Origin of the sequence: Sphingobacterium sp. UBA5670 (genome assembly GCF_002420705.1) — a bacterium.
In the GTDB taxonomy this organism is placed as follows: Bacteria; Bacteroidota; Bacteroidia; order Sphingobacteriales; family Sphingobacteriaceae; genus Sphingobacterium.
Window position 1 is genome coordinate 72,153 of sequence record NZ_DIIM01000020.1, and the last position, 57,671, is coordinate 129,823.

Annotated in this window: 48 protein-coding genes, 2 tRNA genes and 1 pseudogene (1 of these 51 only partly in view); 23 read left to right on the plus strand and 28 right to left on the minus strand. The window is 39.6% G+C overall.

Annotation, left to right across the window (positions count from 1 at the left end; all coding sequences use genetic code 11):
• The first annotated feature begins 121 nt into the window (after positions 1 to 121).
• A complete protein-coding gene (locus tag B3C94_RS17105; protein ID WP_293905853.1) occupies positions 122 to 844 on the plus strand; it encodes an SIMPL domain-containing protein in 723 nt (240 codons plus the stop codon).
• Between the two features lie 388 nt (positions 845 to 1,232).
• A complete protein-coding gene (locus B3C94_RS17110; protein WP_293905855.1) occupies positions 1,233 to 2,567 on the plus strand; it encodes a GH1 family beta-glucosidase in 1,335 nt (444 codons plus the stop codon).
• Between the two features lie 9 nt (positions 2,568 to 2,576).
• Here B3C94_RS17110 and B3C94_RS17115 read toward each other — a convergent pair whose 3' ends face one another.
• Entirely contained in the window at positions 2,577 to 3,302 is a 726-nt protein-coding gene (locus tag B3C94_RS17115; RefSeq protein ID WP_293905857.1) for a hypothetical protein, read from the minus strand.
• A 204-nt stretch (positions 3,303 to 3,506) separates the two neighbouring features.
• Between B3C94_RS17115 and B3C94_RS17120 the strand changes: the two genes are divergently transcribed.
• Entirely contained in the window at positions 3,507 to 4,022 is a 516-nt protein-coding gene (locus B3C94_RS17120; protein WP_293905859.1) for a hypothetical protein, read from the plus strand.
• Between the two features lie 27 nt (positions 4,023 to 4,049).
• Entirely contained in the window at positions 4,050 to 4,433 is a 384-nt protein-coding gene (locus B3C94_RS23550) for a DUF2809 domain-containing protein (protein WP_414712697.1), read from the plus strand.
• Between the two features lie 24 nt (positions 4,434 to 4,457).
• Here the strand turns inward: B3C94_RS23550 and B3C94_RS17125 are convergent, their stop codons facing one another.
• Positions 4,458 to 4,976: a VOC family protein gene (locus tag B3C94_RS17125; RefSeq protein WP_293905861.1), complete on the minus strand. Its 519-nt coding sequence runs from the start codon at positions 4,974 to 4,976 to the stop codon at positions 4,458 to 4,460.
• A 226-nt stretch (positions 4,977 to 5,202) separates the two neighbouring features.
• On the opposite strand from B3C94_RS17125, the gene B3C94_RS17130 reads away from it, so the two are divergent.
• Positions 5,203 to 6,228 carry a threonine aldolase family protein gene (locus B3C94_RS17130; protein WP_293905863.1) on the plus strand — a complete coding sequence of 342 codons (1,026 nt, stop codon included), beginning with the start codon at positions 5,203 to 5,205 and terminating at the stop codon, positions 6,226 to 6,228.
• A gap of 92 nt (positions 6,229 to 6,320) precedes the next feature.
• Here B3C94_RS17130 and B3C94_RS17135 read toward each other — a convergent pair whose 3' ends face one another.
• The 7 genes from B3C94_RS17135 to B3C94_RS17165 all read right to left on the minus strand — a co-directional run bounded on the left by B3C94_RS17135 (position 6,321) and on the right by B3C94_RS17165 (position 15,140).
• A complete protein-coding gene (locus B3C94_RS17135) occupies positions 6,321 to 7,037 on the minus strand; it encodes an MIP family channel protein (protein WP_293905865.1) in 717 nt (238 codons plus the stop codon).
• Positions 7,038 to 7,163: 126 nt separating this feature from the next.
• A complete protein-coding gene (locus tag B3C94_RS17140; RefSeq protein ID WP_293905867.1) occupies positions 7,164 to 9,377 on the minus strand; it encodes a DUF4838 domain-containing protein in 2,214 nt (737 codons plus the stop codon).
• 1 nt (position 9,378) lies between these two features.
• Complete coding sequence (locus tag B3C94_RS17145; RefSeq protein WP_293905869.1) at positions 9,379 to 10,911, minus strand: YaiO family outer membrane beta-barrel protein; 1,533 nt, start codon at positions 10,909 to 10,911, stop codon at positions 9,379 to 9,381.
• A gap of 4 nt (positions 10,912 to 10,915) precedes the next feature.
• On the minus strand, positions 10,916 to 12,352 hold the full coding sequence (locus tag B3C94_RS17150; RefSeq protein WP_293905871.1) for a glycosyltransferase family 2 protein: 1,437 nt from the start codon (positions 12,350 to 12,352) through the stop codon (positions 10,916 to 10,918).
• Positions 12,353 to 12,383: 31 nt separating this feature from the next.
• Positions 12,384 to 13,520, minus strand: a complete 1,137-nt coding sequence (locus tag B3C94_RS17155) for a HEAT repeat domain-containing protein (protein WP_293905873.1) — start codon at positions 13,518 to 13,520, stop codon at positions 12,384 to 12,386.
• Complete coding sequence (locus B3C94_RS17160) at positions 13,513 to 13,893, minus strand: response regulator (protein WP_293905875.1); 381 nt, start codon at positions 13,891 to 13,893, stop codon at positions 13,513 to 13,515. Before B3C94_RS17160 ends, B3C94_RS17155 begins: the two co-directional genes overlap by 8 nt.
• Before the next feature lie 167 nt (positions 13,894 to 14,060).
• Complete coding sequence (locus tag B3C94_RS17165) at positions 14,061 to 15,140, minus strand: NAD(P)H-dependent flavin oxidoreductase (RefSeq protein WP_293905877.1); 1,080 nt, start codon at positions 15,138 to 15,140, stop codon at positions 14,061 to 14,063.
• A gap of 181 nt (positions 15,141 to 15,321) precedes the next feature.
• Between B3C94_RS17165 and B3C94_RS17170 the strand changes: the two genes are divergently transcribed.
• The gene (locus tag B3C94_RS17170; RefSeq protein ID WP_293905879.1) at positions 15,322 to 16,314 is read left to right on the plus strand and encodes a 2-hydroxyacid dehydrogenase; all 993 of its coding nucleotides are present in this window, start codon (positions 15,322 to 15,324) and stop codon (positions 16,312 to 16,314) included.
• Positions 16,315 to 16,326: 12 nt separating this feature from the next.
• On the opposite strand, the gene B3C94_RS17175 is transcribed toward B3C94_RS17170, so the two are convergent.
• On the minus strand, positions 16,327 to 16,665 hold the full coding sequence (locus B3C94_RS17175; RefSeq protein ID WP_293905881.1) for a winged helix-turn-helix transcriptional regulator: 339 nt from the start codon (positions 16,663 to 16,665) through the stop codon (positions 16,327 to 16,329).
• A 118-nt stretch (positions 16,666 to 16,783) separates the two neighbouring features.
• On the opposite strand from B3C94_RS17175, the gene B3C94_RS17180 reads away from it, so the two are divergent.
• Positions 16,784 to 18,196, plus strand: coding sequence for an MFS transporter (locus B3C94_RS17180; protein WP_293905883.1), 1,413 nt, complete (start codon positions 16,784 to 16,786; stop codon positions 18,194 to 18,196).
• 1 nt (position 18,197) lies between these two features.
• Here the strand turns inward: B3C94_RS17180 and B3C94_RS17185 are convergent, their stop codons facing one another.
• The 6 genes from B3C94_RS17185 to B3C94_RS17210 form a co-directional block, all read right to left on the minus strand.
• Positions 18,198 to 18,716, minus strand: a complete 519-nt coding sequence (locus tag B3C94_RS17185) for a hypothetical protein (protein WP_293905885.1) — start codon at positions 18,714 to 18,716, stop codon at positions 18,198 to 18,200.
• An 83-nt stretch (positions 18,717 to 18,799) separates the two neighbouring features.
• On the minus strand, positions 18,800 to 21,940 hold the full coding sequence (locus B3C94_RS17190) for an error-prone DNA polymerase (protein ID WP_293905887.1): 3,141 nt from the start codon (positions 21,938 to 21,940) through the stop codon (positions 18,800 to 18,802).
• A 2-nt stretch (positions 21,941 to 21,942) separates the two neighbouring features.
• Positions 21,943 to 23,445 (minus strand): Y-family DNA polymerase, encoded by a 1,503-nt coding sequence (locus B3C94_RS17195; protein ID WP_293905889.1) that lies wholly within the window; start codon positions 23,443 to 23,445, stop codon positions 21,943 to 21,945.
• A gap of 4 nt (positions 23,446 to 23,449) precedes the next feature.
• Entirely contained in the window at positions 23,450 to 24,190 is a 741-nt protein-coding gene (locus B3C94_RS17200) for an ImuA family protein (RefSeq protein WP_293905891.1), read from the minus strand.
• A gap of 122 nt (positions 24,191 to 24,312) precedes the next feature.
• Complete coding sequence (locus B3C94_RS17205; protein WP_293905893.1) at positions 24,313 to 25,047, minus strand: LytR/AlgR family response regulator transcription factor; 735 nt, start codon at positions 25,045 to 25,047, stop codon at positions 24,313 to 24,315.
• Positions 25,048 to 25,059: 12 nt separating this feature from the next.
• The gene (locus B3C94_RS17210) at positions 25,060 to 26,976 is read right to left on the minus strand and encodes a sensor histidine kinase (protein ID WP_293905895.1); all 1,917 of its coding nucleotides are present in this window, start codon (positions 26,974 to 26,976) and stop codon (positions 25,060 to 25,062) included.
• 355 nt (positions 26,977 to 27,331) lie between these two features.
• Here B3C94_RS17210 and lgt point away from each other — a divergent pair, with 355 nt between their 5' ends.
• Complete coding sequence (gene lgt, locus B3C94_RS17215; protein WP_293905897.1) at positions 27,332 to 28,153, plus strand: prolipoprotein diacylglyceryl transferase; 822 nt, start codon at positions 27,332 to 27,334, stop codon at positions 28,151 to 28,153.
• A gap of 70 nt (positions 28,154 to 28,223) precedes the next feature.
• On the opposite strand, the gene B3C94_RS17220 is transcribed toward lgt, so the two are convergent.
• Complete coding sequence (locus B3C94_RS17220; RefSeq protein ID WP_293905899.1) at positions 28,224 to 28,886, minus strand: response regulator; 663 nt, start codon at positions 28,884 to 28,886, stop codon at positions 28,224 to 28,226.
• Positions 28,887 to 29,193: 307 nt separating this feature from the next.
• Here B3C94_RS17220 and B3C94_RS17225 point away from each other — a divergent pair, with 307 nt between their 5' ends.
• Complete coding sequence (locus B3C94_RS17225; protein WP_293905902.1) at positions 29,194 to 31,227, plus strand: ATP-binding protein; 2,034 nt, start codon at positions 29,194 to 29,196, stop codon at positions 31,225 to 31,227.
• 87 nt (positions 31,228 to 31,314) lie between these two features.
• Here the strand turns inward: B3C94_RS17225 and B3C94_RS17230 are convergent, their stop codons facing one another.
• The 6 genes and pseudogenes from B3C94_RS17230 to rocD form a co-directional block, all read right to left on the minus strand.
• Positions 31,315 to 32,385, minus strand: a complete 1,071-nt coding sequence (locus tag B3C94_RS17230) for a phytase (protein ID WP_293905904.1) — start codon at positions 32,383 to 32,385, stop codon at positions 31,315 to 31,317.
• Between the two features lie 13 nt (positions 32,386 to 32,398).
• Entirely contained in the window at positions 32,399 to 33,661 is a 1,263-nt protein-coding gene (locus tag B3C94_RS17235) for a right-handed parallel beta-helix repeat-containing protein (RefSeq protein ID WP_293905906.1), read from the minus strand.
• Between the two features lie 150 nt (positions 33,662 to 33,811).
• Positions 33,812 to 36,598: a TonB-dependent receptor gene (locus B3C94_RS17240; protein WP_293905908.1), complete on the minus strand. Its 2,787-nt coding sequence runs from the start codon at positions 36,596 to 36,598 to the stop codon at positions 33,812 to 33,814.
• Positions 36,599 to 36,804: 206 nt separating this feature from the next.
• The gene (locus B3C94_RS17245) at positions 36,805 to 38,427 is read right to left on the minus strand and encodes a tetratricopeptide repeat protein (protein ID WP_293905910.1); all 1,623 of its coding nucleotides are present in this window, start codon (positions 38,425 to 38,427) and stop codon (positions 36,805 to 36,807) included.
• 197 nt (positions 38,428 to 38,624) lie between these two features.
• On the minus strand, positions 38,625 to 39,590 hold the full coding sequence (locus tag B3C94_RS17250) for an arginase (RefSeq protein ID WP_293905912.1): 966 nt from the start codon (positions 39,588 to 39,590) through the stop codon (positions 38,625 to 38,627).
• A 3-nt stretch (positions 39,591 to 39,593) separates the two neighbouring features.
• A pseudogene (rocD, locus tag B3C94_RS17255) lies at positions 39,594 to 40,839 on the minus strand (ornithine--oxo-acid transaminase).
• Between the two features lie 121 nt (positions 40,840 to 40,960).
• On the opposite strand from rocD, the gene B3C94_RS17260 reads away from it, so the two are divergent.
• Positions 40,961 to 41,413 carry an Lrp/AsnC family transcriptional regulator gene (locus B3C94_RS17260; protein WP_293905914.1) on the plus strand — a complete coding sequence of 151 codons (453 nt, stop codon included), beginning with the start codon at positions 40,961 to 40,963 and terminating at the stop codon, positions 41,411 to 41,413.
• 54 nt (positions 41,414 to 41,467) lie between these two features.
• On the opposite strand, the gene B3C94_RS17265 is transcribed toward B3C94_RS17260, so the two are convergent.
• Entirely contained in the window at positions 41,468 to 41,653 is a 186-nt protein-coding gene (locus B3C94_RS17265) for a hypothetical protein (protein ID WP_293905916.1), read from the minus strand.
• Between the two features lie 282 nt (positions 41,654 to 41,935).
• Between B3C94_RS17265 and B3C94_RS17270 the strand changes: the two genes are divergently transcribed.
• From B3C94_RS17270 to B3C94_RS17280, 3 genes are all read left to right on the plus strand, one after another.
• Entirely contained in the window at positions 41,936 to 42,178 is a 243-nt protein-coding gene (locus B3C94_RS17270) for a hypothetical protein (protein ID WP_293905918.1), read from the plus strand.
• Positions 42,179 to 42,254: 76 nt separating this feature from the next.
• Positions 42,255 to 42,908, plus strand: coding sequence for a hypothetical protein (locus B3C94_RS17275; protein ID WP_293905920.1), 654 nt, complete (start codon positions 42,255 to 42,257; stop codon positions 42,906 to 42,908).
• A gap of 441 nt (positions 42,909 to 43,349) precedes the next feature.
• Positions 43,350 to 44,762, plus strand: coding sequence for an alkaline phosphatase (locus B3C94_RS17280; protein WP_293905922.1), 1,413 nt, complete (start codon positions 43,350 to 43,352; stop codon positions 44,760 to 44,762).
• Between the two features lie 40 nt (positions 44,763 to 44,802).
• Here B3C94_RS17280 and B3C94_RS17285 read toward each other — a convergent pair.
• Together B3C94_RS17285 and B3C94_RS17290 are read right to left on the minus strand one after the other, a co-directional pair.
• Positions 44,803 to 44,875 (minus strand) — tRNA-Thr (locus B3C94_RS17285).
• 32 nt (positions 44,876 to 44,907) lie between these two features.
• Positions 44,908 to 44,980, minus strand: a tRNA-Thr gene (locus tag B3C94_RS17290).
• A gap of 271 nt (positions 44,981 to 45,251) precedes the next feature.
• On the opposite strand from B3C94_RS17290, the gene clpB reads away from it, so the two are divergent.
• Positions 45,252 to 47,849 carry an ATP-dependent chaperone ClpB gene (gene clpB, locus B3C94_RS17295; protein ID WP_293905924.1) on the plus strand — a complete coding sequence of 866 codons (2,598 nt, stop codon included), beginning with the start codon at positions 45,252 to 45,254 and terminating at the stop codon, positions 47,847 to 47,849.
• A gap of 63 nt (positions 47,850 to 47,912) precedes the next feature.
• Here the strand turns inward: clpB and B3C94_RS17300 are convergent, their stop codons facing one another.
• On the minus strand, positions 47,913 to 48,407 hold the full coding sequence (locus B3C94_RS17300) for a TlpA family protein disulfide reductase (RefSeq protein ID WP_293905926.1): 495 nt from the start codon (positions 48,405 to 48,407) through the stop codon (positions 47,913 to 47,915).
• A 157-nt stretch (positions 48,408 to 48,564) separates the two neighbouring features.
• Here B3C94_RS17300 and purN point away from each other — a divergent pair, with 157 nt between their 5' ends.
• Positions 48,565 to 49,137, plus strand: coding sequence for a phosphoribosylglycinamide formyltransferase (purN, locus tag B3C94_RS17305; RefSeq protein WP_293905928.1), 573 nt, complete (start codon positions 48,565 to 48,567; stop codon positions 49,135 to 49,137).
• A gap of 249 nt (positions 49,138 to 49,386) precedes the next feature.
• Here the strand turns inward: purN and B3C94_RS17310 are convergent, their stop codons facing one another.
• Entirely contained in the window at positions 49,387 to 50,619 is a 1,233-nt protein-coding gene (locus B3C94_RS17310) for an MFS transporter (protein WP_293905930.1), read from the minus strand.
• Positions 50,620 to 50,711: 92 nt separating this feature from the next.
• Here B3C94_RS17310 and B3C94_RS17315 point away from each other — a divergent pair, with 92 nt between their 5' ends.
• From B3C94_RS17315 to B3C94_RS17350, 8 genes are all read left to right on the plus strand, one after another.
• Positions 50,712 to 51,209 (plus strand): DUF4442 domain-containing protein, encoded by a 498-nt coding sequence (locus B3C94_RS17315; RefSeq protein ID WP_293905932.1) that lies wholly within the window; start codon positions 50,712 to 50,714, stop codon positions 51,207 to 51,209.
• Between the two features lie 39 nt (positions 51,210 to 51,248).
• A complete protein-coding gene (locus B3C94_RS17320; protein ID WP_293905934.1) occupies positions 51,249 to 51,671 on the plus strand; it encodes a transposase in 423 nt (140 codons plus the stop codon).
• Between the two features lie 93 nt (positions 51,672 to 51,764).
• Complete coding sequence (locus B3C94_RS17325; RefSeq protein ID WP_293905936.1) at positions 51,765 to 52,412, plus strand: SCO family protein; 648 nt, start codon at positions 51,765 to 51,767, stop codon at positions 52,410 to 52,412.
• 1 nt (position 52,413) lies between these two features.
• On the plus strand, positions 52,414 to 52,833 hold the full coding sequence (locus B3C94_RS17330) for a c-type cytochrome (protein WP_293905938.1): 420 nt from the start codon (positions 52,414 to 52,416) through the stop codon (positions 52,831 to 52,833).
• A gap of 319 nt (positions 52,834 to 53,152) precedes the next feature.
• Positions 53,153 to 53,740, plus strand: coding sequence for a TetR/AcrR family transcriptional regulator (locus tag B3C94_RS17335; protein ID WP_293905940.1), 588 nt, complete (start codon positions 53,153 to 53,155; stop codon positions 53,738 to 53,740).
• A gap of 8 nt (positions 53,741 to 53,748) precedes the next feature.
• Positions 53,749 to 55,074, plus strand: a complete 1,326-nt coding sequence (locus B3C94_RS17340; RefSeq protein WP_293905942.1) for a TolC family protein — start codon at positions 53,749 to 53,751, stop codon at positions 55,072 to 55,074.
• A 26-nt stretch (positions 55,075 to 55,100) separates the two neighbouring features.
• The gene (locus tag B3C94_RS17345) at positions 55,101 to 56,255 is read left to right on the plus strand and encodes an efflux RND transporter periplasmic adaptor subunit (RefSeq protein ID WP_293905944.1); all 1,155 of its coding nucleotides are present in this window, start codon (positions 55,101 to 55,103) and stop codon (positions 56,253 to 56,255) included.
• A gap of 37 nt (positions 56,256 to 56,292) precedes the next feature.
• A protein-coding gene (locus tag B3C94_RS17350) for an efflux RND transporter permease subunit (RefSeq protein WP_293905946.1) crosses the window boundary here: on the plus strand, positions 56,293 to 57,671 show its start. It continues 1,792 nt past the right edge of the window; the window shows 1,379 of its 3,171 coding nt (coding positions 1–1,379); the start codon lies at positions 56,293 to 56,295; its stop codon lies beyond the right edge, outside the window.

The window sequence follows — 57,671 nt, forward strand, 5'->3', positions numbered from 1 at the left end:
GCTTTTTTATTTAGAATAATCTAAGGTAAATTAGATAGGCTCAATAGCAGCTGTCAGGAATATTTAGTATATTTAGCATAGTAAATCAATAAGTTAACTACAAATCTGAGTACTTTACAAGATGAAAAAGAAATCGATCTTCATTATTTTTATGGGTTTAATAGGAATCATGCTTGTGGTTTCCTGCCATTCCGGATCAAAGGAAAACGAAAATCGGATACGGGTAAGTGGCGAAGGAAAAATTAGAATTATGCCGGATCAGGTTACACTAACAATCAACACAGCTTTTACAAAACCTAGGATGATTGACGCTGTTCGAGAAACCCAGGCAACTGTTGATACCGTAATCGCTTTGCTCCAAAAATATGGAAATAAAAAGGAAGATATTAAAACAAGTAGTGTATCTGCAAATAAGGATTATCAGTACATAGGAAATACAACTAAATTTGTAGGCTATCAAGCACAGCAAACGATCGATTTTGTATTACATGATTTGTCCAAATTTACAGAGTTGACCGGTAAATTACTGGAAACCAAGATAAGTGGAATCGGCTCCATAGCCTTCGATCACTCTAAAGCAGATAGTATACTGAGAGAAGCCGATTTAATTGCTTATGATGATGCCTTAAAGTCTGCCAAAAAACTTGCATCTAGGGCAAATGTAGAAATCGGCAAACTATTGTTTCTATCCAACGATGGCAGTGCTTCCAACGAGTCAACAAAGTATCGAACTGGTATGGCCCTGGAGACCTTCAACAAGGCTTACGGTGGCGAAGGCTTTAAAATTGCACCCGAAGTCCTGGAGTTTAAAAGAACAATATTTACCGAATTTGAAATTAAGTAGCGAACCAGGAGGATAAGGGAACTACCTCTTGTTCTTCAACAAGATGATGCTTATGTAATTTGCTTAATTAGATCTATTCTGTAGTTGGCACTTCAATGTATTAGCAATAATCATACATTGGAGACTTTGAAACATAGTATCTATTTTTTTCGTATATTTAATAAATAATTCATATCCAGTTAATATGAGTTTCGTTACTTTATAATGCGATAGTTAATGTAGTCAACGGAGTTAATGTATCTATTATGAAAACGATAAACTATTTTTTCCAGCGGATTATATTTAGGATCTTTTTAGGTCGATTTAGTTCATTCTATTCACCATTAAGATTCCACAAAACTTAATTGTTTTAAAACGGCATTGAGGTCCGATAATTTTATTTTTATAAATGCTTTTAACCAAAGATGCCTTTGGCAAAGATTTTATTTGGGGAGTTTCTACAGCTGCCTATCAGATTGAGGGAGCACATGATTTACATGGAAAGGGTCCTTCTATCTGGGATATATTCGTCAAAAAAAGAAATCGCATATTTCAGAATCAGCACGGCAATGAGGCTTGTGATTTTTATAATCGCTATGTCCAGGATCTGTATTTGATGAAGGGAATGCATATTCCAAACTATAGATTCTCTTTATCATGGAGCCGTATATTTCCAGCAGGCATTGGTGAGATAAATCAAGCTGGATTGGACTTTTATGATCGTTTGATCGATCTATCGCTCGAATTAGGGATAACACCCTGGGTTACATTATATCATTGGGATCTTCCACATGCATTAGAAAAAAAAGGCGGCTGGGTAAACCGCGAAGTGAAAGATTGGTTTGGAGAGTTTGTTTCCAAATGTGTCGATGTCTTTGGTGATCGCGTCAAGAATTGGATGGTGTTGAATGAACCTACCGTATTCACCGCTGCGGGCTATTTTTTTGGTGTACATGCGCCAGAAAGAAAAGGTCTCGGTAATTTTTTGGCGGCAGCGCATCATGCAGCCCTAGCCCAGGCTCACGGTGGAAGGATCATAAAGTCATTGCTGCCCGATAGTGATGTAGGAACGACTTTCTCCTGTTCTCATGTCGAGCCATTCACAACGAAAGAAAGAGACATTATCGCGGCGAAGAAAGCCGACGTTTTGCTCAATCGTCTTTTTATAGAGCCCTTATTAGGAATGGGCTACCCGACCAAGGAGATCAAGATACTGAATAGAATTGAAAAGTACATGCAGGCCGATGATGAAAGGGATCTGAAATTTGACATGGACTTTATTGGTGTACAGAATTATACACGGGAGATTATACGATATGCGATGTTTGTTCCTTACCTTCAGGCAAAAATTGTATCAGCCAAGGAGCGTAAAGTTGAAATGACCGAAATGAACTGGGAAGTTTATCCAGCTTCGATCTATCATATGCTCAAGAAATTTAGTGCCTATCCCAATATTCCTCCCTTAATCGTTACCGAGAATGGCGCGGCATTTCCAGATCAAATCGAAAATGAGCTTGTTCACGATCCCAAAAGGTTAGACTATCTGCAGCAGGCTTTACATCAAGTGTATCGAGCGAAGCAAGAGGGGATCAATGTCAAAGGATACTTTGTATGGACCTTTCTTGACAACTTCGAATGGGCCGAGGGATATCGGCCAAGATTTGGACTGGTGTATGTTGATTTCAAAAATCAACAGCGTATTATAAAATCCTCCGGTCATTGGTATGCAGACTTCTTAAGATAATTGGAATGCTTAATTATCTTTATGACGAGATGCAATATTCGTAATTTTCAATAAAACTATTCCCAGAAATAATGCCGCAACGATAATGAGTATGGTCACTCGGGTATTCCTTCCATTATCTGCCCAGAAATACTGTGATAGTCCAGCTAAAACACATGGCACAGCGATAACGATAAGTTTAACCCAATACACCCGGTCTTCTTCCTTACGGATAATCTTTGTTTCGACAGCAGCTAAAACAGCTGCCTTGTTCTTTTTAAGATAGGTGAGAATCATTTCAATTTCGTCTCCACGCAATTCGCGGGGACGTATTATCTTTTCTTTCAATGCAATAAGTAAAGTTTTACCATCTCGTTGGACTGAAACAATATCAGCCATTGGAAAGCGTTTTTTATACCCCATAGGATTCATGGCGTAACCTTTATAATCACTGTTTTCCGGACATAGACAGACAAAATAATCCGAACTCATGGAGAAGATCACATCGGAATACTCCCGTTTGGTTTCTTTCCATACATCGATAGCTGGTTTAATGGCGGCCAGCAATAGGCATTGAAAAATAAATATACCAAAGGACAGGCTGAATATCCATGACAAAGAAAATGAAAGGGCTAAAAAACCAATGACAAACCAGATTAGATTCGACCAAAAGTCAATTTTGCGTTGCAAAAGATAGAAAATAATGACACAGATGACTGGGGCAATGCTGGCTTTCCAATCCCAAAATATACTCACGATTCCAAAAATTGAAAACAGCGCATAACACACTAGCTGAAAGTATGCTGACTTCCGCTGAAAATTAGTTCTTTTAATTTCAATGATATTTTTCAATGTGTTCTTTAATAAAAGAAAAAAATCTCTTTAGCTAATATATCTTTGATTGCATAAATATAAATATCTTTAGTAAATATAAATGCGTAAAAAATACAAAGCACGACAATGAAAACTTTTCAATTTAAATCCCATCAGGTAAAAAAGGGTCTGATTTTCGGATTCGGTTACCTAATTGTTGTATTTATCCTATGCTGTTTAATTTTTGGCGGGATAAATGGGCTCGCTGATGCGGTCAACAATTTTGGTTCGGCGAAAGGCCTTGGCATCTTGGTTGCTGTAATCGTAATCGGGCCGCTCATTATACTATTGCAATTCATCAATCCTAAGATCGAAATACAAGTTGACAAAGATAAGTTGTCTATTAAACAGCCGAAAAAGGAGGACAAAGTTATCCTGCTAGCTGTCATTGATAAGATGGAAATTAATCACGCTTTGGTCAATCAGCTTCAACTATTCGACAACAATGGACAGTTGCTAACGTCGATCCACCCGCAGAACGATATGAATGTTATTTTCGCCATCGCAGATGCCATCGCGCAGCATGGCGGATTTATACAAAAAAAGGGAAACAAAAAAATCTTTGGCAATCCTGTTGAAACCATCTCCTATTTGAGACAATAACGATAAAGACTGGATCTCGTGAAGAGGATGACAAAAATTCAATATCTATTTTTAGCGGGTTTGACTATACTCTTGGGTTTGCTCTCACGCAAAATATCAGTCATACCAACCATTACTGGAGATGTGCTTTATGCGGTGATGATTTATTGGCTGTCGCGGTTTTTATTTACGGGAAAATCAGTGTTATTTTCTCTTGTGGCTACAATCATTTTTTGTTTTAGCATCGAGTTTTTACAACTTGTACAATATCCATTACTTAGATCGATAAGAAGCAATCCCCTATTGCGGTTAGTATTTGGCCAGGGTTTTCTATGGTCAGATCTAGTCGCGTATTGTATCGGAGCAATAGGTGCTGCTTTATGGGACTTCATGAGATCTCGAAAAACAGACATGTCAGACAAAGCGGCATAAATAACAAAGTCTAGGATAATAGCTTTACTTGGTGGTTTTTGCACCCATATCCTTTCCCATCTTTTCGTAAACAACATCATTAGGCTGCCAAAGTTCTATTTTATTACCTTCGATGTCCATGATATGAACAAATTTACCATAGTCAAATGATTCGATCGTATCAAGTACAGTGACTCCCTCTTTTTTCAATGCTTCGACCAATAACTCCATGTTCTCTACACGATAATTGATCATAAAGTCTTTATCTGAGGGGGCAAAATAAGTTGTATTTTCTTTAAAAGGGCTCCATTGCGTAAATCCTTTTTTTGTACTATCACCCCCTTGATACCACTCAAATACGGCGCCATACGAATTTGTCGTTAGGCCTAAATGCTCTGCGTACCAGGCCCTGAGTTTTTTGGGATCCTTGCACTTAAAGAAAACTCCACCAATTCCGGTCACTCTTTTTAACGCCGTGGTTCCACTCGGATGTGTCAGGTTATTAAAAGCATATCCCATTCCAAATGCCAATAAAATAGTTCCGACAAATAAGGCTCTTTTCATTATACAATACGATTACATAAAACTTGATTCAAATCTCTTTCGAATTTAATCAATAGTTGGATAAAAGACGTAAATCTCTTGAGTTTTTATCCATGTTTTCCCTACAGAGATTCGTGAAAAACGAGATTGTATTTATACATTTGAATTTCATAAGGTTCGCCCTATTACGGAAGGAACAACTTTAGATAAATTACTGATAGCTAATGCGTTTATAATCGATAGATTTATGTATAACTTTAAAAATGATTATTCAGAAGGTGCACATCCCCGCATTTTAGAGAAACTTGTTGAAACCAATTTGATACAGCAATTGGGTTATGGAGAGGATGATTATTCGAAAGAAGCAAAAACGATTTTAAGGAATAAGATTGATAACCAACGTGCTGTTATCCATTTTTTATCTGGGGGAACACAAACGAATCTGCTTGTTATATCGTTTCTCTTACGTGTACATGAGGCAGTGATTAGTGCAAAAACAGGGCATATATCTGCCAATGAAACTGGTGCTATAGAAGCAACTGGACATAAAGTCATTACCGTTGAAACAGTGGACGGAAAATTGACACCTGAAGATATCATCAAAACATTAAACGACCATGCTTTGGCCCCACATGTGGTAAAGCCACGGATAGTTTATATTTCTAATTCGACTGAAATCGGCACGATATATTCTTTAGCGGAGTTAAAAGCGCTATACCTATGCTGTCAGCAGCAGAAACTGTTGCTTTACTTGGATGGTGCACGCCTAGGTCATGCCTTGACAGCAGAAAACAACGATCTAACATTTGCAGCTATCGCGAAGTACAGTGATGTTTTCTATATTGGTGGAACAAAAAATGGTGCGCTTTTAGGAGAAGCAGTTGTGTTTAATCACCCCGATTTAGCGCAGGATTTTGATTATGCAATTAAGCAGAAGGGAGCTCTGCTTGCTAAAGGCAGAATGCTTTCCATTCAATTTCTAGTGCTATTTAAAGATGATCTGTATTTTGAACTGGCATTAAAAGCAAATTCATTTGCAATGCGGATGGCAAAGGCCATCAAAGAAAAAGGATATTCCTTTCTAACAGAATCCACGACAAATCAGATTTTCCCAATTTTACCTAAATCGGTCATTAATACACTGCTTTTGAATTATCAATTTTATATATGGAAGGAAATAGATCATGATCATGCAGCAATCCGTTTGATTACCTCCTGGGCCACAGACGAGACACAGGTCGAAAATTTCATAAACGACATACTAAATTCATAGTTGGCTCAGCACCTTGCTTATGTATACCATAAACGAAAATGCCCAATAAGTATCCATATACTTATTGGGCGTTTCCTATAAAATTAAAAAGGCTAATCTTTAGGCTCCAATGCTTTCCATACTCCTGCTGCTACAGCTGCTCCTACGAGAGGCGCAACAATAAACAGCCAAAGCTGTGATAATGCCTGACCACCGGCCAGAACTGCGGGTCCAAATGAACGGGCAGGATTAACCGATGTACCTGTCACCGGAATGGCTACTAAATGGATCAGAAGCAGTGTAAAACCGATAGCGAGTCCGGCCATTGTACTATTGCCCACCTTCGAAGTCGTTGCCAGGATCACAAATAAAAAGATAAAAGTTAATACAGCTTCAATCAGAAAGGCCGAAACAGTACCATATTCGTTTTGATAGCCCTTACCCCAGCCGTTTGAACCATAAGCCCACTCACCTGCGGTAAATCCGCCCAATTGCCCGCTTAAAATCTGCTGGAGCACAAATGCGCCCAAGAGCGCACCGATAAATTGAGCGACAATATAGACGATTGCATCCTTGGCAGACATTCTTCCTGCCAATAATACGCCAACTGTCACCGCAGGGTTAATATGACAGCCAGAAATTCCTCCGATTGCGTAGGCGAAAACGACAACCGATAGACCAAAAGCGACGGCAATACCCAAGAGCCCCAGCCCGGAAAGCCCACCCATGGTGTTGGCTCCTGCAATAGCGGCTGCTCCACAGCCAAAAAGCACCAAACCAAATGTTCCAATGAGTTCGGCGACAAATTTTGAAGATGATTTAATTTCCATATGAATCTGTTTATAACTTAGTTAACTCTAATTTAATCATTTTCCATATAAAATTATACTGCTAAATAAATTATTGTAGAACAATATCCACACAGGTAAAAAAAGAACTCAAATAAGAGTTATAAATTAATTTAGCCAGATTTCATCACACGCGATAAGTGCCTTTCGCTTCGGATGGTACCTCCATTCGGGTAATTTTGGCAATGGCTCAGCATAAACCTTGACCACTTTGATACGATCATTTATTAATGCGCGATAACGGACCTTCTCCAAGGTATAATCTTCTTCTACAGATTCAAGCTTATGGAAAAGTACTTCCTGAAAATCTGTTCCATTCTTAGACACAGAAATCCTGATTTCCTTCGGTGGAAATATCCAATGTCTGGCATCTTTTAGAAAATTAAGCTCAATGGTATCTATTTGTCTCTCCTGTTTAAAATCAAAAGAGATATCCATTGGATCACCATTCCACAACAGCCAATTATAACTATAATCCATATATCCGGGTACACTGTCCGTTAGCGTCTTCAGCCCGTTAGCAGGGAAAGAAGCATCAAACGGGTAATTTAATTTTATAGTTGCATCCGAGGCTTTGTTTGCTCTAACGCCAGCGTTGAATATCTCCGTCCACTCATTTGCATAGCCATCGGGCGATACACCACCTTCGGCGAGCTCCACGACGCCTAGTCTTTTAGCATCTTCAACAAATTGTTTTACTTTACGGCTGACATTGGGTCTTACCTTCCAGCGTCCCTCCTCTTGCTCAAATATACCGTGTTGATGTGGGCCATAAAATCTGGCTTGTTGCAAATACGTATAATCCAATCCCAATCCAATGCGTCTGACACGCGACTCCAATATTGGATTTCCTTCACTGGCAACTTCGGCCTTTTCCAATAAAGTACTATACCGGTCCATGGCTTCTGGACTTAAAAAGTCCTTTCTATTGTCAATCGGATTTCCATAGATGGACAAAGCTGACGATGCACCGGGCAAATAATTCCTTCGTTGATCGAGATAGGCTTTGATAAACGGTCCCGCCTTGCCATAATAGCCCTCCATAAACTCGTCGGTTAGCTGCTTTTCTGAAAGCCCTGTATTCCAGGCGAGGTTAGCCAATATATAGGCATTTAGCTCCGCCATATCGCTATAGGTGCCGCCGCCACCCTGCAAAAAAACTCCCTCCACACCCTGTGACTTCAAGTACTGCAAACTCGGCTGCATCGTGCCTTGAATCGGAAAAGGTGCAAGGTAATTGGTAAACTGTGTCAGATAATCCCATACAAATACATGTTTAGCCTTAGCTTTCCAAGCGCCCAATTGTCTACGGAATGTTGCCGCAGAAGGCTCACTCTCCATGTCATTTTTTCTAAAAGCATCGATATTACTTAAAATAACGGTGACATTATCTGCAACACGGAGCTGTGCTGGAGCATTTGCAGATTCCAGATAGGCCAGTGTAGTAAATTTCTTGTCGGGAAATTGAGCAGCGACTCGATTTACGAAACGTATCAATGAACCCTGTGGCCCGCCTTCTTTCTTATCTATAGCCTGGCAATGATCACAGGTACAGCTTCCGATATCATCATTGGGCGCAATGGACCAGTAGATAGCCGCCGGATTTTCGAGCATCTTTTGTTTAAAATAGGCTACCGTGTGACGAAAAACTTCTTCATTGGATAAACAGAGTTGAATGGGCTGGCGTCTCCCATCATATAAAGAATAATATTCCGGATGATTTTTAAAATAAATTGATGGCGGTAATATTTTGCTAAAGTTATGCCCCCAGTCGCCCCATCTTTCCTCCAGATTATGCAATCCATACCAATCCATATACTCCTGATCTAATTCTACAGGGAAATAAACCTCTCTAAACTTAAAATCGGGTTTGGCATAAATCTTTAAGTCTGAATCTACAGCTAATAGCGTTAATTTGGGGATATATGTATTTCCCTTGCCTGTATACCATTTTCTCCCGCCTATAATATCCCTTACATACCGATAGGCTGCAAACAATACACCTTTGCCACTTCCTTTGATATTGATACTATTCCCTACAGCTTGAATGGAATAACTATCCTCAGGGAATGCACTGCTTATAGGCACTTTCTCTAAAAAAATGGAACGGGTTCCTTCCAATTTAGACCCTACCGCAAATTTTGCCCCCGTGCTTTCAGCTGTAAATGAGTTGATAACCTCTACAGCTTTTTGTAAAAGAGGATCCTGCATATTGGCATGGATTACATAATCCGTACTTCCTTTTTCAACCAAAGTAATTCTTTCCTTACCTTGAACTATCGTAACAATAGACAATAAGCATAACATAAACTTCCACATCATATTAAAAATATTTCCTTAATGATAGATTCAGGTCATATTGGTTCATAAAATTGTTATCAGCTACTTTATAGTAGCTCCAGCCCCCCATAATTGTAAAGCCCCAATTTTCTATACGATGCTGCCATCCCGCATTAACCGATCTTGATAGGAAACCAAAGCGATTGTTCAAAAATTGATACCGGGATGGATCATCCGGAGATGTACCGATATTGGCAATTAATGTCACATAAGAATTTGGTTTTTCGCTATTATAATAATGCCTAATTGCCAGTGAATAAGCTTGGTTCCAACGCTGCTCATCATGCAATAAAAAGCCCCTAAGATAGACGAAAGTGGGCCCAAAATATCGGCCTGCTGATGCAACTATACCATAGTTATTCGAATTGTCATTTGCACGGACATATCGTCCCCCTAAATCAAAGAGCCATAGCCCCGCCTCACGATAAAGACTATAAGATGCTCGCCATGTTGGAAATACACTACCATCGGCCCAAGCTATTTGATGGTAAGCATAGCTATTTTTACTATAATTAATCCAGGCGTCCAAACCGGCCTGATATCCTTTTTCACCACGTCTGTTCCCGTAGTTAAACTGCCCAATAAGCATGTTTTTAGCTCCTATCCGCTGACCGTATTCCAACCCGGAAATAAAGAAGTGCCCGTTCGGCCGATCTTGCGAACTTTGCATATGATTTACGCCGATATAGAATTTATACGGCAAATTCTCCCGATATACGTTCGCCAAATGCCGGTATCGCTCATTTTGAGGCGATTTCTCCACCAGTTGATTCATATAGTGCAATGCGGTTTGATAATCTTTATTGAGCACGGCTATATTAGCCAGTTGCTCGGTTACGAATACCGAACTATCGCCGTCATTCCATAATGTTTCAAGGTCTGCCTTCGCTTTATCATACTCCTTATTGGCTATCAAGGCACTTGAACGCAAATATAAGAAACGATTATCTTTTGAGTCAGCAAGCCGCATGCTGTCCGCATAAACCAGAGCCTTTTGCGAATCTCCGCCCTTAACAAATTCCCGCCCTCTTTTATACCAGTTGTCCATACGTATTTCACGTTGACGCTTTAAATTTCTAACCTCAAATTCATGGTATAAATTTGCGATTTCAATGTCTTTTGGAAAATATTTAAGGGCCAATTGCCAAGTTGATGCTGCTTTCTCCTGTTGACCAGAAGATTCGTATAAAGCCGCCAATGAAGGATAAACATCCCGATAAGCTGGCTCTGTAGAAACAACTTCTTCAAAATAGGGAACAGCCCAGTCTCCACGTCCCATTTTCTGATAACTTAATCCTAAGATATATTTAAAATCTGTGTATTTGGGATACTTCAATAAAACGGCTCTGCTTAACGAAATTGACTCATCGATTTTTCCATCTTGTAAATAAGCAATGGACTTCGAAACCAAGCTGTCGACATCATATTTTTTATTTTGCCAATTGACCTGTGCCTGAATAGCTTGCGGTACAAATGGCAAACAAAAAATTACTGCAAATATGAATAATCTTTTCATCTTTCTATTTTTTAATGCGATCAGAGGGTAAAGGAGACAGGGTACCTTTCCGTTTCATCTCTCCCCAGGCATGTTTTTTCCCAAAAAGCTCTTGTATATAACCTTTTATTGAGCTGTAAACGATAATCGGATGATATAGAAACGGCTCGATAAACGCTGTGAGACATAAACGGACGATATCTTTTCTGCGCTTATAATATTTATATACGTAATTGTCCAATAAAATGGAAAAACTCGTCAAAAAGACAGAAAACATATAGACGAAAATCAATAACAGAATCGCCATTGGCCAATTAATACAATGGGTCAGGATAAGATAGATGTAGAAAAAAATACCCAAAATTTCCATGATAGGGGCAAAAAATTCGAAAATAGCGTTGTAAGGAAACACGATAAGCCCAAACTTTTTATACTTAGGATTAAGAAAGGCTTTACGATGTGTACGCATGATCTGCATCAAGCCTCTCGCCCATCGTATACGTTGTCGTGTCAGCATTTTCAAACTATCAGGTCCCTCTGTCCAACAAAGTGTCTGGGGAATGTATTTAACTTCATATTTTTGATTATTATCGCACATCGTCATACACATTCTTGTCACCATCTCCATGTCTTCCCCAAGGGACTGTGAATCATAACCACCTGCAGAAATTAGAATCTCTTTATCAAATAGCCCTAAGCCGCCAGATACATTTGGAATACAATTTAGGTAGCTCCAGCCCATTTTCCCTAAGAGATAGGATCGAATGTATTCCATTTCCTGAAAACGCGCCAAGATTGGTTTGGGCAATGCCGCTTCAACCAGCATTCCTGAATCTACATAACTGGAGTTCGACATACGCAGTGTAGCCCCCACAGCAATAACGCGTTCATTAGCGTCTAATACGGCCTCCATCAGCTGAACCAAAGTATCATTGGCAAGCACACAATCCACATCCGTATTTAATATATAAGGAAAAGATGCCACATTGATCCCTGCATTCACTGCATCGGCCTTACTACCGCCGTTTACCTTGTCAACAATAGTTAACCGCTTATGGGATATATCTCTAGATTTATAGATCGCCTTGATTTCCTTACAAGGCACCAAATAATCAACCAAAAAATCTACCTGAACAAGATCAAACTCTTTTATCAGCTTCTCCAGCGTGTCATCTTTACTTCCGTCATTTACAATAACGACTTCATATCTTGGATAAAACAGAGTCATCAGCGAGCGTACATTATTGACAATTGTTACCGATTCATTGTATGCCGGAGCTACAATACTAACGCCCGGGGCAATCTCAGATTCCATTAATGTCTGTACGCGTCTGGATTCTCTCTTCCGAATATTCTTGCGTATGGATATGGATGACATGCGAAACAACATGACATACACAATCAGAAGCAAAAGGCAATAAAATCCAAAAACAAATTCTATTGAAAAAATAAAATGTTTCATATAGATAATTTTTATAAAACAGTTTAAAGAATTAGATGTAATGAACCATAGGATGATTAACGTAACGTATAAGCTTATCATCATGATCATCCACCTCATTCTCGATTTTGCGCAAGCGTGCTATACTGTAAGGCTTTTGTGCAACCAATGAACGATAGGCATGTTTTCGAAGAGCGAGCACGGAACTTTCATCTTTAAATATATTTTCTAATAAATCAATTGATTTCCCCTGACCCAACCGACCTAAAGCTTTAACAATTTCAATCTTAACATGTAGGGGCTGCTCTCTTGAATAAAAATCAACCAATCGGCATTCACTATCCCGGGCCAATAGTTTTCCTAAAGCGTTAATCGCCTTCAGCCTTACCTGGGAATTTTCATCCGAAACAATGAGTTGCCATAACTTATCTTCATCGAGTTGCTGGTAATATACCATGAGATCTATCATCAAGCTATTTACCGCAAAAGATTTTGTTGCATCCAGCCACTGCGAGAATTCATAAGTGCCCACATAATCTGTAGAAACAATTGCCTGATATATATCAAGTGCATCCAGTTCATTAATCCCCTCCATACGTGGCAGCACGATGTCAAAGGCCTGCTCGCCGCTCACCTGTAGCAAGTATTTAAAAGCCGATACACGAATCTCAATCCTCGAACTATTCATCAGCTGATCCAGAACCTCTTCTTGAATCTCCACTTCCATGAGCGCCAGATCGGATAGCGATCTTAAAATGGAAACCACATGATTGCCTGCATGTCTGATTTCATATTGCGCTTCTTTATCGAACCCCAGTTCATTGAACAAATGACGCATACTCTTTCCTTTCTCCCCCCCAATGGTGAAAATAAATTCATGCAATATATTGCGGACTACCTTCTGTACAATTGCTCTATCGAGATCCAATGCTAGTCGATCAATAGGAAAATGGCTAACCCTATTTTCAATCAAGATATGTTCATAGATGAAATCCCGAAGAACAGGATAAATCTTAGCCTGATAAGAACGATAGCGATAGTCCCGATAATAAAATATCGTAATGCCAATTAGACAAAAAGCCCAAAGTAGAAAACTCAATGCAAGCGCTATCGTGACCAAAATAGGCCAGCCTTCACCTTCGAAAAAAGATCGAATTGAATATATAGCTTGTTCCACCTTGCTAAGCATGGCCGATTCTTAAGCGTACACGTGAAATCAATTCAGAAGGAGAAATGGGTTTCTTAATATAATCATTCGCACCTACTTCAAATCCTTCTACAATGCTGTTATCATCACGGTAGCCGGAAATAATAATAACAGGTACCTGATTATTCGTATTGCTTCTTCTAATGCGATCGATAATTTCGTAACCGTTGGCAAAAGGTAATGCCAGATCCGTTATGACTAAATCAATTGTTTCGTCAGAAACCAACGAGAGTGCTTCTTTGCCAGATTTGGCAAGCAATAGATCATAGCCCTCCCTAACAAGAACAAATTGCATTGTGCCCAATAGAATCTCATTATCTTCGATAACAAGAATTCTTTTTTTTTCGTTCACCATAGCGGTTAATTTTTAGTTTTTCACAGTGAACAAAGGTTCGAAAAAAAAGCAAAACTCCTTGTAGATTAACAACTACAACCCTCTTAGAGGCATTTAAATACAGAATTAAATCATTAGTTTCGATTTAAATGACATTTCAATGACACTTAGGCTTAAAATAATAGTAGTTAAACATCTAAACTACTATGTAAAATTTCAACTTCTCGGATTAGATGACGGATAATATCCTGTGTCGATTGCTCACTATAGGGATGAATGGATTGCCCAGCCCAAATATTTACAAAATCAACCATCTGATGTGCCCTTGCTACTTTTCTTAATTCGCCGGTCAACTTATTTTGATAGGGATATGGTAGGATCTTTTGAGAAGCATCCAAAACTTCAATAAACGTATTCTTAACCCCTCTGGCATAGCGTCCTGAAAAGCTTCTTGTCAATACAATATCTGATTCACGCACCTGGGAAAGGCGCTTTTTTTCAAAATCATGTAGTGCACTCTCCTTAGATTTAAGCAGTAAACTACCGATCTGAAACCCGGCAGCACCCAATAGCTTCGCCGAATGGATAGTTCTTCCATTATAGAGGCCACCAGCATAAATTAAGGGAACACGGACCTGTTCTTTTACTTGTGGCAGCAGTGAAAATCCGCCGATCTCCGGAACGGGTTTTTCATCAAAACTTCCACGATGTCCACCAGCCTCCAATCCCTGTACACAGATAATATCGATACCCGCTTCTTCCAAAGCGATAGCTTCTATCACCGAGGTACATGTACCAATAATAGTGACCTCTTTATCCTTCAAGCGTTTTATACTTTGCGCATCTAAATTACCAAAAGTAAAGCTCACGACTTTACAGGAATGGGCTAGAATAGCGTCAATTTGCTCTCTATAATCTGTAATACGAATGCTATCAAGCGCTGGTAAAGCCACTTCCAGGCCATGCTCCCTGGCAAGTTCTTCCACAAATGCCTTTGTCTCGTTGTACTGTACACGCAAATCTGCTGATATCTCCGGAATAGCATTCACAAAAATATTGACGGCAAAGGGTGTCTTCAAACTTGCAGCTGTTGAACGAATCAGATCGCTGCAGCGATCTGCCGACAGATCGCCTAAAGATAAGGAGCCGAGGGCTCCGGCACGCGAGGCTGAAATAACCATTTCGGGGGTAGTAACACCAAACATGGGGGCCTGGACAATTGGATATTCAGTACCTATTAATTGTGTGATTTGATTTGACCACTTCATATCAGGAGTAATTTTAAATAATTAAAAATAGACGATAATACCGTTATTGTGATTTCTCTAATTTAGATCTTTTTAGCACAAAATATACGATGCTGTTGATAAAAAGATCCTGGAAAGCGCGTACCAAATAACCGATTTATACCGTATATTTAAAATATAGTATTACGTAACAATCAATTTTATGAAAATCGCCTTCTTTTCGACAAAACCTTACGACAAATTATTCTTTGAACAGGAAAATAGCACTTATGGTTTTCAGTTTAGTTTCTATGAAACGCATTTAGGTCCGCATATCGTCAATGCAATTGACGATGAAAAAGTTGTCTGTGCATTCGTCAATGATAAACTAAATCGACAGGTTATTGAAATACTTGCACAAAAGGGTGTGGAACTGATCGCCTTGCGCTGTGCAGGTTTCAACAACGTTGACCTGGAAGCTGCTAAAGAGTTTGGAATTAAGGTTTGCAGGGTCCCCGCTTATTCACCTGAAGCTGTAGCCGAACATACAATGGCTATGTTGCTTACCCTTAATCGAAAAACACATAAAGCTTACAATCGGGTAAGAGAGCAAAACTTTGCATTAAATGGTCTTTTGGGATTTAACCTTTACCAGAAAAAGATTGGAGTTATCGGTACAGGAAAAATTGGAAAGGCATTTATCAAGATTGCATTAGGATTTGGCGCAAACGTCCTCGCCTATGATTTATTTCCAGATCCACAACTAGCCGAACAGGGCGTCAGTTACAAACCACTGGATGAGGTATTTCAGGAATCGGATATCCTTTCACTTCATTGTCCACTCACTCCCGAAAATCACTATCTCATTAATAAGGAATCTTTGGAGAAAATGAAAAATGGTGTTACTATTATTAATACAAGCAGAGGAAATCTAATCAACACCAACGATGTCATTAAGGCACTTAAAGAACGAAAAATTGGCCTCCTCGGCATTGATGTTTATGAACAAGAAGAAAAGTTGTTTTTTAAAGACTTATCGACAACAATCATTGAAGATGAAACAATACAATTATTAATGAGTTATCCGAATGTTTTGGTCACAGCGCATCAGGCTTTTTTCACAACGGAAGCCTTAACAGAAATTTCGCAAAGAACACTGCGGAGCATTGCTGACCTATCAACCAAAGGAACGACGGATGCAGAGGTCATGTTGTAAACAGATAGCTGCCTATCCCCTTTCGCTTTTATAACTTTCCCACCAGTCATCCAGTCTTTCGATGACTGGCAGTAAAGTTTTGCCCAATTCGCTAAGTTTATATTCCACTCGTGGCGGCGATTCAGCGTAAATCTGTCTGCATAAAATACCATCCCGTTCGAGCTCACGGAGCTGAACAGTTAGTGTTGTTTGGGCCATATCTTCCATTTCCCGCCTCAGTTCACCAAATCTTTTAGGGCATTGCTTGGCAATAGCTTTAATGAGTAGAACTTTCCATTTCCCCCCGATAATCTTAAAAATTCCGTTAACATCGCAACAGGCCCCAAAATTTTCACTTTTTTTTTCATTCATAATCATCTCATACTGACCATTAGTTCATAAAAACATACTAAGTACATAACTTATAACTACTTGATTGTAAAAAATATCCAAACTATTTTTAACCGTAAAATTATTAAAAACTTTCTATATGCGCTTTCAAATTAAAGATTTACTTCATATTTTCTTGCTCTCAACAGGCATATTTCTTTTCGTGATAGATCTTTTTATTATCAATGTATCCTTACCTACGATTCAACATTCATTGCAGTTAAGCAATAGTGATACACAATGGATTATTATCCTTTACATCATTGGTTACGCAAGCCTGCTCATTAATGCCGGCAATGCGGGAAACCAGTTTGGAAAGAGAAAATTATATTTAATAGGAATGGCAGGTTTCACCCTCGCCTCCCTCGTCTGTGGTCTATCCACTAACCTGTACATGCTATTGGCTGGGAGACTGATACAGGGAATTAGTTCCGGGCTTATGGTTCCTCAGGGTATAGCGTTAATCACCTTACTTTTTGAAAACCAAGAAAAACGAGCGATGGCATTGGGCATCTATGGAAGCATAGCCGGTATTGCCTCTGTTATTGGTCAGCTCTTAGGCGGAATACTTCCTGATCAGACTTGGATAAATGAAAGCTGGCGTCTTATTTTTCTAATTAATGTTCCGATCGGATCACTTGCCTGCCTGGCAGTTTACCGTTACACACCTAAAGATCAGGTGAGCGGAGAATCTTCCCAATCTTTCATGCCTATGATAACGCTATTTATTCTTTTAATGGGAATTATTTTTCCATTAATTATGGGGCCTGAACTGCAGTGGCCCTTATGGTCACTGCTGCTGTTGGGAACAGCAATTGTCCTTTTCATCGTATTTATCAGAAAGCAAAGAGCATTGGAACAAATGGGATATCCTAGTCTCCTCAATTTCTCCCTATTCAATAACCGGGTTTTCAATTTAGGATTGCTAGCAGCATTAGCCTATTACATGGTACAGGATGCTTACTTTATTATTAATTCCAATTACCTTCAAAATCAAAAACACTATTCGGCTACAATGACAGGAATTGCCTTTGTTTATCAAGGTATTGGTTATGTACTGGCAAGTGTCGTTGTCAGCAAATTGGTCCAGCGCCATGGAAAGACCGTTGTCCTTTTCGGCTTAGGAATTATGATCTTAGGGTTACTGACTCATCTTTTCGTTTTCAATACGACATTTTTAGATCGGCATCACATACACATACTCTTCTTTTTCTATGGTATTGGCTGTGGCAGTGTATTACCTGCATTGATGACGCTAGCATTAAAGGATCTTTCTGAAAAATTAGTTGCAGTAGGGTCGGCCATCTATCTCACGGTACAGCAGCTATCTATTTGTTTAGGAATTGCATTTATTGTCGGTGTATTCTTACATCAAAAAGAGACTACATTTTTTTTCTGGCAAGATATTTCCTCTGCCTATGGTTACGCAACGACATTATCGGTCATATTACTTTTATGTGTGGCAAGTTTAATAAGCTGTTTACCTTCAGAAAAAAAATTAGACCTAATGTAGATCAATATTTCAATCCATGAGATGAATCATTCCGGGGCGCTTCTAATGGTCGGTTCTGTTTGGATGTATCCGCATCAAGGGCAGGTGAACCATCATTTTTATCAAATAGTTGAGTAATTTCGGAGATATGATGCCCTATTTGATTAAAACCTACAATGTATTTTAGTACAACAAAAGCCAATAAGGCAATGAAAAACAAGATAAACAATCCTTTCCAGGCTCCGGTACGACGGCTGCTATTTGCTTCTACTTCCAAAAAAGAAGATTCATCGGGATTCGCCTGTTGCGAATCATTGCTATTTGCAATCTCATCATAATCCACGAAAAACAGGTCTTTGCCATCAAATCGGTCAATATGCTCTTCTTTAAACATCCGTACAATATCCCGGGCGGCTTTTAACGTCACATTCGCCTGTTTGGCAATCAGGTAAAGCGCATCATTTTCATCCCCTTGCTTAATTAAATCGCGAATAGTCGCTTTATCAATTTCAATTGTATTTACGAGAATATTCTTGGTCATATCCTTTTATCTTTCTGCTTTAATGTTTTGTTGTATTACCACCAACGCTAGTCTTCCCAAAAGTGAGATTTAAAAATGAAAGATCAATGAAAATTTCTTCCTTTATGAAAAACACCCCCTATATTGTCATCTGCCGCTGTCAAATCTTTTAATAGTCCTGACATATCAAAACATCGTTGTGCAATCACGTGAATAACTTCACCTTCAACCTGTATTTTACCGGCAACCATGAAGAGTTTTGAACGGAGGATCTCCTTTCGATATTTTTCAAATACAGTGCTCCAGACAACAATATTTGCAAAACCTGTATCGTCTTCAATGGTGATAAATAAAACACCCTTCGAAGTACCCGGCCGCTGCCGAACAGTAATTAGCCCACATACCTTCACGGGCATATCGTTTTTTAACAAAGCCAATTTTGCTGTGGGAACAACCTGAAGAAGATCTAATTTCCCGCGCAAAAAACTGACCGGATGTGCTTTAATGGACAAAGAAGTTCTTGCATAATCTGCTACTACATGCTGGCTTGTTGTCAATAAAGGCAGGGCAATCTGTCCTTCTGCCATGCTCTCAGAAGGTTGTCCCTCAAATAATGCGATCGGACGATCGCCTAATGCCGTAATTTCCCAAAGCGCTTTTCTACGATCAATATCCAGCGAGCGGAAAGCGTCTGCATCAGCTAATTTCTCCAAAGTGGCAAGGGATAACCCTGCATCCATCATGCCTGTAATGGATGAATAGCTGGGGCGTCTTCCTTGCGTCAGCACCCGAGCTTCTTCCTGTGAAAACCCTTTAATTTGGCGTAAACCCAAGCGAAGGGCATGTGGTTTTCCAATTTCTCCTTCCAGGCTATTGTCCCAAGAGGAATGATTAATATCAATAGGAAGCACTCTGACACCATGTTTCTGTGCATCAATAACAATTTGAGCCGGCTGATAAAATCCCATCGGCTGGCTATTGAGTAAAGAGGCTGCAAAAATATCAGGATAGTAACACTTAAGCCACGAGGAAACATACACAAGTAAAGCAAAAGATGCCGCATGGCTTTCGGGAAAACCATAGCTGCCAAAGCCTTCCAGTTGTTTAAAAACCCTATTGGCAAATTCTTCGGTATAGTGTTTCTTCACCATACCGTCAACCATCTTTTTGTGAAAGGCAGACACTTTACCTTTTGCTTTGAATGTTGCCATACTGCGCCGCAGTTCATCAGCCTCTGCTGGCGTAAATCCTGCTGCAACGATCGCTATTTCCATGGCCTGCTCCTGAAAAAGAGGCACACCCAATGTTTTTTCAAGGATGGTCTGGATCTCCGTACTGGGATAGTCAACATGTTCCTCTTTATTTCGACGGCGTAAATAGGGATGCACCATATCACCCTGTATAGGCCCTGGGCGTACAATGGCCACTTCAATAACCAGATCATAGAATTCCCGCGGTTTTAACCGGGGCAACATCGACATCTGGGCCCGGCTTTCGATCTGGAATACACCTAGCGTATCGGCATGACAGATCATATCGTAAACATGAGGATCATCTTTGGCCCCAATATCGGCCAAGGTGAGCTCTTTTCCATAATGGACTCTGGCTAAATCAAAAGCCTTGCGGATACAGGTCAGCATCCCCAAAGCAAGAACATCAACCTTTAGAAAACCGAGTGCCTCAAGATCATCTTTATTCCATTCGAGATTCGTCCTGTTATCCATCCTTGCATTGATCAAAGGGCAAAGTTCATGCAAGTTGCCCTGTGTGATCACAAATCCACCGGTATGCTGTCCTAATTGCCGCGGAAAACCGATATATTGATGCGTCAGCTCCAGAACCTTTTGTAAATGCTGATCTTCGGGATTAAAGCCCTGTTCAACCAAACGTTCTAAATTGATGTAATCATCCCAATGGCTGCTTACTACCCCCGCCAAACGTCCAACGGCATCCATTGAAAGCCCCATCGCCTTGCCGACATCGCGTATAGCCCCTTTAGAACGCACCTGTGTCACTGTGGCTACGATAGCGGCTCGATTACGGCCGTATTTCTCATAGATATATTGGATCACTTCCTCCCGACGCTCATGTTCAAAATCGACATCTATATCAGGGGGTTCATCCCGTGCATCAGACATAAATCGTGCAAAAAGAAGTCTATATTTCGATGGATCGACAGAAGTAATGCCAAGACAATAACACACCGTAGAATTGGCGGCCGACCCACGTCCTTGACATAAAATCCCGCGTTCTTTTGCAAAACGTACGTAGTCATATACGGTCAGGAAATAAGAAGCATAATTTTTGCGTTCGATAAAATCAAGTTCCATTTGGATTGTTTCGCGCACTGCAGCTGGAACATGTCCATCAAAACGTTTCCGCGCTCCTTCCCAGGTTAAATAGGATAATTCCTCTTGTGTTGTTCGGCCATTGGAAGACAGTTCATCCGGATAGATATATTTCAGATCATCTAAAGAGAAATGGCAGGCATTAGCAATTTTGACACTCTGTTGTACCGCTTCTGGATACTTTCTAAACAAACGTTCAACTTCGGTCATTGATTTTAGATAACGCTCAGCATTGGGATGTAAATTAAATCCAGCTGTATGGATCGTACATTTCTCCCGGATGCAGGTTAAAATATCCTGCAATTCACGTCTTTCGGGTATATGATAATAGATATCACCAAGTACGACGAGTGGAATACCCAGCTGTTCACCCAGCTGGTTTATCCGATACAACAGTTTAGCGTCATCTCCACGATAGAGTTTTTTGATCCCTAAATTCAGGGAGCCATGCAGGTGTTGCCGGCATTCCTTGACGAATTCAACAAAAGAATAATCAAGTTCAAATTCTGCCGTCAATTCTTCAGGTGGGCAAACAACGAATATAATCCCTTCAGCATAAGAATAAACGTCCGCCTTATACAGCTTGCATTTTCCTTTTTCAGTTCTTAGGTTTCCGACAGTTAACAAGGAGGAAAGCCTTCCATAGGCCTCTTTATCTGTAGGGTATGCAAGTAAGCTTGGACCATCCTGTAAATCCAGACGACATGCTGGAATCAGTCGTATACCTTCTTTTTTAGCCGCTATATGCGCACGAACAATTCCGGCAAAACTATTCCGGTCAGTTACCGCAACAGCATGATACCCCAATTGTGCCGCGCGTTCTATCAATTCTTCCGGATGTGAAGCGCCTTCAAGAAAACTAAAGTTACTTGTTATCTGTAATTCACAATATCCCATCTCTATGCAAAAAAACCATGTATAAACCACTGATCTGTCTGACCGTCGTAGTGACCGGCACGGAACAGCCAAAAACGCCTTCCTTCCTGATCTTCTACAGCATAGTAGTCTCGATGTTCACCTTGATCCATCCACCATTCGCGTTCAATACGTTCAGGACCATCTGCTTTTTTTACATAATGGGTAGTTCGCTTATAGATGAACAGTATCGGTGGGTAATCAGGTATAGGTGCAGTAACTATAATACGCTCTGGAACCTTTAACAATCTTGTCGGTCGGGGTCTTGCGGTTTGCCAATCAACAGTGCCTACCTCATCCATTGTCGCGGCTATTTGAATCGATCGTTCTGGCCAGTAATGTGCCGCAGGCACGTAACGTAAGATTTCACAGCTGGAATCTCTGCTTTTCAGGCGATCTAAAAGTTCAGTAACCGCTGGATTTTTAAGACCTATCCGATTGTCCCACAGGTTTTCCTGAACCGCGTCTGCATCCTCAACGCTGGAAACTGCCAGGCTAAATAACTCAATACCTAATGCAGGCTCCACTTGCGGAATCTTAATCGCAAATAATTGAAAAAGATGGTTTACCTGCGCCGTAGCACGATTCGTTTCAATGCTAATTCGTTCTATTTTTCCATCGACACGATGGCAGCTCAATTCAGCTTCACGCAATCCTTTACCCTCTCCAGACAAACGCCGGCACAATTTGATTAACAGTTCTTCCAAAGCCAGCTCAATGCCATTTGCTGTACTGATAGGCTCCAAACAAGGTAAACGTTCTTCATAGGGCAAAACGGGTTTAATCGAAGTAACAAATTCATCTTCAAATCCCATTGCCTGGTCCAGACGAAGTAGTAGGCCATCTCCAAATCTCCTGCGCAGCACGGAGCGGGGCATATGTGCAAAGCTGCCAATTGTTTTTAAACCAAGTGACTGTAATCGGTTCAATTGAAATTGTTCCAGCCGTAAAGCTGCAGGGCTTAAAGAAAGAAGTTCCTCGGATTGGGCCTGCTCGCTTATAATTGTTTTTTCATTACCAAAACGCGCCATTGCCCAGGCAGCACCGATCGTATCTGCTATGCTCATGCAAACATCATAACCATGCCGTTTAAAAGCAGCAACAATATATTCCAGGTAAGCCGCCTCACCGCCCCAAAGATGTGCACAGCCGCTAATATCCAGTATAATTCCATCAGGCTTGTCCAAAGATACCTGCGGTGTATACCTTATACACCAGTGCGCAATAAAATGAAGTATTTTTTCACCTAATCCGGCTTGTTCATGAATGATATGGAGTGATGGAATAAAGGCTCGCGCATCTGCTATGGCCATACCTACATGTACTCCGGCCTGTTCTGCCAATAAATTACTTGCATTTACAATTAATTTTCCATGGACAGCAAGCGCCAGGACAAAGGGAACTTCCTGTAAATGCGGTTTACACACCGTCATCCAATCCGTTTTCAAATGACGAAACCAAAGAGAGGCATATCTTTTTTTCATCATTATTTTAGCCTAAATTTTGATAATGAGGAGTCCAGTCCTTTACTTTCGTTGTTTTATTAGGCGCCACTTTAAATCCCTGAGGGCACCAGGTTATTTGCCATGTGCCCGGAATTCCATTTCTTACCTTTAACAATTCCACACTCCAGCTCGGATAGCCAATACCCGGCAATTCATCTTCCGATTGACTGGGCAATGAAGTGACCTTCCAGCGGGCCGCACAACTCGTAGCCAGCAGCATTTTTGGATTATGCTGCAGGAGGATACCCGTAACGCGGCTTTTTTCCACAGCAAGCTGAAGCCGCTTTGACTGGACAAAGTCCAATTGATGTATTTCTGCCAATACAGCCGTTATACCAGGGCATTTTAGAGCTTCTTCCATTGCCCATAAAACATCCCTTTCTCGTTTCATAGAAACAAAAACAATAGATTCGGGCACGACACCAAATGATTTCATTGAAGCTGGAAATAGTGTCTGAATAGAACTTATCCAGATACAAATCCCTCCATGCTGCATAAGTTTCCCTAGAAGCCCAGCAATAAAACCACAGGATGCCGCACTATCAGCACGGTTAAAGCTAATAAATTCATGGATCACACCTTTAGGAAAGATGCCATTCGGAAAAGCCTCTTCCAAAGATCCCAAATCCATTAGGTCATCATCAATAGACGTTTGAGGCACCCCCTGCCATACAAGCAAGTCTTTTTTAAGTTTGCTGATCAAAGCCTTTTTATCTTCTAACATCATAGCCCCTCCTATTTAGTATTACACACAAATGTAATACTAAATATTTTAGTATTAAAGGTAAAAGCTATTTTTTTTAGCAGACAAAAACTTCCAGATGCATCATCTCCTTGTTATTTCAACTGTTAAATATCATTTAGGAACTGTTGAATGACCTCTTTTTTTCTTGTGGCAACAGGAATCATTTTACCATCAGACATTTCGATCTGACCATCCTTAAAGTATTTTTTCATACAGTTTGCATTAATTAAATACGATTGATGACAACGAATAAATTCTGATTCCGGAAGCATCGCCTCAAAATGTTTGAGCACTTTCGAAACCATCATAGGTTTATTGTCCTTGATATAAAATGTCGTATATCCTTTATCTCCATGGCAATAAAGAATATCATCAATATTGACGATTTGCGTATATTCAAATGTACGAAGGGCTATCTTTCGGGGTCTACTGGGAGATTTCAGGTAATTTTCAGCCATACTTAATTGCATGCTATTGAACCTAAATTCAGTATTTTTCTTATAGCATTTTTCAATAGCCTCCATAAATTGCTCGGGAACCAGAGGTTTGAGTAAATACGCTATAGCACCGATATTAAGTGCTTCGATGGCATATTGGTTAAAAGCGGTGATAAAGATGGTATTGATATCCAATTTCAGTTCTGAAAGGAAAGATAAACTTGATCCATCTTTCAATTGAATATCCGCTAAAATAAGGTCTGGATTTGATCCAAGCAACTCGCGTTCTGCCTGCGCAATCGATGGGCTATAACCTACAATTTGAACATAAGGAATAGCATCCAATAAAGACTTAATATACAAATAGATATTATACTCATCTTCAAGAATATAAACTTTCATAATTTCACGTATTTAATTAAAATATAAAACGAGTGGTATGTAGATTTCTACGCTATACCCACTTTTATCCTCTCTATAATTGGGCTTGATTTCAATCCTTGCTTTGTGCTTAGGATCAGTAAACAAAAGCTCAAGACGCTCTTTGGTGATCACTTGAGATAAAGAATTTTTATGTCCAGTCTCTTTCTTTTCAGCTTGCATTCCCCAGCCATTGTCGCGGACAACAATATGCAGTTGATCATCCACCCGATTGAAAAGAATTTGCAATAGTCCACGGTAATTCAAATTTTTGAACGCATGTTCAATCGCATTTTCAACAAATGGCTGTATTAACATCGGGGGAATCATCACATCATCAACATCCAGTTCATCACTGTCAATTTCAAAATCAAATACATCCTGATAGCGCATCTGTTGTAAAAGTATATAATTCTTTAATGATTTAATCTCCTGATCCAAAGAAATATATTCTTCCCTATTCAGCTCGAGTATATCACGGATTTGACGGGACAATAAGATAAGGTACTGATTTGCTTTTGCTTTTTGCTCACTGCTAATCAAACCTTGCAAATTAGCGATCGCATTGTATATAAAATGAGGATTAAGCTGATTTTGTCTCGTCTTTTGCTCAAGAATTAATTGCCTATTTTCAGCAACTATACGCTGATTTATATTTTGCAGCAACTTCTGTTTATTCCGGTAATAAATGAAAAATGCAATACTTAAGATAAGAGCACATAAAATGACGAAAATCCAGCGCTGCTGAGCCATAATCTTATGATTGAATGCATTTGTTGTTTTTAAAAGCGTAATAGCCTGATCCTTTTTTTCAGTTTCATACCGGGTATTGATCTCATTTATCCGTTCATTTTCAATGCGTTTTATATCATTCTTATAATCCTGATAAGCAGAGTCCAATATAAAATAAGCCTGTTCATAATCACCTTTTAAGGCATGTGCCAATTGTAGATTCTGATAATAGAACAATTTACTCTGCTGGCTTTTATGCGTTTTGATAAACTGCAATCCCGCCCGAAAATAAAATATAGCAGAGTCAAGCTGATGGTTATTCAAAAAGTTTTTTGCCAGGTTAGCATACGCATAAGCATTGAGTTTCTTACTTGCAGCTAAATAGTTAAAGTATAGCTGCGACACCTCCACAGCCTTTCGGCTATTACCAATGCTAAAGAAATACTGGGACTGTAAATTATACATACGCATAATAACCGTAGAATCAGCCGTTTTATTTGCATAATATTTACAGCTATCCAATGTTGTTTTTAGCTTCTCAAAATCATGCAGCTCAATATACTGCATAAACTTGATCTCCTGATAAGCCTGCGCAACATGCGGATCCAATTTATTGGGATGATAATAATACCATGATTCATTGTCTTTGAGCGCTTGATTATAATCCGCCCGACGATAGTTAGCGTTCGCCAATAGATTAAAAAAAAGGAAAGTGAATTTACTATGATGGTTTATCGCATACTCTTTCGCATCAATAATCTGCTCCATGGTGCTAATATTAGTCACATCATTAAAACTAAAATGAGCACGTATATTAAAGTAATCTTTCAGTACAAGTAAATCTGAAGATAATTTTCTTCCATCAAGATTCTTTAATGCTATTTCTGTAGAATCAATTTTATCATCCAACAGGTACCTATAAGCCAAGAAAACCCAATTATACCCAGAGTTTTCATAAGACTTATCCCGTTTGAATTCAGCTATCTTTTTTGCGATAATAGACTGATCGCCGAAATCCTGCGAAGAGAGGAATTTTAATAAAGTATCCCTATATCTTAGATCCTGTGAATCATCCTCAATCCGCTTATTGTTTCCGGCAGTCTGATTACTATTTGGGTGACAGGAGAACAGTTGCGCCAGCAGCACGAAGGATAGAAAATAAAAAGTAAATCTTTTCAAATTTTGTATCATCAGAATATAACAAACAATTTGCATTTTCGTGCAGGTGAGCATCTCCTATTATCTATTGCCGAATATCGGAATATTCTCAAAAAAACAATATATACTTTCAAAATTATTTAACCTTACTGACACTTAAGTAGACATTACCCAGTCCTGCCATCCACAAACATACTAATTAGCCAAAGAATGTGAACATTACAATTCATAATCGTAGTATTCAACTTAATATTTGCTTTCAACGAAGCAACTTTCCACATGAAGCATTCCCGCTATTCCTTTTTTTTCATTAAATCCTGTAACAAAAGGCCAATAGTATATACTTATACAAGGAAGTATCACAATACAGTGCAAAATGACAAATAATCTATTCTTGAATTACATCACCTGGAATGTAGACAGCGACATCTTTGTTATTCCCACTATTGAACACCCCATCCGCTGGTACGGAATATGCTGGTTATTGGGTATTGTACTATGTTATAGGATATTGTGGTCAATATTCAAAAAAGAAGGCCGGCGAATTGAGTTTCTCGATCAGCTAACCATTTACATCGTATTGGGCACTGTCATTGGAGCAAGACTAGGGCATGTGTTATTTTATGACCCCGGCTATTACCTCCATAACCCATTAAAAATCTTTGCCCTATGGGAAGGAGGTCTGGCGAGTCATGGCGGCGGCATAGGCATACTGATCGCTATCTATTTATTCGCCAAAAAGCAGCAGCTTTCTTTTCTTTGGGTCGCAGACCGCGTAGCACTGGTGGTGCCTGTTGCTGGTGCCTGTATTCGATTGGGGAACTTAATGAACTCCGAAATGATTGGTACGCCAAGTAACCTGCCCTGGGCCTTTGTATTTACACATATCGATACAGTACCCCGGCATCCGGCCCAGCTTTATGAAGCCATATTTTGTATCCTGTTATTTTTATTGTTATACGGCTTATGGAAAAATAACCAGCTTCGAATCCGTAACGGCAATTATTTTGCGCTTTTATTGATTCTCTTATTTTCATTTAGATTCTTGGACGAATTCATGAAAATCAACCAAGAACATTTTGAGGATTCTTTATTCATCAATATGGGGCAGCTGCTCAGTATACCATTTATCATAATCGGAATCGGTATATTTCTTCTGAACCGCTTTAAGACAAGTACACAACAGTTGCACTCATAAGCTATACAGGCCCTAATAGCCACTTATAGTCTCATGTACCAGCAGTCATTACAAAAAGCTGCTCTGCTGCCTACTTTAATAAACCGTGCTGGAAGGCATATTTTACGAGTTCTGCTGTATTTTTTACTTTTGTCTTATCAATCAGGCTCTGGCGATAGCCTTCCACAGTTCGCTTACTTAAAAAGATCCGATCAGCAATCTCTACGTTGGTAAACCCATCAGCGATTAATGCCAATACTTCCAGTTCACGATCATTGATATCTAAATCTACCGTCATGCCCTTTTCAACAGCGGCATAAACTTGTCCAGAAGAAACTTGCTCAAGCAGTGCCATACTCACTTCTTCACTGATATAACGACCACCGTCAGCCACGTGTTTTAGCCCAAAAAGAAGCTCATGATAACCGACATTTTTAAGCAGATATCCTGCAAGACCATGGTCAAATCCCTCCACAACATAATGAATCTGATTAAGCATGGTCAATACAACAACTTTTACCAAAGGATATTTCTGAACAACGACTTTTAATAGCTCCATCCCATCCATATTTTCCATACTGATATCCGTTAAGACAATATCAGGAACTAGACCATTCGCCAGCATAGATAAAGCTTCAACACCATCAGACGCCTCGCCTATGACTGTAAATTCACCCTCGGATTCTAAAAGTAGCTTAATACCATTGCGTACGACCATGTGATCTTCAACTAATAGTATCTTAACCGTATTCATCTTCTATAGCATTTAAATAAAACCTTCAGCTCTGCTTTCTTCCAAAACCTGTACAACACTTCGTGATGCTTGCATAATTCTATTTGGAATGACGAGAAATAAACTGCATAAACGAAATAAAGATACGAAATTCTACACATTGTACTGAACACATCATTGATCTCCCTGATCAGGCTCATTGTGACTTACAGCTGGCTATCATTTAAAGAGAAGCAGGAAACGAATTAGAAAAGGAACAATATTTGCACGCTATTAAATCAAATAATACTTGGTGTTACTTTAATCAACACTTAATTTTTGACACGTTATGATTCGTTCAGATAAAGACATTTTAGCCGTTCTCACATCTTCAATGGAAGCCTGCGCAATTTATGATAGCGCAGATCTTCATATATCCTATGCAAATACAAACATGTTAAAATTGTGGAATTGTGATCAACAGGCTGTCGGTCAGCATCTTGAAGACTGTATGCGACGTGAAGAATTAATGCCTTATATTCCGCTCTTGAAAGAGGCTTGGCACTATGGCAAAGAGCAGGAGGCGAAAAAGATACAGGTCAAGCTCCAATCAGAAATACAACCTTCTTTAGTCTATGATTACACATTTGAATATCATACGCTCTTCAATGAAAAAGGTGAAACCTGCGCTGTATTTCAGCGGATGACGCTGATTCCGGGAAACAATAACATGCAGCCCCTAACGCATGAAAAAAACTCCATTGAGCGAAAACTTCTACAGGATCTATTGACACAAAAGCAGACAATTGCTGCGAGCAATTACAAGATCATGAAGTTTCATAATAATGATACCACATCAAATAAACAGACTGAGGATCTCAATGAAAAACTTAAAGATGCGCTCAAAAAGATCATCGAAAGTGAAGAACATTATCATTTTGCGCTGCAATCAGCCGAGATGGGAACATGGAACCTAAATTGTAAGAATTACATTGTACACTGGGATGAACGGACACGTGAACTCTTCGGCTTCGCAAAAGGTGAATATGTACCTTACCATCAGGTCCTAAAATATATCCACTCAGAAGATAGAAAGCGAATTGATCAGGAAGTCCAAAAATCGCTAACCTACCAGAACAAAGGAGTTTATGACGTACAATTTCGGACCGTTGGCGCTGAGGATCATCAGTTACGCTGGTTGCATTGTAAAGGCAGGGTATATTTTGACGCGGACCAGCAACCGGAATGGTTTGCAGGAACAGCCATTGACGTCACCGCTCAGCATCAGGAACGTGAAAAGCTCGAAGCAATCAATCATCTCATTGCAAAAAGGGACCAGCAGTTTCGAATGATTGTGGAGGCTGCCGGAATCGGTACTTTTTCTATTGATGTAGAGACAAATCAAATGGAGCTCAATGATCGCTGTCGCGATCTATTTGGTTTCGAACAAAACACAAAAATCAAAGAATCTGACTTTTTTGCTCAGATCCTGCCTAAATACAGAACTAAAATACAGCAGATTTTTCAGGAGGTAACGCTGAAACAATCCCCTTTCGATTGTCAGTGTGAAATAATAGACAAAAAGACGGGTCAGGTAAAATGGCTGAGATCCATTGGCGGCAGCCAATCAGAATCCGATACCTCAAGACACATGATCTATGGGGCTATAATAGATAATACGAGCGATAAAGAAGAGGAAAGAAAAAAACTGGATTTCATCAGCATTGCAAGTCACGAGCTCAAAACGCCTCTGACCTCATTAATTGCTTATATTCAATTGTTGATAGCCAAAGAAGAATCATTGAGTACTGAAAAACGAATACAATATCTGCATCAGTCTAATGAACAGGCTACACGTATGCGTGGGTTAATTGACGGTTTTCTAAATGTCACACAACTGAATGAAGGTAAATTATTACTTCGCAAAAAAATGTTTCGAGTTTGTTCACTAATGGATTATATCCAAAATATGTATTCTTTAAGACCCGCAAAGCATTTCATTCACTATACAGGTGACATTCACTCGAGTTTGGAAGTCATGGCAGATCGCGATAAAATCGAACAAGTGCTTATCAACTTCATGGATAACGCGATTAAATATTCCCCTAATAATTCAACAATTACGATGCATGTTACAGTAAATGAAGAATATTTTCAGGTCGAAATTAAAGATCAGGGAAAAGGTATTGACCCGAAAGACCAAAAACAAATATTCGATAAGTTTTATCGCGTAAATGACGATACCCAGAGCTATGCTTCAGGATTTGGTATCGGATTGTTTATCTGTAAGGAAATTATTCAAAAGCATCATGGTGTAATTGGTGTTAACAGTCAGCGGGGAGAAGGCTCAACTTTCTGGTTTAAAATACCGGTGAATGCCTAAAAACGATATTTGCAAAAGGCTTTTGTACCCTGAAAGGCAACAGTTGTTTTCAGCATACAACTGTTGCCGATGCATTTTAGACCAGGACTATTTCTTTTTCAGATCAGCCCCAGCAATATCTTCCCATCGATAATAATGGAATGTTTTATCGTCACTCATCGTTACGAAAAGTCCATGTTTGAACGTCTCGTTTAAGCTGGAAGAAACAACTTCTGAACCATCACTTTGTGTTGCCATCACAGGCACTGTCTTTAGATGGGTATGCTCAAATGGATTACTTTTAGTTCCTTCTCTGCTAAAGATCTGAAAACGATTTGCCCCTTGATCAGAAACCAATATATACCCCGTACTATCCGTTAGTTTATAAATCGAAATACCTTCATGATCTTCTTTAAAACCCTCTGTAGCAAATAATGCCAGCTGCTGGTTCCCTTTTGCAGGATCAGCATAATACTGTTTTACACCAACTTGTTCATCCGAATAATAAATATAACCAAGTTCATTATCTACAGCTATCGCTTCGATTTCCTTTTTTCCGCTAAACGAACCAAACTTGCGCACCAAGGTTGCTTTCACTGCCCCTGAACCATTATCTTCCAATAAATATTGTCCCAGGTAACCGTCCTTTGGTCCATTTTTCCGACCGACAATAGCGTAGATCTCTCCTTTCGGAGCAGTATATAAGGCGATCCCCATAAGATCCCTAAATTCTGGCTCAGTCTCACCAACAAACATGTCTAATCCGCCCTGATCAATAGGTTTCATATCTGGTAACGAAAACACACGTAATTTATGGGTCATACGCTCTGTTGTCACCGCAATATCTACGGGCTTTCCGTTCAATAGCAAACCATAAGCCACGTCAACATTGTTCGGACGTTTTAGGTTTGAGACTACTTTTTCCTTCACGGTTTTACCTTCAAGATCGTATACAAATAATGCCCCATCAGCATCCTTATCTGTGGCAATAATTAAGCTTTTACTGGGGTCTGTCTTGTTGATCCAAATGGCAGGATCATCCGAATCATAACGTACCGAATCGGTAACGATAACAGGTTTAACCGGGTTTGTCCCATTTTGCTGCGGGTTTTTGCAAGCTGATTGAAGCAGTGCAACTGCGCCAGCACCAATCGAGAGTATTATTTTATAGTTTGTCATTACATGAAATAAATTAGAATTTGGTACCATATGCACCTACATAAACTGCAGGTTCAGGAGAATTGTAGGTCAAGCCGTTTGACATCACCAAACCACTTGTGAAATGAGGTTTAAAAGCCAGAGTACCCGCCTTTAATGCTGGAGAATTTCCCTGGAGATGAAAATCCCAGGCTGCATCAAACACATAGTTGTCAACCGATGTTTCTAACGGATAGGCAGCAAATTTAGGGTTATTCTCCCCTGCCACTTTACCCCGGACATCATTACTGCCGCCTACGATATCATTTTTACCAACCTGAAACTGATCTACAGTCAATTGGCTATAGCCATAATACCAGTTATTACTTGATACCGAACGGCTGTCTTCCGGTTTTTTAGGGTCTCGCTTGACTCCAAACCGTGTATTGGCAAATAGATTATTATAAATCTCGGCTCTGACAGATGCTTCTAACCAAATAGAACCTCCTTTTGCAGTAGGTCTGCGCCAACCTGTGTTGAGCATGGTGTTATTATAAACAATAATATACGCTTGCGGAGTCCGATCTCCTGAATTCGATAATTTCAACGCATTGGTATTTACGCTATAAACCAAGTTATAGGCGACATCGGCAAGACAGCCCGATTTAAAGTTCATCGCTTCACCGCCGGTCACACCATTGGAAAAGAAGCGGTTGTTGGCGAAAATGATTTTTCCGCCCTCAATATATGTACAGTCTTCATGAAAATGACTTACGGTACTATTCTGAACTACTAACTTCCCATCCGGATTTGAAAACCACAATGCTGGCAACGCCTCACCAGATACTTTTTTATACAAACCCATCTTCACAGAAGTCGAAGCATCCGATGTAATTGCACCGCCATATTCGATGATTGTATTGTCTAAAACAAGCTCCTGGCAACTTGGGGCAGCCAAAATCCCACCCCAAAGTTTACCAAATTCATTCGTTTTTGTCTTATAGCCATCTTCAACCGTAAACTTCACCGGATTTTCAGCTGTACCTAGTGCATACAAATTACCCAAAACAACAATTTCAGGCTTATTAACGGAATCCATCAATACAGTTACGCCTTCCTCAATCGTCAGGCTCTTGCCTTCGGGAATAATAATGTCTCCCTTAATATGCTGTACACTTCCCTTACTCCACACACCAGATACCTCACCAATAGCACTTCCATCAGCATCAGAAGTATCAACATCAATATTCGCTTTTTCACAGGCACTTAGCACCACGATAAAAAACGCTAGAAACGATAAAATACATTTATTTTTCATCTGTATATATTTAATTTTTAATGATGAAGCAGATTTCACTTATCCAAAATATTGGCTTTCCAAAAAAGTGAAAGCTTCACCGAAACAAACTGTTGTTATTTCACGTCGCACATGTTCAGATTAAAACATGCCGTGTTTTATGCGGGTTTATTATTTACTAAACGAATAACGTAAACCAAGGATATAGTTTTGCCCATACAAATCCTTTCTAATCAATGTATTTCCACCTTCAATAAGCTTTTCGGCGATCTTCTCGTTTTCGGGATTTGTTCCTTTCACATACAATTCCATTGGTGTATTCAAGATGTTGTTAGCTTTGGCAAAAATAGCCCAGCCTGCCCTAAATTTCTTTTCAATGGAAGCATCGAGCTGAATGAATCCTTTTTGCCATAAATCATCATTCAGGAACTGGGATACTGTGTTGATACGTGAACCTGTATAAGAACCGGCCAATTGTCCTTCCCAACCTTTGTTAGCATCTTTATAAAGCAGGGATAGATTTGCCACGTGCGCAGCCTGGCCATAAAGCGGACGTGTTTGGTCGACAATAATCGCTTCAGGATCCTGTGTGGTCTCATTGATTCGACGGGACATCTTCGAGGTAGTTATGCGTGAATGGGTATAGGTATAATTGGCCTTAACACCAAATTGCTGGATATACTTGATATAATCAACCTCGACACCAAAGTTGTTGGCATTACCAAAATTGCCCGGTGTGTAGTATACATCCTGTTTGCGAATCTCATCCGGCTGAAAGGTATATTCAATGGGGTTTTTAATCTTTTTATAGAACATACCCACAAGAAATTGAGAAGAGGCTTCCGGAAACAATTCATACCTTAAATCAAAGTTATCGGCCAAGGCATGTTTTAAATCTGGATTTCCTTTCTCCAAAAACTCTTCATTAACCACACTTGAAGGAACGATCTCATAAAATCCAGGACGGTTTAACGCACGATAATAAGCCGCATGAAGCTGTTGTTTGTCGTCCAGATGATATTTCATGGTCAAACTCGGCAGCCATTCTGTATAAATTTGTGATCCTTCCGGTCTTTTTTCTCCAGCAGGAAACAATAATTTATAATCTTGATTGGTATGCTCCATCCGGATGCCACCGATCATTTGCCATTTATCGTTCTCATAATTGAACATCCCATATACAGCAGTCGTCTTCTCGTTGGCATCGTACGTTAATGGATTTGCGACAGCACCAGTAGGATTGGTCACCGTCAAATTTAGATCAGTATACCGCTGAAAATCCACTCCGTATTTATACTTTGCCTCTTCTGCCGAGGCTGGAGAAAGATTGTAATTATTGTAAAAACTGCTACGCTGTTTATCACGGTACAGTCCACCGGTAGACAATTCCAGCTTACTGTGATCCATTGGAACTTTATAAGCCACATCCCAATAACCTGCATGATCATTATCCGTATTTCGTTCCCAACGATAGGTTACAGGTGATTTGTTGACAAGAGAAGTACGTTTTCGCTCAAAATTTTCTTCTACCCCATCCAAACTAATCATCGTATTTTGTGGTAATTGATTGCGCGCCGAAGAAAGCACACCTGACCAACGAACATTTAAACGATTATCTAAAAAGTGATGATCTCCCTGTAAAGTACCATTATAAATTTGTTGTTGGGTTTTTCGGCTTCTTGTTACGTAAGTCAACTCGGCTTTACCAATGCTTGGATCATACTGACCATTGTATATTGTATTGACCGCATCACGCAATTGCAGGCTATTCAAATTCACATACATTTGATAGAAACTTACACGATGATTCGGATTAAATCGATAATCGATTTTATTATGCAAACCCAAACGTTGTTGCTGTTCATCATATTGACGATCACTCTGCTCGGTGATTACCGCATTGGGATTTACGCCAACAACAGAAGATTTGTAAAAAATAGACCGGCTACCGCGATGTAAATTTTGATAGCTCGCACCCAAAATGACACCTAATTTGTCATTCAGATACCGATTGCCAATGGCCAGATTACCAATAAGATCAGGCAAAGGTTTTTTATAGGTATAATCTAATGCGCCCTTATTAAAATCTGCTGAAGTCGCATTATAATTCTTTCCGTTCAGTTCATAGGGAGATTTTGCTGAAGTTCCACCTGTTGAAAAACTCCCAAAATCACGATTAAAATAACGCTGACTATAACCTGTTGCCAAATTTGCCTGAAGCAATAGTTTACTCGGTGCCGATTTCATCACCATATTGACAACCCCACCTACCGCATCAGCTTCCATGTTTGGTGTCAGTGATTTATAGATTTCCAATCGTTCCAACATATCCGAAGGGAATAAATCCAAGGGTACATAACGATATTTATTGTCAGGACTAGGTACCTTAACACCATTAACCAAGGTCGTATTGTAACGCTTATCCATCCCCCTTAAGATAGCATACTGTCCTTCGCCATTTGAATTTCTTTCGATGGATACCCCCGATACACGCTGTATAACATTTGCGACGGTAATATCCGGAGAAATTTCAATCGCGCGGGCCGAAACGACATTCATAATTTGCGAAGCATTTTTTTCCAAACGTCTTGCGCTTGGATCATCGTCGCCTCCATTTCGTCGCCCTTTAACAGTAACCTCCATTAAAGTCTGTTCCGTAGAAATCAATTGAAAAATGAAGTGCGGTGTGTTTTCTTTTTGGATCTCAATTTCCTTAATCAATTCAGCATAGGCCATGTGTTTAATATGAACTCTGTCCATACCTGCTGATAATCCTTTGAATTCAAATGAACCATCCAATTGCGTTTTGGTTGATACGCCACTTTGTTCGAGAAACACGGTAGCACCGACAATAGCTTCGCCGGTCTGTACATCCAAAACCTTACCTTTTATTTTGGTCGCATAGGCTGTGCTGACCGAAATACTGGAGGCAAGTAATACCGTTAAAAAATTTTTCATTTTGCTTAGATTATTATGAATCTTTGATTGTTGTCGCAAAGATGATAGCCCATTTTAATCTGACAAAATTTCGAGCGTTACAACAAGGAAACAAGGTAAAATGAGCACTATACAACAAGGAAACAAAAGACAGTAAAAAACTATACAACAGGCATTTACACACCAAACAACCGCCATTAAGATTCTATTACCCTTATGTTAATAAATTATGAAACAGTCAAAAGGTAGCCAGCAAGGTCTTCGCCTTGCTCCAATCTCATTTTTTTTCGTAGCCTGTGTCTCGCTACTCGAAGGCTATCTTGTGATATGCCCAATAAAACCGCGATATCAGCATTGTTCAAATTGATCTTAAGCAACGCTATCAATCGCATATCTGCCGCTGTCAAATCGGGAAATCGTTGAATAAGTTTTTCAAAAAAGCTATGATGTACCCGTTCAAAAGTTCCCATAAATTCTTTCCAATGAACCCCCTGGGTAATGTTTTCATTGATTTGTAAAACCAATTGCTGCATTTGCCGCTTTTGGTCCCGACGCTCATCTTTGACCATCACTTTTAATTCATCACGTAGCTCTTCCAAAAACTGGTTATTACGGATCAGATTAAGGGTATGAGAGGTCAATTCCTTCTGTTTTAAGGTCAGTTCCTGTTTAAGCTGTTTATCTTCAAGCAACTGGTTTTTAAGTGCAATTTCGGTCAATTCACGCTCTGCCTCCTGCTTCCGGGATTCAGTAATCTGGTTTTTGATCTTAATTTTCTGGCGACTGTACAATACGTAGGATAGCACAATAAGTAAAACCAACACCACTACTGTTCCCCATAACATCATTAAATTAATTTTCTTTGTGACCTGTAATTTTTCAATCTCTTCTGCTTTCTGATTCATATCATAGAGTGCCTGAAAAAAAGCGGTGTGCCGGGCGCCGTCTACACTGTAAAGTTCGAGCACCAATTTGCGGCTCCTTTCGGCATAAAAATAAGCACTGTCCAGCTGGTTGCTCAACGCATAAGTTTTGCTCAAGTCTTTTGTCGTCGCCGCCATTTGATATACATCACCCAATTTTTCGGCCATCTGATAAGCAGATTGCGTCAATTTGATACTCTCCGGAAATCTATTGGTCTTTCTGAAAATATCACCCATATTATTCAGCACCACAATCATTCCGTAGTTATCTTTTGTTTCCCGATAGAGATCACTAGCTTTCTCAAAATGATAAAATGCACTATCGTATTTTGCTAGGTCTTCATAAATACTTCCCAAATTTTCATGGATCTTCGCTTCGCCATTTTTATTCGCCACTTCCCTATAAATTGCCAAAGCCCGTTCTTGATATACAAAAGCTGAATCATAGTTGGCCACTTTCTCAAATAAATGGCCGATATTTCCCAAGACACTTGCCTCCCCGTTTTTATCCCCCTCAATCTTGAAAGACTGCAGCGCTTTATTGAAATAAATCTTCGCCAAATCGTGCTGTTTATTAAAAATATTGAGCTCTCCAATGTCGCTCCAGTTGGATGCCAGAAGCTGTTTTGAATTGAGCTGCGTATAGATACGGTCTGCCTGGAAATAGTAATCCTGCGCTTGTCCATAGTGTCCTTGATTGACACACAGCCAACCAATTGCCTGTAAGCAATTGGCCTGCACGAATAAATCCTTATCGCCCACGGCTTTCGCATACCGTTTTTTGACCAGCATAATTGCCGAATCTGGATGATTTTGGCTTAACAGCCTAATATCTTTAAAAGAGGTTATCTGGGCATAAATTAAAGGGCTCAGATACAGCTGCATGGAAAAAAATACCAACAAAATAATCTTAGAAGAAATCCGCATACTTAAAGTGAACAATGGATAGGTGTAAATGTACGCTAAACATGTTAACAGAATATTAAATAACACAGAGCTGCGCCAATTTTAACCCGATAGTCTGTCAAATTTTTCATATTTAATCCAGCTATCAGTTTATAAAAAAGCCCCTTTGCTGATTGAAGAATCAACAAAAGGGCCTTAAACACTTTATTCAAAAATGGTTAACTACTCGACTTAAATTCAATTAAAGGCGTGATCCGTTCTAATATATCGAATGCAACCTCTGCCATCTTGTTGCCCTTATTATCCAATAAGGGATTAACTTCCACAATTTCAAAGCAGACTACTTTTCCAGATCGAATGATCTCTTCCAAGATCAAGACAATCTCCCTAGGTAAAAATCCTTTAGGTACTGGTGTCCCCGTGCCATCCGATATCAATTCACTATCCATACTATCCACGTCAAACGAGATATAAATCATATCACAGTCTCCCAGAGTTGTCAAAGCATCTTTCACACAATCCGCTATTCCGCGCTGCCTCGTATCTTCGACACGGTAGTTTTTGATTCCTAAGCGGTCAATTAACAGATCTTCCGGCTCTTCAGTATCCCTTACCCCAAAATAAATCAAATGATTGGCTTGGATTTTGCCCACCGGACCTGCTATTCGCTTTAGTTTATTCCAAAATTCTTGGGTAGAATCGTCAATTGCATTGATTTTACAGTCCATATTATCCTCATTCAACATGGCCGCCAATGGCATTCCATGCATATTTCCGGAGGGTGTTGTGTAGGGCGAATGAATATCAGCATGGGCGTCTACCCAAATCACGCCGAGATTTTTGTCCGGATAGGCAGATTTTATCCCACTGATCGTTCCCATTGCTGATGAATGATCGCCGGAAAATACCAATGGGAAATTGCCGGAAGAAAGGCTATCTTCTACTGTGGAAGCAACTTGTTTACATTGCTCATAGATCTGCTGGATATGCTTACCAAAAGGGTGATTATCATTTTGGTAGATAGAGCTATTTCGGGTTGGCACATCAACAAAAGGATAATTAATAAAGTACTGACTTCCTTTATTTATTGCTGCTATCTCAATAGCGTCGATCCCCAGGTCCGAGCCCCTTGTCCCAGCGCCAATATCTGATCTATTTTTAATCAATTCAATCATTTTCTCCATACACTACTTCAGATTAGTCAACGATCGTTCAATAATCTCCAGGCAGGTCTTTATTTGCTCTTCCGTGATAACCAACGGTGGAGCTAAACGGATTTTATTACCGTGTGTAGGCTTGGCTAAAAGTCCATTTTCTTTAAATTCAAGACATATATTCCAGGCTAAATCACTTTCTTCATCCGCATTAATGACAATCGCTGTCAAAAGGCCTTTTCCCCGAACTTCTGTAATTAAGTCACATCGTGTCGCTATATCACGTAGACCATGCAGAAATAATGCGCCCATTTGACGAGCCCGCTCTGTCAAATTTTCTTCCCGGACCACATTGAGTGCTTCCATAGCCACTGCGCAGGCCAATGGGTTCCCACCATAAGTAGAACCATGCTCACCGGGTTTAATACACAACATAATCGCATCATTTGCCAATACAGCTGACACAGGCAATACGCCGCCAGATAAAGCCTTTCCCAGAATCAATACATCTGGCTTGCTTTCGCTTTGCTGATCAGCAACATCATAAGATGCCAACATACTTCCTGTCCGGGCTATCCCAGTCTGGATTTCATCAGCAATAAACAATACATAATTGTCTGACACGCTTTAAATAATCCGCATCAGGAACAACGATACCCGCTTCACCCTGAATCGGCTCGACAATAAAACCAGCGATATCTTTATCCGCTTTAAACAACTGCTCCAAAGCTGCTACATCATTGTATGGAACCAGAACAATACCGTCAACAAAAGGACCGAATTCATTTGTTGCTGTTGCATCATTCGATGCAGATATCACGGAAATTGTCCGCCCATGAAAATTATCTTTCGCAAAAACGATCTTCGCCTGGTTAGCAGGTATACCTTTCACCTGATAACCCCATTTCCGGCAAAGCTTCATGGCAGTTTCCACGGCCTCAACGCCAGAATTCATCACCAAAGCCTTATCAAATCCAAAAAGCTGACAAAGCATTTCCTCAAAATTACCCAGCTTATTATTGTAAAATGCTCGCGAGGTAAGTGTCAATTTCTCCGCTTGCTCTTTTAAAGCATTGATAATCCTTGGATGACAGTGCCCTTGATTGACGGCAGAATATGCCGACAAAAAATCAAAATACGACTTACCATCCACATCCCACACCACAACGCCTTCAGCCCGTTCCAATACAACCGGCAAAGGATGATAATTGTGCGCTCCATACTTTTCTTCTTTGGCAATGAATAGCTCGCCTTTCCCTTGTTTAGATACTATACTCATAATTTGGATTTTTTCAAATAATAACAAATATACAATATTTACTATTTTATTGTAGAATAAATAAAATTTAACGTTAAATTAGCACTAAAATATTAAAATTAACTTTTAAACCGCTACTTACATGAATAACATAGATGACTTTGATCTCAAAATTCTAAAATATCTGGATGAAGATGGACGGATGGCCTTCTCTGCCATAGCTGCTGCTATGGGTGTATCCAATACCATGATTCATCAACGAATCAACCGTTTGACCGAACAAGGGATATTAGTAGGGATAAAACCTATGCTGAACGAAAAGAAGCTGGGTTACGACTGGGGAGCATTTACAGGGCTAAGCTTAGAAAAGGACCATGACTCAAGCCGGATTATTGAAGAATTAAAGAAAATACCAGAAGTCACGGAATGCTATTTCATTACAGGAAACTATACCCTATATATAAAGATTATTGCTAAAAATCACGAGCATATGCGGCAATTGCTCTATGAAAAGATCGATAGCATTCCTGGAATAGCCAAAACGGACTCCCTGATCGAACTTGGCTGCGCTTTCAAACGCAATATCGTATTCTAGGGGAAGAATAGTATCTGAAAGGGATTCTGGATATAGGTATTCAGGATCTCAACACTATTTGCCAATATTTGCCAGCTCCTCCTCTGTCCAATAAATCAACTCACGTAAGACATACACGTTCTCATAACTGCCCAACCCATCGATGTAATCCCACAAATTGCCTTCTACTTTCACTGGTCGTCCATGATGAAGTATATCATAACCATTATCCAGCCAACTTTGTATCTGCTCTCTATCCATCGTTATCAAAATTTATTGTAATTATCTATAAAATGACTATACCAAATATAATGTATTTTAGCTTAGCTACCCAAAGCGACCAGAAAGAAACTTAAATTTCAACACAGCTTTTTATCAGTCCCCGAAGTTCTCGCCCTAATTTGATAAATTTTAAAAATAAAACCTTCATTACTTCGCAGACACCAACAGCAATGAAAGCAAACTGAAGGTTCTTTCTGGCAAATAAGATCAGGCACTTTCAGAAAAAAAAAAGTATATTCGTATAACATCAATTAAATTATTATGGCAGATTTTTTCTATGTAGGACTCGAAGGTGAGGATGAATTGCTTGAACTTGTAGCTGTTTCTACCATTCAATCGCTCTTATATTTTCAAGACGCAGATCAGGAGGATTTTACCACGATTAAGACTTCTATTGATCAAAATTTTATTGTTGAAGAAGACCTCATTACGGTGGCTGATACCCTCAGACTAGATCAATCTATCGTCCGTTTTACACCGGGGAAACCAAATTACAAAGATTAATTGTAAATCTTTCCTCTTGCCTGACTGACTAGATAAATACTTCATCGAATATAAGTACAAAAAACAAGCATAGACCATGAAAGTAGTTTTAATTGGCGGCTCTGGCGCTACAGGAAGAGCGCTGGTAGATTTGATGTTAAAATACGATAAGATTACAGAAATTGTTGTTCTTTTACGCCGTATTTCCTTTAAAGAACATACCAAACTAAAACAGGTTGTCGTGAATTTCGACACGCTGGCGGACTTTGACACCTATATTCAAGGCGACATTGCTATTTCCTGTCTCGGCACCACAATCAAGGATGCGGGCAGTAAAGAAGCACAATGGAAAATAGATCATGATCTTAATTTACAATTTGCTGCGCTGGCTAAAAAAAATGACTGTCCAGTTTTCGTTTTACTGTCGGCAGTTAATGCAGATCCAAAGTCGAAGATCTTCTATAACCGTATAAAAGGGAGCCTTGAACAACACATCAAGTCCCTAGATTTTAAAAAACTTATTATCGTGCAGCCAGGGGGCCTAATTCGGCCAAATACTGACCGTTTAGGTGAAAAAATATCCATTGGTGCGCTTCGTGTCTTCAATGGCATCGGATTATTCAAAGCCTATGAGGCTCTTCCTGTTGCGCAAGTTGCTGCCGCAATGCTTCATTCAATCGATACATGTCAAGAGAAAATCAATATTGTTTCCGTGAAGGATATAAAATCGTTAACAGCAGCAAATTCTTGACCTTTTCTCAAAATTTGCTTATCTCTATCCTGTATCTAATAAGCTAAACTTCCATTCTGCCCAGCAGGCCAACTGGCATTTTAGGTCTGCAGTGGCTTTATGTGTCTGTATCGCTCATGCTGCTTTCAAGTTGTCTCCGTATTGTGTTCGGACCACCTTCTGCTATGGACAGTCTGGTAACTATTATTGACCAGTTTCCGACCCGATAATTCCTGTTCAGGGTCTGTCGGCAATTGTTCATGATCTGTTCATGATCTATAGATCATTCGAAGCAGGTACGAATCTAGTTCGAAGCGAAGAGCGAAGAAACTACATGGATAAATTAGAAATAAACAAGTAGCGAATTGTACAACTTCAATAAAAAGCATTCATAATATAGATTTAACAATAAGCTAATCCTAAGGCTGTAATTTGTGTTTTTTTAAAATAACAACCATTCAAATGAAAAAACACGTTTTATTTCTGTTCCTCCTCGTTTTTGTACATGTTATCCCCTCTTTTGGTCAAGAAGCAAAATACATCTTTTACTTAATTGGTGACGGCATGGGGCTCAACCAAGTTAATTTGACTGAAATTCATCAAGCTGAAATACAGCATAAAAATAGTCCAATCCCATTGGTTTTCACCCAATTTCCACATGTAGGATTCGCTTCCACACATTCACTCTCCAATGGTGTGACCGACTCTGGCGCAGGAGGTACCGCTTTAGCTGTTGGAAAAAAAACGAAAAACGGCGTGATCGGTATGGATAGTACAGGGACCATCCCCTATAAAAGCATTGCCTATGCAGCGAAGGAACAAGGTAAAAAAGTAGGTATCATTACTAGTGTAAGCATTGACCACGCCACCCCAGCTTCCTTTTATGCTCACCAGCCTGACCGCGACATGTACTATGAAATCGGTAAAGAAATTATAACTTCCAATTTCGATTTTTTTGGCGGATCAAATTTTCTCAAACCCGAAACAACATTTGATCATAAAAAGGCACCATCACTTTTCCCTATATTAGAAAAAGCCGGTTATAAAGTGCTTAAAGGAAAAGATGCTTACGCACAACTAAAAAATAAATCAGATAAGATCATATTGATGAATTCGGATGGCACGCCTGTAGATGCCCTTAAATATGCCATAGACCAAAAGCCGAGTGATTTAAAATTGGTAGATATCACATCTGCAGCTATCAATTCACTACATCAAGACAACACAAATGGTTTCTTTTTAATGATTGAAGGTGGCAAAATTGATTGGGCCTGTCATGCCAATGATGCCGCGACAACTATTCAGGAAGTCCTGGACTTCAATGCCTCAGCGCAACTGGCTTATGAATTTTATCAAAAATATCCAAAAGAAACGTTGATTGTCGTCACTGCAGACCACGAAACTGGAGGATTAGGTATCGGAAATGGAAGTTCCTCTCTTAAAACCAAGATATTATCCCACCAAATCACCTCTCAGTCTGAGCTTTCAAATGCAATTGGCAATTTGCGTAAAGATCGTCCAAATGCTACTTGGGATGATTTAAAAAACCTAATCTCTTTGCAAACAGGTCTGTTTTCCAAAATAGAAATTCCCGAAACAGATCGTAAAGCGCTACAGGATGCCTATCAAAAAAGTTTTGTAGATCACCAAAATGAGACGGCAAAAAGTCTTTACGCAAGTGATGATAAAATAGCGGCATTGAGTATTTCAATCTTAAATCGGATGGGATCAATAAGCTGGGCTTCCAACAATCATTCGGCAGCCTATGCACCGGTATATGCTATCGGAGCCGGATCAGAACTATTCAATCAGAAAATGGACAATACGGATATACCAAAGAAAATTGCCACTGCTGCAAAACTGAACTTAGAGTAAACAAAAAAATCCCCAAGAAAATCTTGGGGATTTTTTTATGAGCCTCTTATCGGGATCGAACCAATGACCTACTGATTACAAGTCAGTTGCTCTACCAGCTGAGCTAAAGAGGCTTTCGATGAATTTTAATGAGTGTCGCTCAAAGAGCCTCTTATCGGAATCGAACCAATGACCTACTGATTACAAGTCAGTTGCTCTACCAGCTGAGCTAAAGAGGCGTTACTTCTTCTCAATCTTACAACGTCTGACCGTTTTAAGATGCTGCAAATATCGAAAGCTTCAACCAAAAAAGCAAGTCGATCACAACAATTTTTCTGACTGTTAAGCCAATTATTTAAAAATCAAGCGTATTATTTTAAATAACTGAAAATTTGTCATGATTCAATAAAAAAGATTGCCATTTTTTCCGAAATAGCAGCTAAAACCCGAATGGCACTTCAATTGTTATCATTTAGACGTATCAACAAAACTTTAATTAAGATTATCAAAATGAATTTTAACAACTATACAATCAAGGCCCAGGAGGCCATACAAAAAGCGTCAGAAATTGCGGCCGGCCATCAACAACAGGCTATTGAAACCGCGCATATTTTAAAAGCTTTACTAACTGTGGATGAAAACGTTGTCAGTCACTTATTAAAGAAACTAAACGTCAATATCACCTATTTAGGAACTGAACTCGACAAGCAGATAGAAGGATTTCCTAAAGTAAGTGGCAGCAACATTTATTTAAGCAGTGATGCAAATAATGCGCTGCAGAAAGCACAAGGGTATTTAAAAGAATTCAACGATGAATTTGTCTCTGTGGAGCACTTGCTGTTAGGTATTCTAGCTTCATCCGACAAGACCTCAACACTGCTAAAATCACAGGGCGTAACGGACAAGGATTTAAAGACCGCCATAAAAGAATTGCGCGGAAACAGTCGTGTAACCGATCAAAACGCCGAAGCTACCTACAATGCTTTAGGGAAATATGCCCGAAATCTGAATGAGTATGCTGAATCTGGCAAATTAGATCCTGTGATAGGCCGCGACGAGGAAATTCGACGTGTCATGCAAATACTCTCCCGTCGTACCAAAAACAACCCTATACTTGTCGGTGAACCAGGGGTTGGTAAAACCGCTATTGCTGAGGGTATTGCATACAGAATTATAAAAGGTGATGCTCCGGAAAATCTAAAATCTAAAATCGTATTTTCCTTGGATATGGGCGCCCTCGTAGCTGGAGCTAAATATAAAGGGGAATTTGAAGAACGCTTAAAAGCTGTTGTTAAAGAGGTTACAGATTCCAACGGCGAAATCATCCTCTTTATTGATGAAATTCACACGTTAGTGGGTGCAGGCGGTGGTGAAGGTGCAATGGATGCAGCTAACATCCTCAAACCAGCACTGGCCAGAGGGGAACTTCGTGCCATCGGAGCTACAACGTTAAACGAATACCAAAAATATTTCGAAAAGGATAAAGCCCTGGAACGTCGATTCCAAAAAGTTATGGTAGAAGAACCAGATACGCAAGATGCCATATCCATCCTTCGGGGATTGAAAGAACGGTACGAAACGCACCATAAGGTTCGTATCCTGGATGAATCCATTATTGCAGCAGTAGAACTATCGCAACGTTATATTGCGGACCGTTTCCTACCAGACAAGGCGATTGATTTAATTGACGAGGCCGCTTCTAAATTACGTCTGGAGATGGATTCTGTACCTGAGGCAGTCGATGAACTGGAACGCCGCATTATGCAACTGGAAATCGAGCGCGAGGCTTTGAAACGTGAAAACGATGATAAAAAGGTGCAGGAGCTTTCAGAAAATATAGCCAATCTATCTGCCGAACGTGATACGCTGCGTGCCGCATGGCAAGAGGAAAAGAGTTTGGTTGACAATGTAAACCAGGAAATTGAAAACATTGAAAATTATAAACTCGAGGCCGAACAAGCAGAACGCTCCGGCGATTATGGTAAGGTTGCGGAATTACGTTATGGCCGAATCAAAGAGGCGCAGGAAAAAGTGGAGAAACTGAAAGCTGAGCTCGCCGAAAAACAGGAAAGCAAACGTATGCTGAAAGAGGAAGTGACTTCTGAAGATATTGCCGATGTTGTCGCTAAGTGGACTGGAATACCCGTAAGTAAAATGATTCAGTCTGAGCGCGAAAAATTGCTGAATCTAGAAGAGGAACTCCATAAACGCGTTGCCGGTCAGGATGAAGCAATAGAAGCAATTTCAGATGCGATACGCCGTTCAAGAGCCGGACTAAATGATGCAAAAAGACCTATAGGATCGTTTATATTCTTAGGTACTACAGGTGTCGGAAAAACAGAATTGGCAAAAGCACTGGCTGAGTTCTTATTCGACGACGAACAATCGATGGTACGTATTGATATGTCGGAATATCAGGAAAGGCACGCAGTCTCCCGTTTGATTGGAGCGCCTCCGGGATATGTAGGTTATGATGAAGGCGGTCAGTTGACAGAGGCCGTCCGGAGACGTCCTTATTCGGTCGTTCTCCTCGATGAAATTGAAAAGGCTCATCCTGATGTGTTTAACATACTCTTGCAGGTGTTGGACGATGGCCATCTAACGGACAACAAAGGCCGTACTGTAAACTTCAAGAATACAATTATTATTATGACTTCCAATACGGGATCTCATATTATTCAAGAAAATTTCAGTCATTTGAGTGATGACAATAGAGATGAGATCATTGCCAAAACACGCAATGAGGTATTTGACCTGCTGAAACAATCGATCCGTCCGGAGTTCCTGAACCGTATCGATGAAGTCATTATGTTTACTCCGTTAAGCAGAGACGAAATTGGAGATATTGTTAGGTTACAATTTGCCCATGTTCAGAAACAGCTGGCCGAACAAAATATCTTTATCACAGCATCAGACGAAGCGATGGACTGGCTAGCACAGCTTGGTTATGATCCGATTTATGGCGCAAGGCCGTTAAAACGGGTCATCCAGAAACGAATCTTGAATGAACTTTCGAAGGAAATATTATCCGGAAAAGTAAGTCGCGACTCCATTATCCGACTGGATGTGTTCGATGGTAAATTTGTCTTCATCAATAAACAAGACTAATAAAAAGCGAAGCGCTCGGCAGAAATACCGGGCGCTTCGCTTTTATGCCTTACAAACTAACCACTAACTACTGATTCCTAGCGCTGTTAATAGCTTCTTTACATCATCTTCTCCGTCCAAATGCTGTATCAGCATTTTCGTTTTCGCATCATAAATATATAATGATGGATAATTACTGGGCTTGAATTTTTCGATAAACTGCGTTCCAGCATCAAATAAGAACTTTACATTCGCTGCATTTTTTAATGCCTTAGCATGCATATTAATAAAACCATCCACATAGGCTTTATCATTCATGGAGATAAAATAAAATGAAACATTCCTTAGCTTTGCTAAGTTCTGTGCAATGCCCGCTCCCATTTTCTGACAATGCCCACAACCAGGATCATAAAAATTCAGCACGATAAAACCCGACTTGGGCAGTTTATCCGAATTAAACTTACTTGCTTGATAAACCTCATCAAAAGTAAAGGCTGGAAGTGTCTTAGGTGCCTGTGCAAACACAGGTTGAATTAAAAAAAAAGCGCTCGCAAAAAACAGAGAATAAAGAAACCTCATGTTAAAGAATTTTAAACCAACAATGAATATTCAATTAATTTTAATCAATAATACCTAAAACTGCGCGTCAATACACTAATATTTTAGTTTTTTTACAAAAAATCCGTAAGTTTGGGCTAATTTTTAAATCGATCAAATCTATTAATACTCATTAATCGTGAAAAAACGAATTGCTATTTTTGCTTCAGGTTCAGGTTCCAATGCTCAAAAAATAATGGAACATTTTAAATATTCAGATGAAGCTGAGGTTGCCTTGATCTTATCTAACAATCCTGATGCATACGTTATTCAGCGGGCAGACAATTTTGAAATCCCGGCACATATTTTCGATCGTGAAGAATTTTACAAAACAGACAACGTTGTCAATATCCTGAAGAACTTGAATATTGATCTTATTGTCTTAGCAGGTTTCCTTTGGCTTGTTCCAACCAACCTGCTAAAAGCATTTCCGAATCAAATCATTAATATTCATCCTGCCCTCCTGCCAAAATATGGTGGCAAGGGAATGTATGGCGATCATGTGCATAAAGCTGTTCTGGCGAATAAAGAAGAGGAACATGGTATCACAATACACTTTGCCAATGAACACTTCGACGAAGGAGAAATTATCCATCAGGCGCGTTTTAAAGTTGATCCAAACGACACATTGGATATCATCAAGTTTAAAGGGCAGCAACTCGAACACCAATACTTCCCAAAAATTATCGAGAATCTGATCAAAAAAATGTAAAAACAATTTTATTATTTAGAATTGTTTTAAACAAATCGTAACTTTGCTTCATGAACGAAGTTATTGAATCGGTGATGGATGTATGTGAGTCAGAAAACAAAGGCCATGTGTTTCAATTTAGAAATACAGCCATGAACCCCTTTTCTGACTTTTCATGTGCTTGTTTTAAGAAGTGCTGCAAAAAGTACAAAGAAGGTAAACGTTGTAAAAAGTGTCCTGGTCAGAAAAAATAGACACGCCTCTGATTTGCTATTCTTCCAGGTAGTCCAAATCTTTATCAAAACTTTCTTCCAATTGTGTCAGCGAATAGATCGCTATTCCTGAAAGCAATAAGACCATAGTAATTGCAGCCGGTACGATACCAAAAGCATTGACCAGTACCCCATAGATCATTGTTGATGGAATGAGTGCGCCTCGAACAAAATTAGGTGCAGTAGTTGCCACAGTCGCTCTGAGATTGGTACCGAATTGCTCTGCCGAAATCGTTACAAATGTAGCCCAATACCCTACTCCTAAGCCCATCACAAATGCTAAGCCTAAAAATTTGGTTGCAGTAATACCGTCGCTCAACAAATACCAAAGCGAACTGACAATGATAATTACCTGGCAAATAAGGACAACTTTCTTCCGGGATTTTAAAACTTGTGCAAATATACCCGCTAATACATCACCCAATGATATACCTATATACGTAAACATCACCCCTTTTCCAGCACTCAGCACATCTGTAGTACCTAATGCCTTCCCTATTTCGGGTGCTTGAGTCACCAATACACCGACAACAAACCAAATAGGCAGCCCGATACAAAGGCAATTAATATAGCGTTTTAACCGGCTCTTATTCGTAAAAAGCATGCGAATATCACCTTTTACTACCCCCGAATGATCTTGTTCCTTGAACAAACCTGATTCAAAGGACCCCACACGCAAAAGTAATAATAGTAAACCCATGCCTCCACCAACGAAATAAGCCGTGCGCCAATCAAATTCTTCAGACACAAAATAAGCAAGGATAGCTCCCAATACCCCGACTCCAGCAACCAACATCGTACCGTAACCACGTTTTGACTTGTGCATACTTTCGGAGACCAAGGTAATACCCGCTCCCAACTCTCCCGCTAAACCAATACCCGCTATAAAACGAATAATACCATACATAAGCACATCATGTACAAAGCCATTTGCGATATTTGCTAAAGAATAGAGAAGAATCGATCCAAAGAGCACTTTTAAACGGCCATATTTATCACCAATAATTCCCCAAATGATGCCGCCCAATAGCAAACCACCCATTTGCATATTAAGTACAAATTCACCTTTAACCCGCATTTCTTCAGCGGGAACACCAATATCAGTAAAGGACTGAATACGGACAATGGAAAAAATAATTAAATCATAGATATCGACAAAGTATCCCAGTGATGCGATCATAACCAGTAACCATACTTTATTGTCGGGTCGATTTTCTTTTAGTGTTGACATTTTAGGTTTTTTGAAGCTGTAAAAATACCATAGTGAAGCTACAAAACCAAGATTTCAGAAAATATTCCGATACATTGTTTTATTTTTGCTTTATGAGATACAGTCCACTTGCCTTAACTTGGCTATTGCGTATTTATCCGCCTTTTCTGTTTCAAGGAATATGGGTAAAAAAAATTAGTCCCGGCTTTCAAGGTGCCCAAGTAAAAATATACAAGACACCATTCAATATCAATACAAACAGAACACTATTTGGTGGAACGATATTCGCTGCTGCAGATCCTATATTTCCCATCCTGATCGATCAATATCTTCAAAAAATTGGTTTCAAGAAAACAGTAGCCTGGCTAAAATCATCACAGATCGTTTTTAAGAAGCCCGGAAAGACCAGCGTAGAGTATGCTGTAAATCTTTCCGAAGAGGTACTTGAAGAATGCGCACAAACGATCAGAACAAAAGGAAAGATTGTAAGAGATTTTACTTTGGAGATCAAAGACAAAACAGGTGACTTATGTGCTACGGTACGCTGTGAAACCTATATTCGTGACTTGAATTTTACATTCCCGTCCAGAAATCGAAATGTCGAGCCATAAGAAATTGATATATTTGTCGAATTACCAAAAACAAGAAACATGAATAAAATCGCTTTTTTGGCTATCGCATCTCTGGCAATAGCAGCATGTGGGACGAATGGAAATGGCGCAACGACAGTAAAAGCCCTGCAAGATTCAACCATAAAAATCCATGATGAAATCATGCCCCAAATTGCCCATTTCGACCGCGATGCCGTCAAGATAGATTCCATTCTGGCAAATTTAAAAACTATTAAGACAGCCCGGACGGATTTAGATACCATTGCGACAAGGAAAGAACTGAGTGTTTTAAAAGCTAACTTAGAAAGCGCCACAGACCATATGATGGACTGGATGAAAGGCTACAATCCGGATTCAACAGATGTCAAATATTTCGAAACAGAACTACAGAAAGTAAGTGATATGAAAAAGATATTTGATAATGTCTCCAAAGAAAGTGAAGGAAAATTAAAGAATTTTTAAGTCCAAAAGACTTCACAAGTTCAACAAAATGGCCACGGAACGAATTAATATAGTCGGGAAGTTAAGCCAAACCTTAAAACAAAAAATAAAAACATGAGATCCATAACTAAATTTTACTGCGCAACTTTTCTATTACTTGGGTTCTTTTCCTGTAAAAATAATAGTCAGACAAACTTACCGATCTATGGCGAAAGGGAGGCTGTAGAAAAAACAGTTGATGGAAAAAAAATTGTAGATACCCTTTACCATACAATACCGCCATTTAAACTTCTTAATCAAGATAGTGCGATGATTTCGGATAAAGATTTTGATGGAAAAGTGTATGTTGCCAACTTCTTCTTTACCCATTGCCCAAGCATCTGCCCGACAATGAACCGCAATCTTCTAAAGATATACCAGCAATATAAAGACAATGATGAGGTTCGTTTTCTGTCCCATAGTATCGACTTTAAATACGATCAGCCATACGTTTTGAAAGATTATGCCAACAAATTGGGTGTAAGCAATAATCATTGGCAATTTGTATCAGGAACGAAAGCTGAAATTTATGGTCTTGCCAATCAATACCTGGTTTATACTGCAGAGGATAAAAATGCACCCGGCGGCTATGATCATCAGGGCTACCTTGTTTTGATTGATAAAGATAAACGTATTCGAGGTGCTTATGACGGCACGAATGATGAGCAGGTAAAAAAATTAATGAACGATCTACCATCCTTATTGAGCGAGGCGAAAAAATAATATGCGCATTCTCCTAACAACATGCCTGGCAATTGGCGCGTTAATGCTTATATGGACAGGCTGTCAGAGTGAAGTTGATATCAAAACGGCACAATATGCTGTAAACGGTCAAAAAGTATATATAAACCATTGTCAAAATTGCCATGGAGAGAAGGGCGAAGGATTGGGCACCCTCTACCCGCCTTTAACAGATACCACATTTTTACAGGTTAATCGCCATAAACTAGCTTGTATCATCAAGCATGGAACTTCTGGTGAGCTGGAAGTCGCAGGCAAAAAGTTCAATAGTGTAATGCCGGCATCTAATCTCTCTGCTGTGGATATCGCTTATGTACTGACATATATCAATACTAAAATCAACAAAGGAAAACACAGTTACCCTTTGGATGAGGTGGAAAGAAATTTAAAAAATTGTCAATAAAGAGAGGGAGCTTTGCCAAAAGCTCCCTCTCTTTTTAACACCCACTTCCCAACAAAGATGTCCTCCCGATGAACAAAAAAGGATTCCCGCATCCATTTGAACCAAAGTTGAAACAACACCACTAAACAGCCCCATTAAGCTTCCGGAACGCTTCCATTACCTATTGACAAAAAAAATAAAAAGATGAAAACAATTTTATCCTTTTTTCCTTATTGTATTATTGATCCAAATCGTTTTACATTTATTGATTTATAACAATAATCTGACATTTTGGATACAAATTAATCGCTAATTTTGCAACCGAATGAACGTTCGATTGATGAATTCTAATGAAAAAATAGCGGCAGTATTTGCCAGCACACTAAAACTTATACAAACAAACGGCTTCCACGGGACGCCGATGAGTAAAATCGCCCAAGAGTCAGATGTGGCAATCGGAACTATCTACCATTATTTCCCTTCTAAAGATGATCTCATTTTTGCCTTGTTCAAACATTGCCGGGCATTACTAAATGATTATATTTTTGATGGTATAAAAGATGATTTCAGCTACAAAGATTCTTTTTTCCATGTGTGGCGCAATTTTGTGAAGTTTTATTTAGAAAACGGTCATGTCTTCAGTTTTTTTGAGCAATTCTTCTCCTCTCCTTATTACGAAAAAAATAAGGCTGAGATACAGGAACCTGTAGGAGGCCAAAATAAAGTTGTCGATTTTTTACAGGAAGGTATAGACCGCAAAATTTTGAAACAAGTGAATGTACATCTGCTTGTGGCCAGTTACATCGGAGTCGCATTGTCTACCGTTCACAGCATAAAATTCAAAGACCTGAGCTTTTCTGAAGAAAATATGGAGGAATTGATTGGAATTATTTGGGATGGAGCAATTAATAGAGAAAAAAATAATTAATTACATATATGAAGTTTAATAAAATCGTTTATTCCTTGGCGGCCCTGTCGCTTTTGAGTAATACAGGATTTGCACAACAGCAATCTGAAAACTTGCCGGCAAATGCAACACTTCAGCAGCTGATAGATTATGCCTTGCGTAATCGAATCTCTGTAAAACAAGCGCAATTGGATGAAGCCATTGGTGAAAAGGATATCGACATCTCCCTTTCAGGCTGGTACCCCCAATTAGGCTTAAAAGGAAGTTACAACTATAACGTCATCGTTCCATTGGCAAATATTGGTGGTAATAACATCAAAATGGGACAGAATAATGCGAGCGCAGTAACGCTTCAGGTAGACCAGCAGATTCTGAACCCTGAGTTAATGCAAGCAAGAAAAGCAGCTGAATTGGTACGTCTCGGAAATAAACAAAATACCGAGAACCAAAAAATAACTGCAGTCGTTGAGGTCAGCAAAGCATACTACGACATCCTTACTTCAGAAGAGCAGATCAAAATTGTCCGCGAAAACATTGCCCGTTTGCAAAAACAATTGAAAGATGCCAAATCACAATATGATGTAGGTATAGTTGACAAAACAGATTATAAAAGAGCACAAATAGCTTTAGCGAATTCAAACGCCGACGAAAAACGGACGGTTGAACTTCGAAAATATAAATACGAATATCTAAAACAGCTATTAGCTTTGGATAAAAGTCAAAATCTGACCCTTTCATTTGACAATAGCAGTATGGAATCGGAGATTCTGATAGACACAACAGCAGGAATAAATGTTTCTAATCGAATTGAATTCCAACAATTGGAAACATCAAAAAAGATCCAGCAGTTAAGTACACAATATTATAAATGGACGTACTTGCCAAGTGTGAGCGCCTTTTATAATTATGCATTCAACTATAGAAATGACAAATTCAGTAAGCTTTATACCGATAATTTTCCGGGTTCTGTTGCTGGATTGAATGTATCTTTTTCAATTTTTGACGGATTTAAACGTAAAAAACAAATCAACAAATCCAGACTGCAGGAAGAAAGAATTGACTGGGACATCAAAAACTTGGAAAATAGCATCAATACCGAATATTCGCTGGCAAAAGCGACCTATAACGCAAACTTGAATGACTGGAAAACAGCCAAAGAAAATGTGGATTTATCCAAAGAGGTATACGATACAATCAAACTTCAATATGATTCAGGTATAAAAACTTACCTTGATCTCATGACAGCAGAGACTGATCTCAAAACAACACAACTCAATTATCTGAACTCGCTTTATGCTTTGTTATCGAGTAAATTAGATGTTCAGAAAGCTGTTGGAGCGATTCACACAAATTAATCAATAAACGGAAACTAATACAAATCATGAATAAAAGACAATTATTATTCGCTTTCTTCCTTGGGACGGCTTTAGTATGGACCTCTTGTGGAAATAAAGATGCAAAGCAGGGCGCAGCTCAGGCTCAAGCTGAAAAGGTTGTTCCTGTTAGCTTTGGTGTAGCATCACATGAGATTGTTACAGGTACAATCAGCTACCCTGCAACAGTCAAACCGTTGAACGAAGCAGACCTATTTGCGGAAGTTAGCGGTTATATCACCAAAATATATGTTTCAGATGGCGCCGTAGTGTCCCAAGGACAAGCCCTTTATGAAATTGATGGAACACGCTATAATGCGGCTGTCCAACAAGCTAAGGCAAGTCTTCAGGTACAGCAAACGGAATTGGAACGTCAAAAAAGAGATTTGGCGAGATACCAAACGCTAGCTGATAAAGATGCGATTGCAAAACAAGTTTTTGACAATGCCAAATCGAGTGTTGCTGCTGCGCAGGCACAGGTTGAATCGGCTCGCGCTGCATTAGTTACTGCAAACACAAATTTATCCCGCTCAACCATACGCGCACCATTTTCGGGTACAATTGGTATCTCACAGGTACGTTTAGGTGCTTTGGTGAATCCAGGTACTACCCTGTTGAATACACTTTCATCAACAAGCCCTATTGCCGTTGAGTTTCAGGTCAATGAAAAGGATATTACAAAGTTCACCAAATTACAGAGCAGCCATTCTTCTTCAGACCTTTCTTTGCTTTTGCCTGATGGTAGCACGTACGAAGGAAAAGGAACAGTTACAACGATTGACCGTGCTGTAGATCCGGCAACAGGAACAATTAAAGTTAGAGCGACATTCCCAAATAATTCCAATACATTGAGAGCTGGAATGAACATCACGATGAATGTTTCTTCAACGTCGGCAACGGAAGAAGTGGTGGTTCCTTACAAAGCTATCTTTGAACAATTAGGGGTATTTAACCTATATGCTGTTAATGATAGCAGCAAAGCAGAAATCCGTCAGGTAAAATTAGGCATTAAAGCCGGCGATAAAATTGTGATCAAAGAAGGTGTTAAAGATGGTGAAAAAATCATTATCGATGGTACCATGAATGTCCAAAATGGTGTTAAGGTAGTTGACGCTGCTGTTGCTGCCCAACAGGCTGCAAAAGGAGCACCTCAAGGAAAATAACAGCATTAATTTTTAAAGAGAATCTAAAAGATATAGAATGATTTCAGAAGTATTTATTAAGAGGCCAGTTACCGCGATCGTTATTTCGATATTGATTTCAATCATCGGGATTATTGCGGTATCCACACTGCCAATTAGCCAGTATCCTTCTATCGCACCTCCAACAGTAACGGTTACAGCCAATTATACTGGTGCAGATGCACAGACGGTTGAGCAAACGGTGACTACACTCATTGAGAGTCAGATCAACGGTACTCCTGGCATGATTTATATGTCGTCCAACAGTACTTCAAATGGTCAAGCAACAATTACTGTCACATTTGAAGTTGGTACCGACATTGATATAGCAACCCTAGACGTGCAAAACCGTGTGGGAATTGCTGAACCTGCCCTGCCAGAAGCTGTACGTCGTTTAGGGATTACAACCCGTAAAGCCAATAACGATATCCTCATGCTGGTTGCGTTAACATCGCCAAAAGGAACAAGAAGCGAAAATTTCTTGGCAAATTACAATAACTTATACGTTAAAGACGCATTATTGCGTGTTAAAGGTGTCGGTGATGTAACTGCTTTTGGTCAGCCATTCTCCATGCGGGTATGGTTAGATGCCAACAAATTAGCGAACCTAAGCATGACGCCTGCTGATGTATCTACAGCGATTGCGGAACAAAACTCCCGTATACCTGGTGGTAGTGTTGGTGGACGTCCACAAGAGTCTTCAACGGTATTTGAATATCCAATCATTACTGATAGTGACCTTTCGAACCCTGAAGATTTTGAAAATATCATCGTTAAGACAAACAAAGATGGCTCTATTGTACTTTTAAAAGATGTTGCACGTGTTGAATTGGGTCAATTCAATTATGGTACATCTTCTACCGTAAATGGCATGACCTCATCTGCGATGATGATTAACCAGACTCCGGGAGGAAATGCTGTAGAATCCGCAGAAGGTATTGTTACTGCATTGGAAAAATTGAAGAAATCGTTTCCAACTGACGTGGATTACACCATCAGTTACGAGACAGTATCGGTTGTAAATGCCTCTATTTCTTCAGTTATCCACACGCTGGTTGAAGCATTGATTTTGGTAACGGTCGTGGTATTTTTCTTCCTTCAAAGCTGGAGAGCAACCCTAATTCCCGTACTGGCGATTCCGGTGTCCATCATCGGTACATTCATCTTCTTCCTGATGTTTGGCTTTTCGGTCAACAACTTAACCATGCTTGCGTTTGTATTGGCCATCGGTATTGTGGTGGATGATGCCATCGTTGTGGTGGAAGCTGTACAGCACTATATCGACCATTATAAGCTGGATGCGAAAGAAGCGACACGCCGTGCCATGGGCGATATCACCGCGCCGGTTATTGCGATTGCATTGATTTTGGCAGCAGTATTCGTTCCAGTAGGTTTTAT

Bases quoted from the DNA above. Each gene is read 5' to 3' on its own strand.
- B3C94_RS17235 (WP_293905906.1), bottom strand. From the start codon at position 33,661: ATGAAAAATAAATGTATTTTATCGTTTCTAGCGTTTTTTATCGTGGTG.
- B3C94_RS17165 (WP_293905877.1), bottom strand. From the start codon at position 15,140: ATGAAGTGGTCAAATCAAATCACACAATTAATAGGTACTGAATATCCA.
- B3C94_RS17240 (WP_293905908.1), bottom strand. From the start codon at position 36,598: ATGAAAAATTTTTTAACGGTATTACTTGCCTCCAGTATTTCGGTCAGC.
- B3C94_RS17330 (WP_293905938.1), top strand. From the start codon at position 52,414: ATGCGCATTCTCCTAACAACATGCCTGGCAATTGGCGCGTTAATGCTT.
- B3C94_RS17325 (WP_293905936.1), top strand. From the start codon at position 51,765: ATGAGATCCATAACTAAATTTTACTGCGCAACTTTTCTATTACTTGGG.
- B3C94_RS17275 (WP_293905920.1), top strand. From the start codon at position 42,255: ATGAAAGTAGTTTTAATTGGCGGCTCTGGCGCTACAGGAAGAGCGCTG.
- B3C94_RS17105 (WP_293905853.1), top strand. From the start codon at position 122: ATGAAAAAGAAATCGATCTTCATTATTTTTATGGGTTTAATAGGAATC.
- B3C94_RS23550 (WP_414712697.1), top strand. From the start codon at position 4,050: ATGACAAAAATTCAATATCTATTTTTAGCGGGTTTGACTATACTCTTG.
- B3C94_RS17205 (WP_293905893.1), bottom strand. From the start codon at position 25,047: ATGAAAGTTTATATTCTTGAAGATGAGTATAATATCTATTTGTATATT.
- B3C94_RS17140 (WP_293905867.1), bottom strand. From the start codon at position 9,377: ATGATGTGGAAGTTTATGTTATGCTTATTGTCTATTGTTACGATAGTT.
- B3C94_RS17145 (WP_293905869.1), bottom strand. From the start codon at position 10,911: ATGAAAAGATTATTCATATTTGCAGTAATTTTTTGTTTGCCATTTGTA.
- B3C94_RS17220 (WP_293905899.1), bottom strand. From the start codon at position 28,886: ATGAATACGGTTAAGATACTATTAGTTGAAGATCACATGGTCGTACGC.
- B3C94_RS17125 (WP_293905861.1), bottom strand. From the start codon at position 4,976: ATGAAAAGAGCCTTATTTGTCGGAACTATTTTATTGGCATTTGGAATG.
- B3C94_RS17230 (WP_293905904.1), bottom strand. From the start codon at position 32,385: ATGACAAACTATAAAATAATACTCTCGATTGGTGCTGGCGCAGTTGCA.
- B3C94_RS17185 (WP_293905885.1), bottom strand. From the start codon at position 18,716: ATGACCAAGAATATTCTCGTAAATACAATTGAAATTGATAAAGCGACT.
- B3C94_RS17265 (WP_293905916.1), bottom strand. From the start codon at position 41,653: ATGGATAGAGAGCAGATACAAAGTTGGCTGGATAATGGTTATGATATA.
- B3C94_RS17225 (WP_293905902.1), top strand. From the start codon at position 29,194: ATGATTCGTTCAGATAAAGACATTTTAGCCGTTCTCACATCTTCAATG.
- B3C94_RS17160 (WP_293905875.1), bottom strand. From the start codon at position 13,893: ATGGTGAACGAAAAAAAAAGAATTCTTGTTATCGAAGATAATGAGATT.
- clpB (WP_293905924.1), top strand. From the start codon at position 45,252: ATGAATTTTAACAACTATACAATCAAGGCCCAGGAGGCCATACAAAAA.
- B3C94_RS17200 (WP_293905891.1), bottom strand. From the start codon at position 24,190: ATGATGTTAGAAGATAAAAAGGCTTTGATCAGCAAACTTAAAAAAGAC.
- B3C94_RS17345 (WP_293905944.1), top strand. From the start codon at position 55,101: ATGAATAAAAGACAATTATTATTCGCTTTCTTCCTTGGGACGGCTTTA.
- B3C94_RS17135 (WP_293905865.1), bottom strand. From the start codon at position 7,037: ATGGAAATTAAATCATCTTCAAAATTTGTCGCCGAACTCATTGGAACA.
- B3C94_RS17190 (WP_293905887.1), bottom strand. From the start codon at position 21,940: ATGGGATATTGTGAATTACAGATAACAAGTAACTTTAGTTTTCTTGAA.
- B3C94_RS17250 (WP_293905912.1), bottom strand. From the start codon at position 39,590: ATGGAGAAAATGATTGAATTGATTAAAAATAGATCAGATATTGGCGCT.
- B3C94_RS17300 (WP_293905926.1), bottom strand. From the start codon at position 48,407: ATGAGGTTTCTTTATTCTCTGTTTTTTGCGAGCGCTTTTTTTTTAATT.
- B3C94_RS17130 (WP_293905863.1), top strand. From the start codon at position 5,203: ATGTATAACTTTAAAAATGATTATTCAGAAGGTGCACATCCCCGCATT.
- B3C94_RS17315 (WP_293905932.1), top strand. From the start codon at position 50,712: ATGAGATACAGTCCACTTGCCTTAACTTGGCTATTGCGTATTTATCCG.
- B3C94_RS17335 (WP_293905940.1), top strand. From the start codon at position 53,153: ATGAATTCTAATGAAAAAATAGCGGCAGTATTTGCCAGCACACTAAAA.
- B3C94_RS17170 (WP_293905879.1), top strand. From the start codon at position 15,322: ATGAAAATCGCCTTCTTTTCGACAAAACCTTACGACAAATTATTCTTT.
- B3C94_RS17110 (WP_293905855.1), top strand. From the start codon at position 1,233: ATGCTTTTAACCAAAGATGCCTTTGGCAAAGATTTTATTTGGGGAGTT.
- B3C94_RS17120 (WP_293905859.1), top strand. From the start codon at position 3,507: ATGAAAACTTTTCAATTTAAATCCCATCAGGTAAAAAAGGGTCTGATT.
- B3C94_RS17175 (WP_293905881.1), bottom strand. From the start codon at position 16,665: ATGAATGAAAAAAAAAGTGAAAATTTTGGGGCCTGTTGCGATGTTAAC.
- B3C94_RS17270 (WP_293905918.1), top strand. From the start codon at position 41,936: ATGGCAGATTTTTTCTATGTAGGACTCGAAGGTGAGGATGAATTGCTT.
- B3C94_RS17180 (WP_293905883.1), top strand. From the start codon at position 16,784: ATGCGCTTTCAAATTAAAGATTTACTTCATATTTTCTTGCTCTCAACA.
- B3C94_RS17155 (WP_293905873.1), bottom strand. From the start codon at position 13,520: ATGCTTAGCAAGGTGGAACAAGCTATATATTCAATTCGATCTTTTTTC.
- B3C94_RS17195 (WP_293905889.1), bottom strand. From the start codon at position 23,445: ATGATGAAAAAAAGATATGCCTCTCTTTGGTTTCGTCATTTGAAAACG.
- lgt (WP_293905897.1), top strand. From the start codon at position 27,332: ATGACAAATAATCTATTCTTGAATTACATCACCTGGAATGTAGACAGC.
- B3C94_RS17340 (WP_293905942.1), top strand. From the start codon at position 53,749: ATGAAGTTTAATAAAATCGTTTATTCCTTGGCGGCCCTGTCGCTTTTG.
- B3C94_RS17280 (WP_293905922.1), top strand. From the start codon at position 43,350: ATGAAAAAACACGTTTTATTTCTGTTCCTCCTCGTTTTTGTACATGTT.
- B3C94_RS17310 (WP_293905930.1), bottom strand. From the start codon at position 50,619: ATGTCAACACTAAAAGAAAATCGACCCGACAATAAAGTATGGTTACTG.
- B3C94_RS17245 (WP_293905910.1), bottom strand. From the start codon at position 38,427: ATGCGGATTTCTTCTAAGATTATTTTGTTGGTATTTTTTTCCATGCAG.
- B3C94_RS17260 (WP_293905914.1), top strand. From the start codon at position 40,961: ATGAATAACATAGATGACTTTGATCTCAAAATTCTAAAATATCTGGAT.
- B3C94_RS17150 (WP_293905871.1), bottom strand. From the start codon at position 12,352: ATGAAACATTTTATTTTTTCAATAGAATTTGTTTTTGGATTTTATTGC.
- B3C94_RS17320 (WP_293905934.1), top strand. From the start codon at position 51,249: ATGAATAAAATCGCTTTTTTGGCTATCGCATCTCTGGCAATAGCAGCA.